At 34.1% G+C, this 56919-nt stretch carries 68 protein-coding genes (2 of these 68 only partly in view); 16 read left to right on the top strand and 52 right to left on the bottom strand.

What is annotated here, in order from left to right:
* The 11 genes from ACSBPO_RS07360 to ACSBPO_RS07310 form a co-directional block, all read right to left on the bottom strand.
* Positions 1–464 carry the beginning of a stage V sporulation protein D gene (locus tag ACSBPO_RS07360; RefSeq protein ID WP_442599405.1) on the bottom strand. 1465 nt of this gene lie to the left of the window's left edge, so only the first 464 of its 1929 coding nucleotides appear in the window; its start codon is at positions 462–464; its stop codon lies beyond the left edge, outside the window.
* Positions 465–634: 170 nt separating this feature from the next.
* On the bottom strand, positions 635–2866 hold the full coding sequence (locus ACSBPO_RS07355) for a penicillin-binding protein (RefSeq protein WP_442599404.1): 2232 nt from the start codon (positions 2864–2866) through the stop codon (positions 635–637).
* Positions 2866–3231 carry a cell division protein FtsL gene (gene ftsL, locus ACSBPO_RS07350; protein WP_442599403.1) on the bottom strand — a complete coding sequence of 122 codons (366 nt, stop codon included), beginning with the start codon at positions 3229–3231 and terminating at the stop codon, positions 2866–2868. The genes ACSBPO_RS07355 and ftsL overlap by 1 nt, the downstream gene beginning before the upstream one ends.
* 24 nt (positions 3232–3255) lie before the next feature.
* The gene (rsmH, locus tag ACSBPO_RS07345) at positions 3256–4188 is read right to left on the bottom strand and encodes a 16S rRNA (cytosine(1402)-N(4))-methyltransferase RsmH (RefSeq protein WP_442599402.1); all 933 of its coding nucleotides are present in this window, start codon (positions 4186–4188) and stop codon (positions 3256–3258) included.
* Positions 4189–4301: 113 nt separating this feature from the next.
* On the bottom strand, positions 4302–4733 hold the full coding sequence (mraZ, locus tag ACSBPO_RS07340; protein WP_442599401.1) for a division/cell wall cluster transcriptional repressor MraZ: 432 nt from the start codon (positions 4731–4733) through the stop codon (positions 4302–4304).
* 354 nt (positions 4734–5087) lie between these two features.
* Entirely contained in the window at positions 5088–6722 is a 1635-nt protein-coding gene (bshC, locus tag ACSBPO_RS07335; protein ID WP_442599400.1) for a bacillithiol biosynthesis cysteine-adding enzyme BshC, read from the bottom strand.
* A gap of 81 nt (positions 6723–6803) precedes the next feature.
* A complete protein-coding gene (locus tag ACSBPO_RS07330; protein ID WP_442599399.1) occupies positions 6804–7190 on the bottom strand; it encodes a DUF3397 domain-containing protein in 387 nt (128 codons plus the stop codon).
* Between the two features lie 10 nt (positions 7191–7200).
* A complete protein-coding gene (locus tag ACSBPO_RS07325; RefSeq protein ID WP_442599398.1) occupies positions 7201–8082 on the bottom strand; it encodes a 2-dehydropantoate 2-reductase in 882 nt (293 codons plus the stop codon).
* A 169-nt stretch (positions 8083–8251) separates the two neighbouring features.
* Positions 8252–9790, bottom strand: a complete 1539-nt coding sequence (locus ACSBPO_RS07320; protein WP_442599397.1) for an acyl-CoA carboxylase subunit beta — start codon at positions 9788–9790, stop codon at positions 8252–8254.
* A 52-nt stretch (positions 9791–9842) separates the two neighbouring features.
* Positions 9843–10055: an acetyl-CoA carboxylase biotin carboxyl carrier protein subunit gene (locus ACSBPO_RS07315; protein WP_442599396.1), complete on the bottom strand. Its 213-nt coding sequence runs from the start codon at positions 10053–10055 to the stop codon at positions 9843–9845.
* Between the two features lie 25 nt (positions 10056–10080).
* A complete protein-coding gene (locus ACSBPO_RS07310) occupies positions 10081–11430 on the bottom strand; it encodes an acetyl-CoA carboxylase biotin carboxylase subunit (protein WP_442599395.1) in 1350 nt (449 codons plus the stop codon).
* Between the two features lie 282 nt (positions 11431–11712).
* On the opposite strand from ACSBPO_RS07310, the gene ACSBPO_RS07305 reads away from it, so the two are divergent.
* Positions 11713–12171 carry an N-acetyltransferase gene (locus ACSBPO_RS07305; protein ID WP_442599394.1) on the top strand — a complete coding sequence of 153 codons (459 nt, stop codon included), beginning with the start codon at positions 11713–11715 and terminating at the stop codon, positions 12169–12171.
* A 50-nt stretch (positions 12172–12221) separates the two neighbouring features.
* Here the strand turns inward: ACSBPO_RS07305 and ACSBPO_RS07300 are convergent, their stop codons facing one another.
* The 4 genes from ACSBPO_RS07300 to ACSBPO_RS07285 form a co-directional block, all read right to left on the bottom strand.
* On the bottom strand, positions 12222–12842 hold the full coding sequence (locus ACSBPO_RS07300) for an RsfA family transcriptional regulator (RefSeq protein ID WP_442599393.1): 621 nt from the start codon (positions 12840–12842) through the stop codon (positions 12222–12224).
* Positions 12843–12930: 88 nt separating this feature from the next.
* Positions 12931–13698, bottom strand: coding sequence for an enoyl-CoA hydratase/isomerase family protein (locus ACSBPO_RS07295; protein ID WP_442599392.1), 768 nt, complete (start codon positions 13696–13698; stop codon positions 12931–12933).
* Between the two features lie 129 nt (positions 13699–13827).
* Positions 13828–14001: a 50S ribosomal protein L32 gene (gene rpmF / locus ACSBPO_RS07290; RefSeq protein ID WP_377875980.1), complete on the bottom strand. Its 174-nt coding sequence runs from the start codon at positions 13999–14001 to the stop codon at positions 13828–13830.
* A gap of 91 nt (positions 14002–14092) precedes the next feature.
* Entirely contained in the window at positions 14093–14620 is a 528-nt protein-coding gene (locus ACSBPO_RS07285; RefSeq protein WP_442599391.1) for a YceD family protein, read from the bottom strand.
* Positions 14621–14783: 163 nt separating this feature from the next.
* Between ACSBPO_RS07285 and ACSBPO_RS07280 the strand changes: the two genes are divergently transcribed.
* Positions 14784–16013, top strand: coding sequence for a nucleotidyltransferase (locus ACSBPO_RS07280; RefSeq protein WP_442599390.1), 1230 nt, complete (start codon positions 14784–14786; stop codon positions 16011–16013).
* A 22-nt stretch (positions 16014–16035) separates the two neighbouring features.
* On the opposite strand, the gene ACSBPO_RS07275 is transcribed toward ACSBPO_RS07280, so the two are convergent.
* The 6 genes from ACSBPO_RS07275 to ACSBPO_RS07250 all read right to left on the bottom strand — a co-directional run bounded on the left by ACSBPO_RS07275 (position 16036) and on the right by ACSBPO_RS07250 (position 21411).
* Positions 16036–16170, bottom strand: a complete 135-nt coding sequence (locus ACSBPO_RS07275; RefSeq protein ID WP_442599389.1) for a hypothetical protein — start codon at positions 16168–16170, stop codon at positions 16036–16038.
* A 13-nt stretch (positions 16171–16183) separates the two neighbouring features.
* Positions 16184–17404: a tetratricopeptide repeat protein gene (locus tag ACSBPO_RS07270; RefSeq protein ID WP_442599388.1), complete on the bottom strand. Its 1221-nt coding sequence runs from the start codon at positions 17402–17404 to the stop codon at positions 16184–16186.
* Between the two features lie 166 nt (positions 17405–17570).
* A complete protein-coding gene (locus ACSBPO_RS07265; protein ID WP_442599387.1) occupies positions 17571–18833 on the bottom strand; it encodes a S8 family peptidase in 1263 nt (420 codons plus the stop codon).
* A gap of 206 nt (positions 18834–19039) precedes the next feature.
* Positions 19040–19501, bottom strand: a complete 462-nt coding sequence (locus ACSBPO_RS07260) for a hypothetical protein (RefSeq protein WP_442599386.1) — start codon at positions 19499–19501, stop codon at positions 19040–19042.
* A 100-nt stretch (positions 19502–19601) separates the two neighbouring features.
* Positions 19602–20624, bottom strand: a complete 1023-nt coding sequence (locus ACSBPO_RS07255; protein ID WP_442599385.1) for a SepM family pheromone-processing serine protease — start codon at positions 20622–20624, stop codon at positions 19602–19604.
* On the bottom strand, positions 20608–21411 hold the full coding sequence (locus ACSBPO_RS07250) for a patatin-like phospholipase family protein (protein WP_442599384.1): 804 nt from the start codon (positions 21409–21411) through the stop codon (positions 20608–20610). The genes ACSBPO_RS07255 and ACSBPO_RS07250 overlap by 17 nt, the downstream gene beginning before the upstream one ends.
* A 238-nt stretch (positions 21412–21649) precedes the next feature.
* Between ACSBPO_RS07250 and ylbJ the strand changes: the two genes are divergently transcribed.
* Positions 21650–22876, top strand: a complete 1227-nt coding sequence (gene ylbJ / locus ACSBPO_RS07245; RefSeq protein ID WP_442599383.1) for a sporulation integral membrane protein YlbJ — start codon at positions 21650–21652, stop codon at positions 22874–22876.
* Positions 22877–22912: 36 nt separating this feature from the next.
* Here the strand turns inward: ylbJ and coaD are convergent, their stop codons facing one another.
* The 3 genes from coaD to ACSBPO_RS07230 all read right to left on the bottom strand — a co-directional run bounded on the left by coaD (position 22913) and on the right by ACSBPO_RS07230 (position 25999).
* Complete coding sequence (gene coaD, locus ACSBPO_RS07240) at positions 22913–23395, bottom strand: pantetheine-phosphate adenylyltransferase (protein WP_442599382.1); 483 nt, start codon at positions 23393–23395, stop codon at positions 22913–22915.
* Positions 23388–23969: a 16S rRNA (guanine(966)-N(2))-methyltransferase RsmD gene (gene rsmD / locus ACSBPO_RS07235; RefSeq protein ID WP_442599381.1), complete on the bottom strand. Its 582-nt coding sequence runs from the start codon at positions 23967–23969 to the stop codon at positions 23388–23390. Before rsmD ends, coaD begins: the two co-directional genes overlap by 8 nt.
* A 629-nt stretch (positions 23970–24598) precedes the next feature.
* Positions 24599–25999, bottom strand: a complete 1401-nt coding sequence (locus ACSBPO_RS07230) for a hypothetical protein (RefSeq protein ID WP_442599380.1) — start codon at positions 25997–25999, stop codon at positions 24599–24601.
* A gap of 154 nt (positions 26000–26153) precedes the next feature.
* On the opposite strand from ACSBPO_RS07230, the gene ACSBPO_RS07225 reads away from it, so the two are divergent.
* Entirely contained in the window at positions 26154–26543 is a 390-nt protein-coding gene (locus tag ACSBPO_RS07225) for a DUF7147 family protein (RefSeq protein ID WP_442599379.1), read from the top strand.
* A gap of 81 nt (positions 26544–26624) precedes the next feature.
* On the opposite strand, the gene ACSBPO_RS07220 is transcribed toward ACSBPO_RS07225, so the two are convergent.
* The 5 genes from ACSBPO_RS07220 to ACSBPO_RS07200 all read right to left on the bottom strand — a co-directional run bounded on the left by ACSBPO_RS07220 (position 26625) and on the right by ACSBPO_RS07200 (position 28943).
* Positions 26625–26900 carry a YlbG family protein gene (locus ACSBPO_RS07220; RefSeq protein ID WP_442599378.1) on the bottom strand — a complete coding sequence of 92 codons (276 nt, stop codon included), beginning with the start codon at positions 26898–26900 and terminating at the stop codon, positions 26625–26627.
* A 119-nt stretch (positions 26901–27019) separates the two neighbouring features.
* Positions 27020–27466 carry a YlbF family regulator gene (locus ACSBPO_RS07215; RefSeq protein WP_442599377.1) on the bottom strand — a complete coding sequence of 149 codons (447 nt, stop codon included), beginning with the start codon at positions 27464–27466 and terminating at the stop codon, positions 27020–27022.
* 93 nt (positions 27467–27559) lie between these two features.
* Positions 27560–27979 (bottom strand): hypothetical protein, encoded by a 420-nt coding sequence (locus ACSBPO_RS07210; RefSeq protein WP_442599376.1) that lies wholly within the window; start codon positions 27977–27979, stop codon positions 27560–27562.
* Positions 27980–28264: 285 nt separating this feature from the next.
* Entirely contained in the window at positions 28265–28504 is a 240-nt protein-coding gene (locus ACSBPO_RS07205) for a YlbE-like family protein (RefSeq protein ID WP_442599375.1), read from the bottom strand.
* Between the two features lie 19 nt (positions 28505–28523).
* Positions 28524–28943: a YlbD family protein gene (locus tag ACSBPO_RS07200; protein WP_442599374.1), complete on the bottom strand. Its 420-nt coding sequence runs from the start codon at positions 28941–28943 to the stop codon at positions 28524–28526.
* A 420-nt stretch (positions 28944–29363) separates the two neighbouring features.
* On the opposite strand from ACSBPO_RS07200, the gene ACSBPO_RS07195 reads away from it, so the two are divergent.
* Positions 29364–29720: a hypothetical protein gene (locus ACSBPO_RS07195; RefSeq protein WP_442599373.1), complete on the top strand. Its 357-nt coding sequence runs from the start codon at positions 29364–29366 to the stop codon at positions 29718–29720.
* Between the two features lie 23 nt (positions 29721–29743).
* On the opposite strand, the gene ACSBPO_RS07190 is transcribed toward ACSBPO_RS07195, so the two are convergent.
* Together ACSBPO_RS07190 and ACSBPO_RS07185 are read right to left on the bottom strand one after the other, a co-directional pair.
* Positions 29744–30589, bottom strand: coding sequence for a CAP domain-containing protein (locus tag ACSBPO_RS07190; protein ID WP_442599372.1), 846 nt, complete (start codon positions 30587–30589; stop codon positions 29744–29746).
* A gap of 361 nt (positions 30590–30950) precedes the next feature.
* Positions 30951–31388 carry a CBS domain-containing protein gene (locus tag ACSBPO_RS07185; protein ID WP_442599371.1) on the bottom strand — a complete coding sequence of 146 codons (438 nt, stop codon included), beginning with the start codon at positions 31386–31388 and terminating at the stop codon, positions 30951–30953.
* A gap of 207 nt (positions 31389–31595) precedes the next feature.
* Between ACSBPO_RS07185 and ACSBPO_RS07180 the strand changes: the two genes are divergently transcribed.
* Positions 31596–31955, top strand: coding sequence for a YugN family protein (locus ACSBPO_RS07180; RefSeq protein WP_442599370.1), 360 nt, complete (start codon positions 31596–31598; stop codon positions 31953–31955).
* A 42-nt stretch (positions 31956–31997) separates the two neighbouring features.
* On the opposite strand, the gene ACSBPO_RS07175 is transcribed toward ACSBPO_RS07180, so the two are convergent.
* On the bottom strand, positions 31998–32348 hold the full coding sequence (locus tag ACSBPO_RS07175) for an Asp23/Gls24 family envelope stress response protein (protein ID WP_442599369.1): 351 nt from the start codon (positions 32346–32348) through the stop codon (positions 31998–32000).
* A gap of 192 nt (positions 32349–32540) precedes the next feature.
* On the opposite strand from ACSBPO_RS07175, the gene ytvI reads away from it, so the two are divergent.
* Positions 32541–33599 carry a sporulation integral membrane protein YtvI gene (ytvI, locus tag ACSBPO_RS07170; RefSeq protein WP_442599368.1) on the top strand — a complete coding sequence of 353 codons (1059 nt, stop codon included), beginning with the start codon at positions 32541–32543 and terminating at the stop codon, positions 33597–33599.
* Between the two features lie 38 nt (positions 33600–33637).
* Here ytvI and ACSBPO_RS07165 read toward each other — a convergent pair whose 3' ends face one another.
* The 7 genes from ACSBPO_RS07165 to cyoE form a co-directional block, all read right to left on the bottom strand.
* The gene (locus tag ACSBPO_RS07165) at positions 33638–34099 is read right to left on the bottom strand and encodes a DUF420 domain-containing protein (protein ID WP_442599367.1); all 462 of its coding nucleotides are present in this window, start codon (positions 34097–34099) and stop codon (positions 33638–33640) included.
* Positions 34100–34259: 160 nt separating this feature from the next.
* Entirely contained in the window at positions 34260–35105 is an 846-nt protein-coding gene (gene ctaG, locus ACSBPO_RS07160; RefSeq protein WP_442599366.1) for a cytochrome c oxidase assembly factor CtaG, read from the bottom strand.
* A 211-nt stretch (positions 35106–35316) separates the two neighbouring features.
* Positions 35317–35652: a cytochrome c oxidase subunit IVB gene (gene ctaF, locus ACSBPO_RS07155; RefSeq protein ID WP_442599365.1), complete on the bottom strand. Its 336-nt coding sequence runs from the start codon at positions 35650–35652 to the stop codon at positions 35317–35319.
* Positions 35653–35656: 4 nt separating this feature from the next.
* Positions 35657–36286, bottom strand: a complete 630-nt coding sequence (locus tag ACSBPO_RS07150) for a cytochrome (ubi)quinol oxidase subunit III (protein WP_442599364.1) — start codon at positions 36284–36286, stop codon at positions 35657–35659.
* On the bottom strand, positions 36286–38154 hold the full coding sequence (gene ctaD, locus ACSBPO_RS07145; RefSeq protein ID WP_442599363.1) for a cytochrome c oxidase subunit I: 1869 nt from the start codon (positions 38152–38154) through the stop codon (positions 36286–36288). The genes ACSBPO_RS07150 and ctaD overlap by 1 nt, the downstream gene beginning before the upstream one ends.
* Before the next feature lie 33 nt (positions 38155–38187).
* Positions 38188–39258 (bottom strand): cytochrome c oxidase subunit II, encoded by a 1071-nt coding sequence (gene coxB, locus ACSBPO_RS07140; RefSeq protein WP_442599362.1) that lies wholly within the window; start codon positions 39256–39258, stop codon positions 38188–38190.
* 141 nt (positions 39259–39399) lie between these two features.
* Positions 39400–40335, bottom strand: coding sequence for a heme o synthase (cyoE, locus tag ACSBPO_RS07135; RefSeq protein WP_442599361.1), 936 nt, complete (start codon positions 40333–40335; stop codon positions 39400–39402).
* Between the two features lie 604 nt (positions 40336–40939).
* On the opposite strand from cyoE, the gene ACSBPO_RS07130 reads away from it, so the two are divergent.
* Positions 40940–41839 carry a COX15/CtaA family protein gene (locus tag ACSBPO_RS07130; RefSeq protein WP_442599360.1) on the top strand — a complete coding sequence of 300 codons (900 nt, stop codon included), beginning with the start codon at positions 40940–40942 and terminating at the stop codon, positions 41837–41839.
* A gap of 33 nt (positions 41840–41872) precedes the next feature.
* On the opposite strand, the gene ACSBPO_RS07125 is transcribed toward ACSBPO_RS07130, so the two are convergent.
* On the bottom strand, positions 41873–43084 hold the full coding sequence (locus tag ACSBPO_RS07125) for an FtsW/RodA/SpoVE family cell cycle protein (RefSeq protein ID WP_442599359.1): 1212 nt from the start codon (positions 43082–43084) through the stop codon (positions 41873–41875).
* Between the two features lie 158 nt (positions 43085–43242).
* Positions 43243–43524 carry a YlaN family protein gene (locus tag ACSBPO_RS07120; protein WP_442600328.1) on the bottom strand — a complete coding sequence of 94 codons (282 nt, stop codon included), beginning with the start codon at positions 43522–43524 and terminating at the stop codon, positions 43243–43245.
* Positions 43525–43700: 176 nt separating this feature from the next.
* On the opposite strand from ACSBPO_RS07120, the gene ACSBPO_RS07115 reads away from it, so the two are divergent.
* Positions 43701–44201 carry a peptidyl-prolyl cis-trans isomerase gene (locus ACSBPO_RS07115; RefSeq protein WP_442599358.1) on the top strand — a complete coding sequence of 167 codons (501 nt, stop codon included), beginning with the start codon at positions 43701–43703 and terminating at the stop codon, positions 44199–44201.
* Positions 44202–44298: 97 nt separating this feature from the next.
* Here ACSBPO_RS07115 and ACSBPO_RS07110 read toward each other — a convergent pair whose 3' ends face one another.
* Positions 44299–45654 carry a PhoH family protein gene (locus ACSBPO_RS07110; protein WP_442599357.1) on the bottom strand — a complete coding sequence of 452 codons (1356 nt, stop codon included), beginning with the start codon at positions 45652–45654 and terminating at the stop codon, positions 44299–44301.
* 181 nt (positions 45655–45835) lie between these two features.
* Between ACSBPO_RS07110 and ACSBPO_RS07105 the strand changes: the two genes are divergently transcribed.
* The gene (locus tag ACSBPO_RS07105; RefSeq protein ID WP_442599356.1) at positions 45836–46420 is read left to right on the top strand and encodes a YhcN/YlaJ family sporulation lipoprotein; all 585 of its coding nucleotides are present in this window, start codon (positions 45836–45838) and stop codon (positions 46418–46420) included.
* Between the two features lie 93 nt (positions 46421–46513).
* On the opposite strand, the gene ACSBPO_RS07100 is transcribed toward ACSBPO_RS07105, so the two are convergent.
* A complete protein-coding gene (locus ACSBPO_RS07100; protein ID WP_442599355.1) occupies positions 46514–46714 on the bottom strand; it encodes a YlaI family protein in 201 nt (66 codons plus the stop codon).
* A gap of 349 nt (positions 46715–47063) precedes the next feature.
* Here ACSBPO_RS07100 and ACSBPO_RS07095 point away from each other — a divergent pair, with 349 nt between their 5' ends.
* Positions 47064–47519 carry a pyridoxamine 5'-phosphate oxidase family protein gene (locus ACSBPO_RS07095; RefSeq protein WP_442599354.1) on the top strand — a complete coding sequence of 152 codons (456 nt, stop codon included), beginning with the start codon at positions 47064–47066 and terminating at the stop codon, positions 47517–47519.
* Positions 47520–47579: 60 nt separating this feature from the next.
* Here ACSBPO_RS07095 and ACSBPO_RS07090 read toward each other — a convergent pair whose 3' ends face one another.
* The 3 genes from ACSBPO_RS07090 to typA are packed head-to-tail and all read right to left on the bottom strand — an operon-like array spanning position 47580 to position 50056.
* The gene (locus ACSBPO_RS07090) at positions 47580–47867 is read right to left on the bottom strand and encodes a hypothetical protein (protein WP_442599353.1); all 288 of its coding nucleotides are present in this window, start codon (positions 47865–47867) and stop codon (positions 47580–47582) included.
* 2 nt (positions 47868–47869) lie between these two features.
* Positions 47870–48196 carry a YlaH-like family protein gene (locus ACSBPO_RS07085; RefSeq protein WP_442599352.1) on the bottom strand — a complete coding sequence of 109 codons (327 nt, stop codon included), beginning with the start codon at positions 48194–48196 and terminating at the stop codon, positions 47870–47872.
* 21 nt (positions 48197–48217) lie between these two features.
* Positions 48218–50056: a translational GTPase TypA gene (typA, locus tag ACSBPO_RS07080; RefSeq protein WP_442599351.1), complete on the bottom strand. Its 1839-nt coding sequence runs from the start codon at positions 50054–50056 to the stop codon at positions 48218–48220.
* Between the two features lie 161 nt (positions 50057–50217).
* On the opposite strand from typA, the gene ACSBPO_RS07075 reads away from it, so the two are divergent.
* On the top strand, positions 50218–50403 hold the full coding sequence (locus tag ACSBPO_RS07075; protein ID WP_442599350.1) for a YlaF family protein: 186 nt from the start codon (positions 50218–50220) through the stop codon (positions 50401–50403).
* Positions 50404–50475: 72 nt separating this feature from the next.
* Here ACSBPO_RS07075 and ACSBPO_RS07070 read toward each other — a convergent pair whose 3' ends face one another.
* Positions 50476–51264, bottom strand: coding sequence for an inositol monophosphatase family protein (locus tag ACSBPO_RS07070; protein ID WP_442599349.1), 789 nt, complete (start codon positions 51262–51264; stop codon positions 50476–50478).
* A 159-nt stretch (positions 51265–51423) separates the two neighbouring features.
* A complete protein-coding gene (locus tag ACSBPO_RS07065; protein WP_442599348.1) occupies positions 51424–51618 on the bottom strand; it encodes a hypothetical protein in 195 nt (64 codons plus the stop codon).
* 179 nt (positions 51619–51797) lie between these two features.
* Between ACSBPO_RS07065 and ACSBPO_RS07060 the strand changes: the two genes are divergently transcribed.
* Entirely contained in the window at positions 51798–52418 is a 621-nt protein-coding gene (locus tag ACSBPO_RS07060) for a YktB family protein (protein WP_442599347.1), read from the top strand.
* A 64-nt stretch (positions 52419–52482) separates the two neighbouring features.
* Here ACSBPO_RS07060 and ACSBPO_RS07055 read toward each other — a convergent pair whose 3' ends face one another.
* Both ACSBPO_RS07055 and ACSBPO_RS07050 read right to left on the bottom strand, forming a co-directional pair.
* Positions 52483–52758 (bottom strand): UPF0223 family protein, encoded by a 276-nt coding sequence (locus ACSBPO_RS07055; RefSeq protein ID WP_442599346.1) that lies wholly within the window; start codon positions 52756–52758, stop codon positions 52483–52485.
* A gap of 34 nt (positions 52759–52792) precedes the next feature.
* Positions 52793–53752: an NAD(P)H-dependent flavin oxidoreductase gene (locus tag ACSBPO_RS07050; RefSeq protein WP_442599345.1), complete on the bottom strand. Its 960-nt coding sequence runs from the start codon at positions 53750–53752 to the stop codon at positions 52793–52795.
* A gap of 318 nt (positions 53753–54070) precedes the next feature.
* On the opposite strand from ACSBPO_RS07050, the gene ACSBPO_RS07045 reads away from it, so the two are divergent.
* Positions 54071–55540 carry an aminotransferase class I/II-fold pyridoxal phosphate-dependent enzyme gene (locus ACSBPO_RS07045; protein ID WP_442599344.1) on the top strand — a complete coding sequence of 490 codons (1470 nt, stop codon included), beginning with the start codon at positions 54071–54073 and terminating at the stop codon, positions 55538–55540.
* A 69-nt stretch (positions 55541–55609) separates the two neighbouring features.
* On the opposite strand, the gene ACSBPO_RS07040 is transcribed toward ACSBPO_RS07045, so the two are convergent.
* Positions 55610–55738: a GapA-binding peptide SR1P gene (locus ACSBPO_RS07040; protein ID WP_442599343.1), complete on the bottom strand. Its 129-nt coding sequence runs from the start codon at positions 55736–55738 to the stop codon at positions 55610–55612.
* Positions 55739–55927: 189 nt separating this feature from the next.
* A complete protein-coding gene (locus tag ACSBPO_RS07035) occupies positions 55928–56227 on the bottom strand; it encodes a DUF3055 domain-containing protein (RefSeq protein ID WP_442599342.1) in 300 nt (99 codons plus the stop codon).
* A 156-nt stretch (positions 56228–56383) separates the two neighbouring features.
* On the opposite strand from ACSBPO_RS07035, the gene ACSBPO_RS07030 reads away from it, so the two are divergent.
* On the top strand, positions 56384–56818 hold the full coding sequence (locus tag ACSBPO_RS07030; protein WP_442599341.1) for a DUF1885 family protein: 435 nt from the start codon (positions 56384–56386) through the stop codon (positions 56816–56818).
* A 62-nt stretch (positions 56819–56880) separates the two neighbouring features.
* A protein-coding gene (locus ACSBPO_RS07025) for a hypothetical protein (RefSeq protein ID WP_442599340.1) crosses the window boundary here: on the top strand, positions 56881–56919 show its 5' portion. Its footprint extends 300 nt past the window's final position; 39 of the gene's 339 nt are visible here — the first part of the coding sequence; it begins with the start codon at positions 56881–56883; the stop codon falls past the right edge of the window.

The raw sequence follows: 56919 nt of genomic DNA, 5'->3' as shown, positions 1-56919 counted from the left end.
CCGAATGGGTAATGCCTTTTAGAATCTTCACCTATATAAACTCCTTCAATTCCTAATGCTCGAATTTCTTTCGCTTTTTCATGTGTTATTTTTCTACCTTCTTTAATTCTTACACTAGAAGTTCTCTGAGTTATCTGCTTATAAGCACTTTCTTTAGGCATATTAAGTACTTTGGCTAATTTTTCCGCTGCCTCTGCAGGGTTTTTAATTTGTCTAGGTACAACATAGACCGTTGGAGAACTAATATTTGTAGCAAGAGCAACTCCATTTCGGTCAACTATTTGTCCTCTTTCGGGTTCGAAAGGAATATTTCTGCTCCATGAGTCACGTGCACGGTCCGTTAGCATATCCCCTAAAACAAATTGAACGTAACCTAACCGAATGTCAATAATAAAAAATATCAAGATTCCGATAAATAGAGCGACGGCTAATCGCTTACGCACTGTTACATTTGAAACACGCATATAATGAAACGCTCCTCCTTTTGCTCGTCCTAATTTAAAAGGCTAATCGCATAGTAAGATTAGATTGTGATTTGATATTGGCGAGACATTTTACCAAATCAATCAGATATATCGTTCAAAATATATGCTTGTACCTTTGTAATTAGAACGAGCTTTAAAGTGAGGAACCGTTAATCTTTTACTTCCATTTCAATTTCAGATTCTTCTTGATTTTCACTCTTCTGCTTCTCAGCCACCATTTGATCAAACTGCTCCTTTGGTGTTTTAAAATCCAAAATTAAATATTCCCCTTCACGAATAGGAGTTCCCGGGGGAATATTTTGTTTCACCACAAAACCATTTCCAACCGGATTTAATTTTAAGGATGCCAGATTCGCAACTTTAATCGAATCACGTAAGGACCATCCAGTTAAATCAGGGAGAACTATTTTTCCATCAGTTTTTATGACGATTTTTTCACCCTCTAGAATCATAGAATCTTGGGCCGGTAATTGATCAACTACTTTCGATCCCTTACCAATAAGAACCACATTTAATCCTTTTGATTCTAATAGTTTTTTTGTATCTTTTACCGATTGATTTTTAACATTAGGAAGACGAAATGCAGCTGCTTTTTTGGTTTTTGTCGGCTCGATGTTCATATATTGAAGGCTATTTTTCATGACCGAATTAAAAACCTTCGCAACTGGAATCGATCCATTAAAATAGTTATCAATTTGAGGTTGTTGAACAGCAACATAAACAATTAATTTAGGGTCATCCTTTGGAGCCATTCCTAAAAAGGAAAATATATAATTTTCAGCTCCAGTTAAATACTTGCCATCAGGACCTGGAATTTGTGCAGTTCCAGTTTTCCCCGCAACAGAATACCCATCAATTTGATAACGACTCCCAGTACCATTTGGAGACGTAACAACTGATTCTAATATATCTCTTACTTGTTTAGCCGTCTCAGCTGATATTGGTTCACCTACAACCTTGGGTTTATTTTCTACTAAGACATTCCCACTATCTCCATCTACTATTTTTTTAATGACATGAGGTTGCATCATTTGTCCATTGTTAGCGATGGCTGTAGCTGCCTGAATTTGTTGAATCGCTGTAATAGCAGACCCCTGTCCAAAAGCAGTAGTAATTTTTTCTAGTGGGTAATTAAATAATATTTTACCCGGTGTTTCATTTGGCAAATCAATGCCGGTTGGTTTATCTAGCCCGAATTTTGTTAAATACTCACGAAATCTCTCAAACCCCAATTTTTCATTTGCAATTTTAGCAAAAGCAACGTTGGAGGAACGTTGTACCCCTTCTAGGTATGAAATCTTCCCCCACCCTACATAATTATGGTCATGAATAGGTCGAATATTGGGGGCTACTTGATAGGAACCTGATTGATATTCTTCATTTGGGTTAAACACTTTTTCTTGAATAGCAGCAGCCAATGTAAATATTTTCATCGTTGAACCAGGTTCAAACGAGGTTTCAATCACTTCGTTGTGCCAGCTTGCGCTAATTCCATCTCTTGTTTTAGGATGAAAAGTGGGTCTTTGCCCCATAGCTAAAATATTTCCGGTTTTCGGATCTGCTACAATAGCAATCATTTTTTTCGGCTTATATTCTTGATCTACTTTATTTAAGGCATCTTCCATAAAGGTCTGTATTTTTTTATCAATAGTTAAATAAACGTTATCCCCATTTTTGGCAGGCTCAATATCTTCTTTACCATCAGGCAGTAAAAGTCCCCATCGATCACTTTGATAGTGAATAACACCATTTTTACCGCTTAATTGTTTGTTCAAACTCTCTTCTATACCAAGAGTTCCTTTAGAGTTAATTTTTCCGTCTTCTCCCTCTTTTTCCTCCACAAATCCAATTAAATGAGATGCGAATATTCCATTTGGATAAAATCTTTTTGAATCTCGCTTAAAAATAATGCCCGGCAGTTCTAATTTTTCTATTTCTTGTTTCGTTTGATGTGATATATCCTTACCTGCTTTTCCAAACTCCACTTGAAATGGGCCATTTTTTGTGAGAATTCTATAAATTTCAGATTCTGATAAATCGATGTATTTAGCGAGAGCCCTAGCCGTTTTCTCCGGATCTGTTACATGCAAAGGATGATCTGGATTGGTAGTCATTTTTTCATCTAAAATGGCTTGCAGGGTATATGATGCTGCATCCTCTGCAATCACTTCACCATTTTGATCAAAAATAGTCCCTCGCTTAGCATCAATCACTCTATCCCTCATATATTTTTGCTGAGCTTTTGCAACTAATGCCTGCCCTGCTGCTTCACCAGTTATTTGAATAGAAGCAAATCGAAAAAGTAAGACAAAAAAGAGCAGGCCGAATATTACAAATAATACCGCTGCTCCAACATTCATATTCGGCTGTTTTTTAATCATTAGTCCTGCACAACCTTAACATTATTCTCATTCAACTTAAGTCCCAATTCTCTTGCCTTTTCCCAAATTCTTTCATAGGTACTTAATTCGCTAACTTGCATTTTTAAATCATTATTAACCTTTTTTTGTTCATTTATATTTGTTTCTATCGTTTGGATATCCTTATTTACTTCGTATATAGAGGCTTGAGCAGATACCATTTGGACCGCACCGAAACAAACAATGGCTCCAAAAAATACCCCTAATATTTTTTCACCCGGTGTTAACCAAGACTGCTTGTCCTTTTTGGGTTTTAATCCTTGACTAGTTTTTCTTTGTGGTTCATATTGATATTCTTTTTGAATTTTTCTGGCTAAATTGCTCATTTTGTTCCCCTCCAATGCTAATCATTATTTCTTTTCTGCTATTCGTAGCTTTGCTGATCGTGCTCGTTTATTATGTTCTAACTCTTCCTCCGACGGAAGAATAGGTTTTCTAGTAATAAGTTTTAATACAGGCTCATAGCCCTGAGGTATAAATGGCATGCCAGGAGGCAATTGCGGTCCTTCACTTTCCCTTTTAAAAATCACCTTACAAATCCGATCCTCTAAAGAATGGAAAGTAATGACACTTATTCTACCGCCAGGATGAAGTATTTGGATCGCTTGCTCCAACGATTTTTCAAAAACAGCCAGTTCGTCATTTACTGCAATTCTAATAGCTTGAAAAATCCTTTTGGCTGGATGTCCTCCCTTTCTTCTTGCAGGAGCAGGGATTCCATCTTTAATTAATTCCACTAATTCCCCAGTCGTTTGAATAGGTTTAATTGCTCTGGCAGCTTCTATTTTACGGGCAACTTGCTTAGAGAATTTCTCCTCACCATACTGAAAAAATATCCTTACTAAATCTTCATATGCCCAAAAATTCACCACGTCAAAAGCAGAAATCTCTGCCTCATTATCCATTCTCATATCTAATGGAGCATCATGGTGATAGCTGAAGCCACGTTCTGGAGTATCTAACTGTGGTGATGAAACACCCAGATCATATAGAATACCATCCACTTTTTCAATTCCTATTTCTTCTAGCTTTTCCTTCAAATGTAGAAAGTTACTTTTTATAAAGGTTACTTGGCCTTCATATTTAGATAGTCTTTCTTTCGCATGATTAATGGCAACTTGATCCTGATCGAAGGCAATTAAATTCCCTTCTTTCGATAACTGAGAAAGGATGAGCTCACTATGACCTGCCCCTCCTAATGTACAATCAACATATGTACCATCTGGCTTAATATTTAAACCTTCAACGGTTTCCTTCAAAAGCACTGTTGTATGACTAAACATGATTATCCACCTTTCCAAATCAAATAACGAACGCTAAAAAAAGCGCTAGAGCTAAATATAGGATGATAACTATTTAAAAGACTGAACCGAAAATTGTAGAAAACATTTGTCTATTATATATCAAACCCAATCATATTTTCTGCAATTTCTGCAAAAGATTCCTCTGATTCATTAAAATAGTCTTCCCAAATCTGCTTGCTCCAAATTTCAATTCGATTGGAAACTCCTAAAATAACACATTCTTTTTCGAGTTTTGCATATTGCAAAAGCGGCGTAGGTATATTGATTCGTCCCTGTTTATCGATTTCACTCTCAGTTGCACCAGAAAAGAAAAATCTTGTGAATGCACGGGCATCTTTTTTTGTAAGTGGCAAGCCTTTAAGCTTAGTCTCAATCTCTTTCCACTCATTTAATGGGTAACCAAATAAACATTGATCCAGCCCTCTAGTGATAACAAACATTTCACCTAGGTCATCACGAAATTTAGCAGGTACGATCAAACGTCCTTTGCTATCAATGTTATGATGATGCTCACCCATGAACATACCCACTACACCCACTTTCTATCTAAAATGTACCACAATCCCCCACTTTCCTCCACCCTTTTTTTAATTATTCGCTCATATTATGAAAAATCCTTTTAATTTTTTTAAAAAGCTGTTTTCGATAGATTGTGTTTTTCGTAAAAATCCCTAAAGCCGGATATTTACAGGCACTCTTAATAAGTGCTCAGCTCTTTTCTTAATTTTCATATGAGTTTAACAACCTATATTGTGAAATGCCTAATTATTAGTTACAAAAAGCAACAAAGTTTCAGAAAAGATCCTATTAAAAAGATAATTAATGACCCAATTACAAAAAAAGAACCCTGCGTAAAAAAGCAGAGTTCTTACTTTGTTTTAAACTTTAATGACTTTATGTAACCCATCAAATTCGAAAGGCAGTTCCATCAAATCATAAATAAGTTGAAAACCATATTTATTTAAGTAATAAAGAATATTCCAAACCCTCTCTTGTGGTACACCGTTTGGTCGAAGTGAATTTTCAATTCGGTTAAATTTTTGGAATGTAATAGCATGTTTTTGTTGTATGGATTGATCAATTTTCACTTTCATAAAGTCAATTTGTTCCTGTAGTTTTAATTCATTTTTGTTTAAAAGAGGTAACAAACCTTTATCTAAATTAGAAAGCTTTTGTTCAATAATCTCATACTGAAGTGAAACTTGTTCCTTTATATGGTTAAATTGTTCTTCTAACTCAACATCTTTCACAGAGTCAAAAAAATCTTTCACTGCATTAGAGGTACCTGATAGTAATACTTCTTCAATTGTGAGACCAAGATCTTCAATATCTCTTTCAACTGCTCTTTCTAAGAAAGTGATATTTAACCTTGGAACAATTGGCGGCATCTTCATTGAAAAAATCCCAAATACTTTTTTCAACTCCGCCCAATAGGCAATTTCCCCTGGACCAGCTATAAATGCAAGCGTCGGAAATAGAAATTCTTGCATTAGAGGTCTTGTTACGACATTGTTACTTAATCTTTCAGGATATTCCTTGGCAATATTTATTAATTGGTCTTCAGTAAAAGACACTGCTTTATTCTTACTAATAAACAATTGATTCTCAGCATGATATTCAAGCAATAATCTTTCATTAAAGTTATTCTCATAATAAAAAAGATTTGCTGAATTAGCTTGAGCTTCAATTGTAAGTGAAAATCCGCTTTTTAAAATTTCTAATTGCTGCTCTTGTAAAGCAAAGGAAATTTCTTTCTGTTGTTTAATTTGTTTAATAAAGAAATCCTTTTCAATTTTTCTAAGGTCTGGATTTCCAGAGTCTACAATCAATAACCCTTTGTCTTTAAACAATTCCATTACAAAGAAAGCAAAGAAGTCTACAAAGTCACGTGATTGCTGAATCGCATTTTCTGTGAAATTTTGAATAACTTGTGTGTATTCAGCTTCTCCAAGTCCTTCTAACACCTCTTTTGCCCAAAGCAAACAAACATCTTGATTCAATGTAATGTCTGAAACCATCTTTTTTTGTAACACTTTTTCTGGATAAGCCTTTTTTATTAGTGTTTGTCCATTTGGGACAAATACATGATTTACTTCATGGTAATCATGGTCTTCTCCTGCTATCCAAAAAACAGGAATAACGGGTATGCCTAATTCTTTTTCTTTCTCTTCTGCCAATTTTATAATCGAAATGACTTTATGGATACTGTAAAGCGGTCCAGTCAATATCCCAGCTTGTTGCCCACCGACGATTACAGTACTTTGGGGATTTCTTAATTTTTGTAGAGATTCCTTCACTTTAGAAGAACTTGAATAACGATTCATAAAGGACTCGATATGGTCAGCAAGAACATCACGGGGGAATGTTCGATTTTGTAATTCGAGTAATCGATTAAGATCATGCGCTTTATCGTTAAATCGGTAATCAAAAAAAGACATAATCTCTGGTGCTTGTTGTAAATACCCTGATGCAAAACGATTAGTAGCAGGCAAAGAGAGATTTAAAATCTCCATTTATGTACTTCCTTTCCAATGTAAACAATATTGATATGGTAAAAGTATATCACTGTCATATAAAACTTAAAAAAACTTTGCTTATAAATAAGAATTTACCTTCTGAATCACACCATAAATCATCAAACCAAAGTAAGCAAATAAAAAGATTAGAAAGCTAAATCTCCAAAATCCTTTAAAAATTCTTCTAAAAACAATTTCACCTTTTATCTTCCAGTTCATAATTACAAAAATCATAGCACATGACATTAAAAAAATAAAAATAACCCATAAAAAAGATTTTTCCCAAATGGATAAAATTAAAAAATGAACAGATAAAATAAAGAAAATAGTACTTCCATCTGAAGCAAAATGTACGGATTTACGATGATTCTTTGTGAATTGTTTACTTAAGATAAAAATCACAAAATAAGCTAAGATTGGAATCGTAATAAAAACAGCTAAAATAGATGAAATTATATTCGTCATAAATTCTCCCCTATCCCTCAATCCCTTTAATAAACCGATACAATGTTTGACAGATAGGTGCTTCTTTTTGATTCAAAGCTGCTTGGTCTAAAATATACCCAACAATCGCATCAATTTCGGTAGGTCGATGAGCTTCTATATCTTTTAGCATGGAAGATCGGTTCGTGGATGTATTTTGACAAATATTTATTACCTGTTGGAAATACTGATCTGCATTATCTATATTTAATATTTCTTTAATTTCATTAAATAAGCTAATAGCATTTTGAAAATAATACTCATTTTGAATGATTTCTCCATTTGGAATTTTCAACAGTGCGGTCAAGGGATTAATAATAGCATTAGCAACAAGCTTTTTAAGTAACATATTATAATAATTTTCTTCCTTCACAAATGGGAAATGAGGAATCGAAAAAATAGAGGAAGGGAGGCTGAACTCACCCTTATATATCGCTACTTTCGTTTGACCTATTCCATTATGCTCCACCGAGTAGGAATTAATTTTATACGCTCCATGGTCAATGGAACCAACAAGGATTGAGTTGACATCAAGTTTCTCTAAATATTTTAAATGTCCCATTCCATTTTGAAGGAATAAAAAATTAATAGGCTTTAACGGTTTAACCTTCATTAATTTATTAAGCAAAAACTCCAAATGATATTGTTTGACTGCTATGATGGTCCATTCATCTTCTCCAGTCCAATTTTCAACACAAAAAGACTTAACTTTAGCCTGTTTTACAATACCATTGTTAAATAGTTGTATTCCGTTGGAATTAATAGTGTCAGCTTGATCTTTTGTATTCGTATATAAGGTAACTTCAAATAGGTTACTTAAATAATAGGCATATAATAACCCTATTGAGCCACCGCCAATAATTCCTATCTTCATTCCAATCCCTCTATTCTATCATCCTTTGTCAATATTTTACCAAAAATGCTAGGACTTTGTATGGATTCAAGCTTAAATTTAGGATGATAACAAAAAAAGATGACAATTCAACATTTTTTATATAAAAAAAGAGAATTCCCTGTATCATTGGGAATTCTCTTATGATTATTTATACTGGATAGACTGGATGTTTTCTCTCACTAAAAATCATTTCTTTTGAAGAATACAATTCAAAGCGATTAATTAATACATTTCTTAATTCAGAAGGAGCAACTATTTCATCTACAATTAATTCTGAAGCCAATTTATAAATATCGATATGCTCTTTGTATTCCTGATGCTTTTCTTGGACGAAAGCTAATCTTTCTTTCGGATCGCTTATCTCGTTTATTTTATTTGAATAAACAGCATTCACTGCTGCCTCCGGTCCCATAACAGCAATTTGCGCTGTTGGTAAAGCTATGCAACAGTCAGGTTCGAAAGCTGGGCCAGCCATTGCATATAATCCTGCACCATAAGCTTTTCTAACTACAACAGAAATTTTAGGAACTGTTGCGGAACTCATAGCTGCAATAAGCTTTGCACCATGACGTATAATTCCAGCTCTTTCTACCTTTGTACCAATCATAAATCCAGGTACATCAGCTAGGAATAGCAACGGAATATGGAAGGCGTCACAAAGCGTAATAAACTTTGCTGCTTTATCAGCTGAATCCACAAACAATACTCCACCTTTTGCCTTTGGCTGGTTAGCTACAACACCCATAACTCTTCCATCTATTCTTGCAAAACCAGTAATAATTTCTGGCGCAAATAGTTTCTTTATTTCGTAGAAGCTTCCTTCATCTATTAATGTCTCAATACACTCATACATGTCAAAAGGAGCATTTTGATTTTCAGGAATAATTTCCTCTAGTTTTCTTCCTTGCTTTGGAGAAATACCTGGAAGTTTAACAGATCTTTCTTTGAAACTTGCCGGAAAATAACTTAAATATTTTCTAGCAGATTCAATTGCCTCTTCTTCACTTTGAGCTAATTCATCTCCACAACCACTAATGGTGCAGTGCATTCTAGCTCCACCCATTTCCTCTAGGGTAACCTTTTCACCAATAACCTTTTCAGCCATCCTTGGGGAACCTAGATACATGGAAGCATTTTTATCGACCATAATGACAATATCACAAAAAGCAGGAATATAAGCCCCACCAGCTGCGGATGGCCCAAATAAAATACAAACTTGTGGAACCATACCAGAAAGCTTTACCTGATTATAGAATATCTTCCCTGCACCACGTCGATTAGGAAACATTTCGAGTTGATCTGTTATTCTCGCCCCTGCTGAATCTACTAAATAAAGAATTGGAACTTTTAATTTTTCAGCTACTTCTTGAATACGAATAATTTTCTCCACAGTTCGAGCACCCCAAGAACCCGCCTTAATGGTTGAATCATTCGCCATAACGCAAACAGTCTGTCCGTTTACCTTTCCAATTGCCGTTACGACACCGTCTGCTGGAAGATCCCCAGCTGAATAATTTGCAAACATTCCATCTTCTTCGTATTCTCCGTTATCAAATAACCTAGTTAATCGGTCACGTACAAATAATTTATTTTGCTCTTTTAGTTTTTCATGATATTTCGGATGACCACCCGCTTCGATTTCTTGCCTTCTTTCATATAAAACATCATTCGGTGTTTTAGTTGTCATACTTTTCCCCCCGTTCGTGTTACACTTAAACAAAAAAAGATAATCTCTTGCCTTATTCAAGGACTAGTAAAACGTCACCCTCATTGACAAAATCACCAATATTGACTTTTAATTCTACTACTTTCCCAGAAAATTGACTCTCCACTGGAATTTCCATTTTCATAGACTCTAATACCAATACTTGCTGACCTAATTGGATTTCTTCCCCTTGAGAAATAAGGATGTTAAAAACTGTCCCTGCCATAGATGCTGTAATTTCTTTCATTTTTTTGTCCCCCTATATGGTTAAATTAACTCTTATTTATTTGAATATCTTTTTTGGTTAAAATCGCTGTTGTGTAATTACCTGTTAAGAATTCTTCATTTTTTAGTACATTAAGAAATAATGGTGCATTCGTTTTAATACCCTCAACCTCGAATTCCACAAAGAAATTTTCTGCTAGATCAAGAACTTCACTACGATTTTCTGCATAAAAGATACATTTAGCTATCATTGGGTCATAGAATGGTGAAACCGTATGACCGCTTTCATACCCATAATCTACCCGAGACCCATCTAAAGTTGGCCACTCTAGTTTTACGATTTTTCCTGGAGAAGGCAAAAATGTTACAGGGTCTTCAGCATAAAGACGAAATTCTATCGCGTGACCTTTTTGTGTTATCTCTGACTGTAATAAAGGCAATCTCTCTCCTCTAGCTATAAGAATTTGCCATTTCACTAAATCCTGACCTGTTATTTTCTCTGTTACTGGATGTTCAACTTGAAGTCTTGTATTCATTTCTAAAAAATAAAAATTTTCTTGCTCATCCACTATAAATTCAATGGTTCCTGCATTAACATAATTAACCGATTTTGCGGCAAGTATGGCCGTTTCATACATTTTTCCCCTAGTTTCATCAGATAGGTATGGTGAAGGTGATTCTTCTATGACCTTCTGATTTCGTCTTTGAACAGAACAATCCCTTTCAAACAAATGCACAATATTGCCAAACTGATCGCCAAACACCTGAACTTCTATATGACGGGCATTCTCAATACATTTTTCTACAAATACCTCGTCCGAACCAAAATAAGATTTGGCTCTTGCTTTAGTGGATGCGAATGATTTAACGAGCGCTTGCTCATCTTCACAACGGACCATACCAATTCCACCGCCACCGCCAGAGGCTTTTAGCATAACTGGAAACCCGATTTTCTTCGCAAGTTCACATGCCTCATCCTCATTTACGACACCGATACTACTACCAGGAACGACAGGTACCCCCGCTTTACTCATTGTTTTTCTAGATATAATTTTATCACCCATGAGTTCGATTATTTCCGCAGAAGGTCCAATAAATATTATTCCTTCAGCCTCTACCTGTTTTGCAAATGCCGCATTTTCCGAAAGAAATCCATATCCAGGATGTATGGCATCCACACCCTCTTGTTTAGCTATTTCCAAAATAACATTTGCTAGTAGGTATGACTTGCTTACTGGCGGTTCACCAATTCTTATAGCTTTTGTCGCTTCTTTTACAAAAGGCATATCTACATCGGCATCGGAATAAACAGCAATGGTTTCTATACCCATTTCTTTACAGGTTTTTATAATACGTAAGGCAATTTCTCCACGATTTGCGATTAAGATTTTTTGCATTTTATGCCCCTTTCCTTAAATACCCTATGGGATTAAAATATTTCTCCCTTAAATAATAGAAATTCTACAAAGTTTTCACATTTTCCTGCTTAAAACGAAAACGCTTCCAAAAATAAATGCAGAATTTTTGGCGTTCTTGTATTATAATGAGGAAGTCTAAACAATTTTCTAACAATATTTATTTTTTTCTTGTATACTAATATTCGAAAATTTTAGTATCATTCTATTTATCATATTCCCATCATATACACTTAATGATGACCTAGCAAAGGAGGAAAATAAATGCCTTTAGAAGTTAAGAAATTAAAAGTAAATTATAAAACATTAGAGGAATTTAAACGATTTAAAGAATACGGTCTTCAAGAATTATCTATGCTCGAAGATTTAGAAGCTAATATTATTGAGAATGATAGTGATTCACCATTTTATGGTATTTATTTTGGAAATAAACTAGTGGCACGAATGAGTTTATACCAGGTAGAAGCACGCTTTGACAGATATTTTAGCCCTCCACAGGACTATTTGGAACTTTGGAAATTAGAAGTTTTACCAGATTACCAAGGGAGAGGTTACGGAACAGCTTTAGTGGATTTTGCGAAAAGCTTTGGGCTCCCTATCAAAACTAATCCAAGGGTTAAGTCTAATGAGTTTTGGGAGAAACAGGGTTTTACTTCCGTACACTATGATATGCAACGTGACTTAGGTGAAAATCCACTCGTTTGGGAATCAAAACAATCTTAATAAAGTATTTTTCAATCAACGAAAAAAGGGTCTAAAAACAGACCCTTTTTTTATTTTTCAACTCTTTCAAGATTACCGTTTTTATCCATTTGGAATTTCACCTTAGGATGACGATCCTCTTCCTGCAGTACCACCATTTTTCTAGCGCGCTCCATTATTTCAATTAAGGAACGATAATCTTTTTCTATTGTTTGTAACTCAAGAGTTAGCTTTTCATTTTCTGCAGCTAAATAATATATCTTTTTCTCAAGATCATTTATTTTTTCTAAAAGTTTCTGCTTTTCCTCTTGGTCTGATAAAGCAGAACCTGCTTTATTATTTAATACCGTCAAATAATCGAGTACTTGTTGAAAAGTTAAATCAAGATTTGCAGCTTTATTGTCATCTGCACTTCCTAAAATATGTGTTTCTGTTTGTGGACTACTTCCATCTGATATCTGTTTTTTCAATTCTTTCCTTTGTTTTTTTGCTAACTCAATTCCAGATTTATATTGTTTTCTAACAAAGGAATTCCAGCGAAAGCCACATGCAGCCGATGTTCTCGATAATTGCTTGCCTACTTCTTCAAAAGCTAGAAGCTGGGTACTTCCTTCTCGAATATGCCTAAGAACAACTTCTGCTAAATATAAATCTTCATCTTGATTCCAAGCATCTTGTCGCGTTGAAGACATAAGTAAATCCCTCCTAGAGTACATTTATACTCATACATATGCACTTACTAGAAAAGATAGACTGGTATCTTCTATACTCTATATAGAATTATTTGTTTTTTCCATCTTTTGTTAAGAATCTATTGACTTGTAAATGATGAGTTTCTGACTCCCAAAGCTTAGCACAACTTCGAACTTCATCAAATATTCTTCTATGTAATTGATTGCTCTCCCATTTACCTATCAAAAGCTTCTTATAAGCTGAAAGAACTTCACTCTCAAGCTTAACGATTTTTTCTAAAAACACCTGAACGGCTTCCCATCCATCCTCATCATATATTTGATGAATAAATCCCATATCTTTTAATTTATCTACTTCATATACCTCGGCTGTCATTAATAATTTCATGGCGTTTGCCATTTCCATTTTTTCTAAAAGCATAGAACCTCCGCCCCATCCAGTGGTGATCGCAAGTTTCCCTTGAATAAACCCCGCCTTTATTCCTCTACGTGCAATCCTGAAATCACAGGCAGTTGCTAATTCACAGCCTCCACCAACTGCTGGTCCATTCATTATAGCAATAGTAGGCTTTGGAAATGTTAGTAAGCGATAGAGGATTTCAGCCATTTTAGATAGCATATGATAGGCCTCTTCCTCTGTTTTTAAGTCATGAAAAACAGATAGGTCTCCACCTGAACAAAAGGCATTATTTCCCGCACCGGTGACAATGAGCGCTTTACATGCCCCTTTTTCACCTAATTCTAATACCTTTTCTAAACCTTCCATTATTTCAAAATTAATGGCATTTCGTTGTTCTTCACGATTGATAGTAAATCGTAAGATCTTATTTTCTTCTTCTATCAGATAAGGCTTCAAATCTCAACACCTACCATATTAAATTGATTATATTTAAAAATCAGATGTAAATAAGTCCAATATATGGTTTGATAAAAATGGAAAAGCACAAGGGCTAAGCTCCTTGTGCTTTGTATCCGAACGGAAAAATTAGTTATTTACAACTTCTTTTCCTTTGTATGTTCCGCAAGCTTTACATACGCGGTGAGCTAGTTTCATTTCACCACAGTTTGGGCAACTTACCATACCTGGAACATTTAATTTAAAATGGGTACGACGTTTTCTTTTCGCAGTTTTAGAAGTTCTTCTAAAAGGTACAGCCATTCTTCCCACCTCCTTAAAGAGTGTATTAAGAAAGTATGAAGGCCAGTAGCAACTGGGACTTCACTTTGCTTCTTGTTGTTTTTTCATCCGACTATGAATCGGAAGAATTGTTGTTATCAAAAAAATTAGCAAGGCCTGCTAGGCGAGGATCAATTTTATTATGCTTGTCCTCTTCGCTAATTACTTCCCAATCCTTTCCTGATTGAGGAGCACCTTTTTCTCCAGGTACAACATCATCACAGAAAACTTGCATTGGAATTTCAAGTAAAAGGATTTCACGAATGACTGGATATAAGTCAATCACATCCCCAGTTACACGATGAACTTCCTCATGTGGTTCAAATTCAGCACCAAACAAAAGAAAGGTTTCGGTTGTTTCGACATGAATTGGTAAATTCACATCAACTAAAGTTCGAGAACAAGGTAGTACTAAATAACCTTTTATCGTTAAATGAAAAGTTACTTTCGTAGAACTAATATCTCCACGTCCTGTTAAGTGGATTGGAGATACATCACGAATTTCTGGATTATCTTTTTTGATATCATCCATTTGAACCGTTTCATCAATTAGAAATTCCTTGTTTCGGTGTTTTTGTAACTGATTTAATGTCCATTTCAATTGAATCACCCCAAGGCAACAAAGGTAATTATAGCTTTGTAATAAATATTTGTCAATATTTTTTCTTTACACTATAATTTATTCATTACTAACAAATATTAACCGATTCTTTACTTAAAAGCTAGTTTTCCTTATTTATTTTTTATGTTTTAGGAGGTTTAATGTGAAAGCACTAGGTGTCATTGTTGAATACAATCCGTTTCATAACGGACATTTTTTTCATATCGAAGCTGCTAAACAGGAAGATAAACCTGATGTTGTGATTGCAGTTATGAGCGGAAACTTCCTTCAAAGAGGCGAGCCCGCTCTTGTTAACAAGTGGTATCGCACTGAAATGGCGTTATTAGGTGGTATTGATATTGTCATCGAATTGCCCTATCGATTTGCCACTCAAAAAGCAGAAACCTTTGCATTAGGTTCTGTATCCATACTGAATGCCCTTCAATGTGAAAGTTTATGTTTTGGTAGTGAGGATGGAGTGATTGATACTTTTTTTAAAACTCGATCATTTATCGAAACAAATAAAGATCAGTATGAACAATCCATCCGTCAAAATATTAAAAATGGAATTAGTTACCCTACCGCCTTAAAACATGCTTTTACTGAGCTTTCTCCGAAGGAAGATATGGTTAACCTATCAAAGCCAAATAATATCTTAGGTTACCATTATATAGAGGCTATAGATAAGCTAAAAAGTCCTATTAAACCATTTACAATTAAACGAAAAAATGCAGAATATCATGATGAACACTTTTCATCTGAAACCATTGCAAGTGCTACTAGTATCCGCAAGGCTTTATTTTCTAATTCACCAAGTCAGGATATACATCGTTTTATTCCTAGTTCAACTCAAACACTTCTTTTAAAGTATTTTCAAACATACGGGAATTTTCATCAATGGGAAAATTACTGGCCATTATTAAGATATCGATTACTACAATCTACCTCTAAGGAATTACGTGAAATTTATGAAGTTGAGGAAGGTTTAGAAAATCGATTTAAAAATATGGCTCGCGATTCTGTGAGCTTTCATGAATTTATGCAAAGAGTGAAAACAAAGCGATATACATGGACAAGGTTACAACGAGCTTGTTTACATATTTTAACTAATACAAAAAAAATCGAAATGTTATCTGATGAATTGGCACCATCCTACTTACGATTATTAGGAATGACGGAAACTGGACGTCAATATCTTAATGAAAGAAAAAAAGACATTTCATTACCTATTATTACAAAAATAGCATCTTTCCAGGATCATCCCGACTTAGCATTAGACATAAAAGCAGCACAAATTTACTCATGCGGATTACCAGAACCTTACCAATCTATGCTTCTCAAAACCGAATTCAAACAGGCACCAATTATAATTCAATCAAAAAAGCACCCATAACTGGGTGCTTTTTTGATTTTATTTATACTGGAGGTTGGATTGGGAAACCAACTTGAGTAGTGTCATCTGTAGCTGAAAGTGTTTGACTAGTAGTACCGCCAACCATTCCAAAGGCTAATGCTCCAATTACTAGTAAAGAAAAACATAATTTTTTCACACTAAAATCCTCCTTAACTAATTTTTTCTATATATTTTACTGCTTTTTCATACCTCGCTATTTTTCGATAGTGAGATGAGAGCAGCCTATAGAATTGATTTAATGTATCTGGATGTTCACTGCTTTCTTCTAGGAATGGAATGACCTTCATCTCTAAATATTCAATAGAATCTTCATAGCAATGAATGGCTTTAAGATAATATGTAGATAACAAAATATACTTCCTAGTTGCAATTTGTTTCGAAAAAGATAACACCTTTTCAAATGTATTGACCGCTTCATCTATTTGATTTAATAGATAATGCGTTTCACCTATGGAATAAAGAGTCATTGGATAATGAGAACTATCCGTTGATTGGAGCTCTAGGCTCTTTCCGTAAAAATATAAGGCGTCATGGTAATTTTTCATCTTCCCTTTTAAAAAACCAATATTGTGGTAGACGTGAGGAAGAATCTGTGATTCATTAAGCAGCTCTGCATTTCTCATTAAATGTTGAAAACATCCAAGAGCCTCATCATAAATCTTTGCATGGGTATAATTAATACCTAGCAACATCAGACTATGGAGAATCCTAATAAAATTATGCTCATTCATAAATGTTTGCAAGGCCTTTTTACCGTAGTATATCGCATGGTCCGGCTCCTCCAGTGAACTCTTTATCAAAGCTCGATGGTATAGAAACTCGCCAGCAATAAAGTCATAACTATTAGACGGCATCAATGATTCTAAAACTTGATCTGCTTTTTTATATTGACCCTTCATAATTAAACATACCGCATTATAATGTTGAAATAAATACCTCTCATGTTGGGAAAAATTTTTACGTTGTTTATTTAATAAGCTTTCTTGTTGCTCGGCTACTTTTATATCACCTTTGAATAAAAAATACCGATACTTGTTCAATTCATAAAGATATAATGAAGTCGAAAAAGGGATAATATCTTCCATTTCCTCTAATTCTTTAAAAACCAAATCAACCTCCTTTTTTTGAAAAAAATTTATTTTCTCATTTAACGAATTTAATAATCCTTTGATTCGCTCATCCTTTGCACTAATTTCATTTTTATCTATCTCTAATCTTTCTAGTAATAAGTGAATCGTTTCTTTGTTGGCATCTTTTGCATTGTTTTCAATTTTACTCAAGTGAGAAATTGAGCAAATCCCTTTGGCTAATTCCTTCTGTGTCAACCCTTTTTGAGTTCTAAAATACTTTATTAGAGGGCCGTACTCCATTGCTTCACCAACCGTTTCGATAACTATTTTTTATACTAAATAATACCATGTTATGGTATTTATTAATTGAATATTTCGAAAAATAGTTATTTTTTCCTAAGAAAAAAATAGTATTTACCGTTTAAAAAGCTCCCTGAATGATCAGAGAGCTTCCTATAGTAATAGTTTAATTTACTCTTGCAAATCCAAAGCCTGATGCATAATCATCTCCAGTTGCTGCACCGGTTCCACCTTTAATATCATTCGCTTTTGCACGATTTTGAAGTTCTGCTCGAAGCTGAGCATGGCTCCAAGAAGGATTAGCTGCCCAAATTTTTGCTGCTAATCCAGAAACGTGTGGAGTAGCCATTGATGTACCACTAATTGTATTATAGCTACCGTCATACCAGGTTGATTCAATCGCTCTACCAGGTGCGGAAATTTCTACATCACGTTCTTGAATCACATAATCTCCATCTGTTGCTGAACTTCCACGAGAAGAGAAATCAGCTACACGGTAAGTACCATTTTCTTGAACATTTTCTAATGCTGCTACTGCTACCGCATTAACTAATGCACCAGGGTAGCCAATTGTATTTTCTCCAGGTCCATCATTCCCTGCAGCCGCAACTACTAATACACCTTTGCCATATGCATAATTTACTGCATCTTCAATTAGTGTGCTCTTTGTTGAGGACCCAAGTGACATTGAAATAACCACATGTGAATTGGTTCTCACTGCTTCATCAGCTACCATTTTAATAGCATTGGCAATATCATCTGAATAACCTGAACCTCTGTCATTTAAAACCTTATATGCCCATAATTTTGCTCCAGGAGCTACTCCATAGATTCCCTTACCATCGGAACCTCCATTAGCTAATATGGTACCCGATACATGTGTTCCATGACCATTTTTATCTGTACATGTTCCGTCAACAAGTGATGTTTTCATATCAGTAAAGTCTTTACACTGTTCAGTACTTCCTGTTAAATCCTTATGATTTAGATTTATCCCTGTATCTAAAACAGCTACTTTTACCCCCGCACCACCAGATGTAGTTTGAATAGTAGGGTTATTATAAATGGCTTCTATTCCCCAAGGTGTTTGATCACTAGGTCCTGATGCAGTGGAGCCACCTGGCTTACCAGCTGCTTCATTTTGATAATGAAGAGTTATTGGCTGTAGTTCTTCTACTTTTAAATTCTTGTTTTTTAAGAGTGCTGAATATTGTTGCCCATTAACAGTAGTGGTAAAGCCATCCTCATTAAAATCCCAGCGCACTCCAAAATCGGCTTTGGCTTTAGCTTTTGCTGCATTTGGTCCTTGGATTAATACCCGATAGTTTTCATTACTATCTGGCGCCTGCCCAAAAGCCCCTGTTGCAAACATTGACATTCCCATTGCTAAACTGAGTACAACTGATCCAATCGCTTTTCTCTTTTTCATCTTACAGCTCCTCTCAAACTTATAAACTAGCAGTTCATTCCAACTGCATTTTTAGTATATTCTAAATTTTCAGCCTTCAACAACTACAATTCCGATAATGAAGGTTGGGAAAATTTCACCACTGGTAAAATTAGTAATTAAAAACAGATATATTTTGCTATATACAAGCTTTATAACATAAAAAAAATAGAGCTATGGCTATAGCTCTATCTCTTTTTGCTTATACTTTCTTTAAAAAATTGAAATATATACAAGATTATCGCCTTATATAAAAATAGGATAAGAAGCTGATAATGTTTAAGACGAACTAAGGAAGCGATACCTAATTTTCTTAGGATTAAGATTCCAGGAAAAACAAATAATGAATCGATAATAAAATTCGTAAGCATATAAAGTCGGAACCTGCCGTAGGTAAATTTCATAATCCAAAAAGAACCGATAAAAAATGGACCCCACATTAAAGGAAATTCTCCATTTATTTTTCGATGAAGTTTCTCATAAAACCACCACCATTTGCGTTTATATGCAATTATACTCTCAATAAAAATGACAATATTGATAAATATGACTGCTGGTAAAAATCGTTTAAATGACTTCTTACCAAGCAATGGTAGAGAAAACCAAGGTGCGATTAACATTCCTATTAACATCCATTTTTTATTTTTCATTTTGCACCTCTCTTTTTTCATATATTTACCAAAATATCCGGCAATTATTTAAAGTAATATAAAAAACCTTTGCCCCTATTAGGCAAAGGTTTTTTAGTTTCTATTTTTTTGCTGGAAGTAATTCAAGATAAGCCACAGCTTCATCAAAGGTATCAACTGGTATTATTTTCATTTTAGTATGAATATCTTTAGCCGTTTTTATAGCTGCATTATAATTGGAATCTTTAATTCCTTTTTCATTTGGTGCAAAGAAAATTTCAGCTCCCACTTTATCTGCAGCAACAATCTTTTGCTCAATTCCACCAATAGGTCCGACCTCTCCATTTGGATCAATGGTTCCTGTTCCGGCAATTTCATATCCTTTTGTTAAATCTTCTTTTGTTAATTGATTGTATATTTCTAAGGAGAACATTAGTCCTGCAGAAGGTCCCCCTATTTCTTCTGTATTAACCGTAACTTCAGGGTCTACCATTATCTCTTTGTCGTCTACAAGACCAATCCCTACTCCTTTTTTGGAGGGCTGATCAGGAAAAGGAGCAACAGTGAGACTAATATCTTTTGTTTGATTATTTCTTTCAATGGTTAGGTTGATGTTTTCTCCTTCTTTTTTGTTACTTACATACTCAATAAATAACTCAGAAGAACTAAAACTCTTATTATCTGCTTTAAATATTCTATCACCCGGTAGTAACTTTCCATCTGCAGGCATACCCGGATAGATATTTAAAACATATACTCCTTTATACTGATAATTAACAGGGAGACCATGTTTTTTGTAAGCAACTTCAATCGCATTAAGTTTAGAACTTTCCATAAGATGTAATTGACGTGTAGTATATTCCTCATCCGATTCATCGTCTCTTTTTATTACATCCACAGGATAAATTTCTTGATACTTACTTGCTTTAGCTAATAAATAAGAATAAATATTTGCTTTACCCATTCTGACTGTTGTTAACATAAAGTTTCCTTTTTCTTCAAAACCATTTTCTACTTTAATAATTGGCTCCAGTTCCTTTGCCATACCAGGTTTGGACACATAGTATGGTAATGTATAAAAGGAACTAGCCATGAATACAACAGCTGCGAATAGTAAAGAACCTATTTTATATTTCGTTTTCATTTTGCATAGGCTCCTTCCAGTTTTCCATTAATGTTCTTATATTGGGTAATTGATTTTTTGCTTCCTTTTCTCCCATCAAAATAATATCCTCGATATTGGTAAATGATTTGGAGCTATACATTTGGACCTGTGGACGAATCATTACATCAGAGGCAATTTCACGGTACGTAACCAATTCTTTTTGCATAATATCGATACTCTGCATAATGACATCATATATTGAGGTAATTTCTGCGTCACGCTTTACTTGAGAAACGTCAACCGCTATCACAATGTCAGCACCCATTTCCTTTACGACTGATACCGGAACTCGGTCAGCTACTCCTCCATCAACTAGAATACGATTATTCCATTTTACAGGAACAAATATCCCAGGAATAGCTATGCTTGCTCTGACCGCATCAGCTACTGACCCATTTTTAAAAACGACTTTTTCTCCAGACATTAAATCCGTAGCCACAATTGCTACGGGAATATTTAATTGTTCAATATTCTTGTTATGTGTAAAGACACGTACAAGCTCCTTGACTCTTTTTCCGGCTATAAAACCCATTTTAGGAACAGTAAAATCTAAGTAATATTTTCGTTTGAATGCCGTTGACAAACGGTAAAGCTGACCTAAATCAATTCCTGCCGCATAAAAGGAAGCCACAAGCGCTCCCATACTACTTCCGGCAATCATATCGATTGGTATTCCTTCATCCTTTAATACCTTTATAACCCCTAGATGAGCAAAACCTCTTGCTCCACCGGAACCTAGTGCCAAACCTATTTTTGGACGTTTCAAGGAGATTCCCCCCTCTTTCGAAACAGCGTTTGTTTTGGATTAAAAATTGTTACCTAAGCTTAGTCTAGAACAATCTTATGGTCTAATTTTCATTTCTATGAGTATATTGTGATATGTAGGGACAAGGTAATGTGAATTTAATTCCTTCAAATAAGGAATTTAAATCTATAATACATCCTATTCTACCATTCTTTAAGTTCATTGCATAATTTGGTGTTGGATAGAGGAGGTCTTGTTTTTGTGGCGTTCTAGGATCAAAACAGCTTTTTTAGCTATTGCCGTTACGATAATGGCAGCTTCACTCATTGTCTATCCCGAGGAATCTTTTGAAGCCTCTATTAGAGGATTAGATATGTGGTGGGAGATAGTCTTTCCATCTCTTTTACCTTTTTTTATTATCTCTGAAATGTTAATCGGGTTTGGAATTGTACGATTTATTGGAGTACTACTCGAGCCTTTAATGAGACCACTATTTAGGGTACCCGGTGTGGGTGGTTTTGTGTGGGCAATGGGAATGGCATCCGGCTTTCCAGCTGGAGCTAAGCTAACAGCACGTTTAAGACAGGAAAAACAAATTAGTAGGATTGAAGCAGAAAGACTTGTTTCATTTACAAATTCTTCAAATCCATTATTTATTTTTGGTGCCGTTTCAGTAGGTTTTTTTAAAAATCCTCACCTGGGTATAGTGTTAGCCTTGGCCCATTATTTAGGTAATATTTGTGTAGGCTTAGTAATGAGATTTTATGGAAGAAATGATCATGAAGAAAAAGAAAAGAAAAAAAACAAATCAAAATTTCCTATTCGAACAGCCCTAATTGCCTTACATCGTACAAGAGTAAAAGATAATCGTCCTATTGGAAAATTAATTGGTGATGCAGTAACCTCTTCCATACAAACATTACTAATGATCGGTGGCTTTATTATATTATTTTCTGTTATAAATAAAATTTTATTTCATCTTCATATTACTGCATTTTTGGCCAAAATCATTGAATATGTTTTCAAAGCCCTATCCATACCAAACTCCTTAAGTGTCCCACTTATATCTGGCTTATTTGAAATCACTCAGGGCAGTCAAATGGCAAGTCAAGTTCAAGATGCATCACTTTTACAATTGACTATTATTACAAGCTTTATTCTTGCTTTTAGTGGGTTCAGTGTTCAAGCACAGGTGGCAAGTATTCTTGCACAAACTGATATTCGTTTTCAGCCGTTTTTTTTCGCACGTATTTTACATGGTGTATTTTCAAGTTTATTAACGATTGTTCTTTGGAAAACGGTTTATGAACGATTTTATAATATTGAACAACCCTCCCATGCAATCCCAGTTTCATTGTTTAAGGAAGATTCCATTATTCATCATATACTTCCTTATATGAGTCATTATGGTCCATTATTAACAATCTCAGCCCTATGTTTATATACAATGATTTTAATGAGAAGATTTTACTTTAGCAAAAACTAAAAAATCCAATTTCCTCCTTGAGGAAATTGGATCTTTTTAGTTTTTAAATTTTTCTTTTAAGGCTTTTTGAACGGGGTGAGGTACTAAATCAGCAATATTACCATTATATTTAGCAACTTCTTTTACAATACTCGAGCTAAGAAAAGAATATTGATTATTAGTCATCACAAAAAAAGTTTCTATTTCTTCATCTAACACCCTGTTCATAGATGTTATTTGCATTTCATATTCGAAATCAGAAACAGCTCTAAGGCCTCTTAATATGGCATTTGCTTTTACACTTTTAGCATAATCCACAAGTAACCCTTGGAAAGAATCAACTTTTACATTTGGAATTTCTTTTGTTACCTCGTTAATAAGATTTATTCTTTCTTGCACACTAAATAAAGGCTGCTTGGATGAATTATTTAGTACAACCACATACACCTGGTCAAAAACCTTTGCTCCTCGTTTAATAATATCTAGATGGCCTAGCGTAATAGGATCAAAGCTTCCAGGACAAACTGCAATACTAGCCATTTTCTGCCTCCCCAATCATTTCATCTTTCAATTGATAAATTGAAATTCCGATAATTCCATATTTCTCTCTCTTTGTATTTTTTAGTAACCCAACCTCATCAGGTAATTGAATTTCCGAACTATGTTCACAAACAATAACACCATTACTGTTTAACATTTTTTCCTTCTCAATCGTCTCTAAAAGCTTCACTAATTGCTGCATTTTGTATGGTGGATCTAAGAAAATAAAATCGAACTTTATTTCCCTTTTTAAAATGGCTTTTAGGGCACGTTCTGAATCATTTCGATATACTTCTACCTTATCATTTAAATCGCATGCTGTAATATTTTCTTTAATAATTTGGAATGCTTTTGGGTCGCGATCAACAAAAATTACTTTATCTAACCCTCTGCTTAGGGCTTCAATACCTAACCCACCGCTTCCAGCAAATAAATCTAATCCAATCCCTTCCTCAAAATATGGCCCAACCATATTAAAGATAGCTTCTTTTACTTTATCAGTTGTTGGCCTAGTTGAACTTCCTGGAACAGCTTTAAGGCTTCTGCCTTTACATTTACCTGAGACAACTCTCATGATTTAATCACCACTATTATGACTTTTTCAACAAATATCCTACCATAACAAATGCCTCATTCCAAACTGTAAGATTAATATGCTCTATTTTATAAAGGTTCTTTTCTAAAACTTTGTTGCTTTTTGTAACTAATAAATAGGCATTTCACCGTATAGGGTGTTTAATTCATACGAAAGCGAAGAAAGGAACTGAGCACTTATTAAGAGAGCTCTAAAACCACTATCTATACGAAAACAACTTTTATAAAAAATAATAAAAAGGTGTATAAGCAAATAGTTTGTGGAAATAATGATAGTAACAGCATCTAATCGAGGATGTTGTTGCCAACCGCGGAGAAGACTTACGTTTCCCCATAAGTTCTTCCTCCGGTTTCTCCTCTCCCTTTGCCTTCTATCCTTATATAGGATATAGAAGGACCCTGCAACCATATGGTTGCAGGGTTTTTTCTTATGGCTCTTTTCTAAAACTTTGTTGCCTTTCCAATTTATTCAAAGGGATTTCTCAGTGCAGAATGAAACAACTCGTATAAAAATCAAGAAAAGAACTGCTCACTTGTTAAGAAAAGATGTAAAAATCCGTTTTTTTGGGATTTTTACCAAAAACACAATTTATACGAAAACAGCCTTTCTTATAAATCTTGATTATCCATTAAAATATTTTCCCCATCTTCTTTTATATTTATCTTAAATAAAGCGGTTAGCATGTTTTGGTCAATATAATAATGCTGCTTAATTTTGACGAAGGGAACCTCAAACAATCCATATTCATGACCATTCAATTGAAAATAATTTTGTGATGGATTAAATTGATACGATAGAGATTGTTTATGAACATATATTTGGTTATTTTTATAATCAATTTGATATCCCAACAACCCTAGGACTTGATCAACTGGATATAAACGCTTTGAGTTCATATAAAGTAAATCAACTTTTTTATCTTGTTCTCCATTCCATTGTATGAATTTACTCTCAACAAAATAAAGTAAAGGTATAGAAGGAATGTTAAGATTCTCTTGAAAAAAGTGAGTCTTTAGTCCTTTTACTTCACCTAAAATCGTATCCAGTTCTTTTTCATCCAAACTGGAAGGACTATTGATTACTTTTTGATAAAAATCACTCAACTCGTTCTTGGACAATTCCCTTTTCAGTTCACTTACTATTTCTCTCGTTTCCGGGTTAGCTGGTTCTTTATTAGATAGATAAGAACTAAAGACTTCCGATGCGGCGTCCGAATCAAATTCTAATTTCCGCTTAAAAAATTGTCTAACAAGTCTATTATCGATTTCTACAGGACTATGGTTTTTCTTTACGATTATCATATCTTTATTTTCATATTCAATTTCATTAGATGACACAATAACGATAAAGCTTATCTTGGGTAATTTTGGATATTGAGAAAATGTCCATTTTTTTTCGGGTTTTGCATTAGAATAATAGCCATAAGACAATTCTTGCAGATGATAATCTAACTTTGTTTTTTGAAAATATAAACTCTCAAAATCACCTTCTCCTGCAAATGAAAAAAAGTCAATGAGATCTAATTCTTTATAACCTTTTAATGGCAATCCTACAATCCATATTCCTTTGCGCAGAAATGATTCAGCTATGGTAACAGAGGAATGTTGTATAGAAACCTCTTTTAGTCTTATTTTCCAATTTGATAACAATGAATAATTTTTCTTACGATCCAAAGGGATAGAATAGACTATTTTTAGTTCTCCATCCTCGGATTGATAAGTAGTTGGATTTTGATCAATTGAGTTACATTTCTTCCCTGTCTTTGTTTGACAAGTCCATTTAGAAATATTGTCAGGAACCAAAATTTCATACTCGACTTTTGGGCTTAGCCCCGAGAAGGTTTGTTGGATATCCATTTTAGAAGATCCTGCAACTATTTGTATTTGTTGATTAGCTTCTTTTGTTATAGTAGTGGTACTACTAGTTGAATAGGCATGCCATTGCCACTTCAATAACAAACTTATTATCAGGGTTAAACACACCAGCAAGAGTAAAAAAAACTTTTTCATTATTTTTCCCCTTTGGGTTGATGTAAAAATTACTTCTATTCTTTTTTTCGTCATAAAAAGGAGTATGTTTAGAAATGTGCTACTAAAAGGCATATTTACTTCACCATTTTACATGATAAACTATTACCGTACTATATTTTTGGAGGACATAGAAATGATACAAAGATTTATTGAATTAGGCGAAGGATATTCGGATATATATGAATTAATAGAACTAACAAAAAACAATCAGCATCGATTAGCACACATGATGGCTTTTCATACGGATGTCAAAGGGAGAAAGGTTACATCACTTATTGCTGTAATGAAACCTACTGATGTTGGAGAATTTCAAGCTCTATATATTTGTAGAGAAGGGATCCCTAATCCACACATAACTCCAAATAAACGTTTTGATTTATTTAAAGAATTAGCTGATGAATTACAAAAAGAAATCATTGAAATTACGATTAAGCCTTCAAATGAGTTTAAAGAACTTGCCTTATTTTATCAATATGTGATAGCCATTTTAAGATTAAACCATTATATACCAGCGCTAAAATAGAAAAAATACTGAGCTATAACCCATTCTGACTTCTATGAATGGGTTTTTTCCCATAAAAAAAAGGAGGAAATCCCTCCTTATTTAAATACCCATCTTATAGTCATATTCTTTTGCTTTATCCGGCGATGAATTTTCATATTCCATTTTTAAAAATGGTTTGTACGACGGTTCTACTTTCTTCACAAAGGAATAAGCTTGAAGTTTTTCAATGTTTTGCTCTACATCTACTTGATCACAATAGATGACAACATACTTTAATCTTTTCGAAACGAAATGTACATTTCCGAATCTTCTTAACATTTTGGCTTGTTTAAGAGAGTGAAGCCAAACGATTATACCTTGGCGTTGACCAAACATCGTACATACTCCTTTAAAACTCGTTGTTTTAATAAGTCTAGCATATGTACAGAGCATTTTTCAATATATTAAAAAAAGTCTTACCATTTGTAGGCAAGACTTGCATTAAGGATAAGTTCTTATGAGCAGCCACAGCTTCCACCAGAACCGCATCCACCAGTACTACATCCTGATGAACTATCAAAGAAAGGGTTACCAGTTGGGACTTTAACATGACTAGAAACAGATTTACCAACAATCATACTTACTTCATCTAACAATTGTTGAAGGTCGTTTTCCGCGATTTTAAACTCAGCAACCAGTTCATCTAAGTCCATTTCCCTCTTTATATTTCTAATTTGCCCCATAACAACCTTGTAATCCGGATGATATTTTCCGAAACGTTGGACCTCTTCGTATCGATCTTTCATACGAACAAAGTTTTTAATTTTCCCCTGTGTTTCTTTATTGGATTGTAATTTATATAAACAAATCTGATATTGCTCTACAATATCTGATTGTAAGATCATCTTCGCTAATTCCTCTGCTTGGTCAAGCAATAGAATTCGTTCAGTTGTAGCAAGCATGCTTTTCGCCACCTCCATTACTAATATTAACATGATGAACAAAAAGCGCAAGCGTATTGATTGACTATGGATTGACCTTACAAAAATAAATTCCTATGGTATAGTGATAATTATTTCTTTTTTTAATGCTGTTCTTTGACCATTATGATTAATTAGCTCAAGGGCTATACGGTGGTTTCCTTTTCTTAAATCCCTTAGAACAAATGCAGCTGATTCAACCTCCTGCTTCATTTTTCCATCTATATAGACTCGCATTTTTCCCGTTTGAACATTTTTATTTTCAGACTTTCTAAAGGAAAAGTTCCTTATCATACATTCAACAAATACTTCATTCCCTTTAATATAGTGCTTTACCATAAATGGATCTTTATTGGGTTCAACCATTGCAGATGCTACGATTACCCTCCCCTTTTGCATATCATTGCTTTTTGACTCAGGTTTAGGAAGATCCTGCTGACAGGCAATTAAAGGTAAAGTCATGAGGAAGATACAAATACGAGCAATCTTCTTCAATATTCATCACTCCTTTTGCCTGTATTGTTTACTAATCCCACTAATTTTACTCGAGGCTCTTTTCTGAAACTTTGTTGCTTTTTCTAACTAATAAATAGGCAATTCACAATATTGGGTTTTAAACTCATATGAGAATTAAGAAAAGAGCTGGGCACTTTTTTAGAGAGCCTGTAAAAATCCGGCTATAGGGATTTTTACGAAAATCCAATCTATACGAAAACAACTTTACTCGAACATTAAACTTTAAAAAGCTTTCTCCATTCATGAAAGAAAGCAAGTAAAAAATTATTCAGTTTGGTTCATTGCTTGAAACATATGCATCATCATAGAGGCCATTTGAACACTGTTAGAAAATTTTTCTACATGATCAGGAATTGTTTTCCTAAAATAATGGAGGGATGCGACTTCAAATGATTGTAAATCATGTGGATTTCTACCTAATTTCCTATACCATATTGGCTGTTGCCTAATAAATTCTTTTAAATCTTTCTTTTCCTGAAGGTATTCCATTATTTCTGTCCTCATCTACGAATTTACCCCCTTATTAATCTTTTCGAAAAGAAAATGGATGGGACGGTTGTCCTGTTTGGTTTCGATTACTTGGTTGAGATGGTGTTTGAAACTGAGACAACAGCCCTTGAACGGCGCCGATTGCTTGACTAACGTGGTTTATATGCTGCTGCATTTGATTGGCATCAATCGTTTTTAAATAACCAAATAATTGACCCATCCAGTCTGACTTTTTCTCTTCTGTATTTTCGGAGGTATCTTTATTTTTATCCTTTTTCTCTCCAGAATGACTAAAATTTTCCCATCTTGGGTCATCCTCACCAAGCAAATACCAGTCTTCATACAATTCTTGCCAAGAAACATTACCGCTTCTAACCTCTTTTATGATTTTAGGATTTTGCCTTACAAATTCCTTAAATTTCACAACATTGGGATGAAGTTTTTTGGAAGTCATTATTTTCACCTCAAATCATTTAGGTTGCGCCTAAGATAGGATATGAAAATAGCCAAAGAAATGTGAAAGTTAGACCATCAGGTTTGCGTAATTCTCGATTCAAACTTTTTAAAGACTGTTTTCGTATAAATTGTGGTTTTGGTAAAAATCCCAAAAGCCGGATTTTTATATTTTTTCTTGAAAAGTGAACAGCTCTTTTCCTGATTTCTATACGAATTTTATCATTCTGCACTGAGAAATCCCTTTTAATAAATTTGAAAAGCAACAAAGTTTTAGAAAAGAGCCTTTGTAAATGATAATATAAAGAAGGACAATTTTTTTTAGTTATAGAAAGCTTCAACATTCATATAAACTGAAAAGACAATTCATTTTAGACCCAAAGACAATTTCATCCTAAATCTGCTGAATAGAGGAAAAAATATGGTAACGGCTATTCTTATTCCGGCAATACTATTCTATTTTTATTGGTTATCAAGAAAAGAGCTAAAAGAATATGAAAAAAAATGGAACAACTTAAATAACCTTCATGAAGAGGCAATCGTCACAGGTGAAATTCTACAGTTAACCGTCACAAAGAAAAGATTTTACTATCATCGATTTATTCAAGTTATGGAAATTCAGTTAAAAACCGAAACAAAAACGATACCTGTAAAGAGAATTACTCCATACAGAAAAAGCAATGAATCAGTTAAACTCAAATCAGGTAATTTTGTCCGCCTCTACGGAAATTGGCAAGAAAATGAATTTCAATTTTTACGATATGATGTAATAAATTAAAAGGAGCTATGTTCATAGCTCCTTTACTCTTCCCATTTTTGTATAAAATTTTGTGTATAGTATTTGTGGTACACACCCACACCGAGATGTGTATATTCTTCACTAAGGAGAGTTTCTCGATGCCCTTTACTATTTAACCATCCTTCTACCACAGCAGGTGCATCAATATAATTTGCGGCAATATTCTCACCTGCCAGTTGATAAACCACATTGGCTGTCTTTAACCGATCAGATAATTCACCATATTTTTCAGAGGTATGCGAAAAGTTAGTAGTCTCAAACATATCCTTACTATGACCTAGTGCAACCTTTGAGGTCTCATCATCCCATAGGACAGGCTCTAATTTATGTCTTATCCGTAAAATATTGGTTAGATCAAAGATTTGCCGTTCCGTTGCTTTTTCAATAGCATCCCATTCCGTCTCCAAAATTGGTTTAGGCTCAAGTAATTCTCCTCGGTACACTAATTCATATGGACGTTGTTTTATCAACGTAGATGGATCTATAAAACGTACACTAGACAACTTTCCAGTAAATTTATCGAAATATAGTTCAGCAAATATATTATCTAATTGTATTAATGGCCTCATGTTAACATCTGTATCATTTAATTCAAATCGATAGGAGCTGTTGTCCAAATCAATGTTAATATTCGTCTCAATAAAAACAGTAGAAAATATTTTTTCTATTGGCTGGCCAATTTTAAATGGTGCGGCATCAATATCCTTACCAATCACATAAATAGTTACTACTTTATTATCTTCTACTCCTACTTGTACATATTGATCATATTCAGCATTATATATATACCATTTGTAACCATAATAAGAAGGATCAATTCTTGCTGGTTTCCCTAACAATTGTTCCATTGCTTTAATATCTTTCCCTATTAAGACAGATATTCCTTCTGTTGGTCTATTTTGAGAAGAGTAGTTCGTATCTTGAGGATTGGTTTGAAGGGAGCTATCAACTTCTGAGGTGGGCTGTTCATTCTGAATTAAAGCTTCGTTTTCTCCATCCTGACTGAAGCTTACATAAAAACCAACCGTTAAAAATACTGCTACTAAAATTAATATTCGAATAAGTCCGCGCAGAGGTTGCCCTCCTCTCTTTTACTCTCTATCTTCAATATATGATAGTTATAAATTATTATATCATCATTAATTGCATTGTTAGATAGTAAATACAAGATTCGTCAAAAAAAATTTAAAGGCGCCAGAGGCGCCTTTTTTAATGTTGAAGTCCATTATATCCTGGTTCCGATATTTCTGATAAAGCTTTTTTAGCTTGATCATCTGTGAGATCACGTACTGCAAAGTCACCAAGAGCTACAATACCAACTAGTCTGTTGTCTCCCTCAACTACTGGTAAGCGGCGAATTTGGTGCTTAGCCATAATTTGCGCTGCCTCTCTAGTAGTAGTTTCAGCTGTAACTGTAATTAGCTCTTCACTCATAATATCTTCCACTTTAGTCGATCCTGGGTGTTTCTCAGCCACTCCACGGACAACAATATCTCGGTCCGTTATCATCCCTACAAGAGTCTCTCCATCGACAATGGGAATGGCACCAACATTCCATTCCTTCATTTTAGTTGCAACTTCAAACACATTATCTAATAATGTACAACACTCAACATCATCAGTCATAATATCACGAATCGTATCCATACCTTACCTCCTAATAGTGTTCTATGAAGAATGCCTCTTAACACTAAAGTAGGATACCCTTTAATTGTCTTTCCTATCCGCCTATAAAATTAAACGATTTTAAAATGATATTGTTAGACGTTGCAACTTCAACATTTTTCTACTATTATTAAACTTGAGATATAAAAGGGTACGCTTAATATAGCGTGTATGATGGAGGGACTTATAATGAGATTTGAGAACACTAGCATCGAAGCCATCAAAGCGGATTTAAACCGTATTGATGAAGTAATGAGTGATTTCGGTCTTGTTCGTGAAGGACAATGGGACTATGAACGAGTTACATACGATCGTAAATTTGAACTTAAAGAAGGCGTTTTCTATCTACGTGTAATGGGACATGCAGTAGAAGGCGATGTTGGCACACATAAAGCTACGATTCAATTAATGAAACCATTACTAGGCAAACATTATTATCCACATGGAGTTGAGTATGGAGAAGGCGAAAACTTCCCTAAAGCACTTGTTTCCCAATGTGAAAAAATTCTTTCTGATGTAAAATCACATTTAGACAAATTTGCACTTTAATACCTAATACAAAAAAGACGCATATTATTGCGTCTTTTTCATTTATTCATCTATTAAATATTTCACTTTTATATTGATGGAAGAAACATTAAAACCTATAATATCCTTTACTTCTTCATAAATTCTTTTTTGAAGTTCTTGAATGTCATTCATGAACATGTCTACACTTCTAACATTTACGGTAAGTTGAATATATATTAGACTGTTCTCCATTTCTACATATATTCCATTAGTGAGAATTACTTTTCGTTGAAAAGACGATAAAACTTCCTCCATATATTGTCGGTGTGGTTCAATATTTGGCATCTCGCTTAAATTAGTCTCCACAATAGTTAATATGATTTCTTTTAGAGCGCGAACAGTTTCCGTTTTCTCAGGATAGAAATGATACATAATAACCCCTTTCCATCCGAAAGTACAATAAGATTACTGTTTGATTTATGAAAGATTTATTAGCTAATCATCGGATTTTACTGTTTATTTTATTAAATGCGATATATAATTTAATTGTTACTTTTTTATAAAAAAAATAGTTATTAGTCAGTTTCTAGTTATTTAATGTGCTTTTCTGAAAGGGGTTCTACGTTGTCTGGAATTATTACTCGTCGAAATATTATTATTCTCATCATAGTAGCAGTTGTGATCACCTTAGGTTATCTGATTCTACCAGTATCCGTTCCACTTATATTAGCCTTTATAACAGCGTTATTACTAGAGCCATTAGTTAAGCTAGTACAAGAAAGGATCAAAATAAGTCCACGATTATCTGTTGTCCTTATTTTTATATGTTTTCTTTTATTTATTGGTTTATCTGGTTACTTTATTACAACAAAAGTAATTACTGAGGCTATTAAAATAATCCAAAATGGGCCGGTTTATATAACTGAAGTTTCCAATGCATGGGTACTTGCTGAGGACAAGCTTACGAAAGCTGTTAAGGAATTACCTAAGGAAGTTGTAGATGAAATCAGTAAACAAGTTCAAGGTTTCCTGACAAATGTTAAAGATGATTTAATGGCTTATGTAAATATTAACAATGTTAAATCTTTATTGACCAATATACCTAATTTTCTTGTCAGTTTTATCGTATATTTAATTGCTTTATTCTTATTTTTGTTAGACTTACCAAGACTTAGAGAAGCACTTTATCAGCATTTGACTGATAAGACGGCTGATAAAGTACACTTTATGACTTCTAGACTTTCGTACGTTATTTCTGGCTTTTTTAAAGCTCAATTTTTGGTTAGTGTAATTATATTTATAGCTTCACTGATTGGGTTATTATTCATATCTCCTGATATTGCACTAGTTATGGCATTAATTATATGGGTAATTGATTTTATCCCAATTATCGGGTCTATTGTCATCCTTGGCCCATGGTCATTATTTCATCTTTTAACAGGGGACATTGGCTTAGGAACACAATTAGCTATTCTAGCTGCATTACTATTAATTATTCGCAGAACAGTGGAACCTAAGGTAATGGGAAGTCAAATTGGACTATCTCCATTAGCTACTTTAATTGCTATGTACTTAGGTTTAAAGCTACTCGGTATAGTAGGATTTGTTATCGGTCCCCTACTATTAATAGCGTTTAATTCAGCTAAAGAAGCAGGGATTATAAAAATTAACTTTAAAATATAAAAAAGAACTGACATCTCAAAAATGTCAGTTCTTTTTATTTATAAACCAAGTATTGCTTTTATTACAGAGGTCGTTTCTCCGCCTTTATAAAATACATAGAGAAGAAGATAGACTGCTACACCAGTAATCGCTGTAAAAAACCATACCACACTTGTAATAGGTCCTAATTTACGGTGGATAATGAGTTTATTTTTATATCCAGTTATTAATGTAATAATTCCAAAAATAGCACCTGTCGTTGCTAAAAAGATATGGAAGATTAAAAACAAAGTATAGTAAATTTTAATATTTTCGGGACCACCAAAAGAGGTATTACCAATAAATATGGTTCTTGAAGCATATATGATAAAAAAGATTAAGGCGAAAATAGCCGCAGTCATCATCGTCTTTTTATGAGCTTCAATTTTCTTTTGTTTTATTTGATACCATCCAATTGCTACAGTAATTGCACTTAAGACAATAAAGGTCGTACTGATTGTAGGTAAAACTGGAATTGACATAAACTACGTCCTCTCGAGCAAATATTTAATAAAAATAAGGGTTCCAACCCATTTTATGCTAGAAAAAACACTATTTCAAGAAAAACAAATAAAAAACTCCCAAGATTATTGGGAGTGATTTAATAGTTAATAGCCTGAAATAATGTTTAACACCAATAGACTATTCCACAAATCGGGGATTCATTAAATCAGCTGTATCTGACTCTTCTTGTTCCTTTCGATACCAGCTAAAGAATGTTTGAGCCAAAACAACACCATAAACGATTTCTTGTATAATTTTCATAATGACCCCGCCAAGACGTTGATCCTCTAAAAGAGACATCGAATTAAATACTTCGGGTCCACTCAAGTTAAGACTTGCTAACGTTGCACCTGGTACACATAAACTTAACGCTTGCATCCACGCAGATGGATCAGAATAGGTAGCATACATTGGATTATCCGCAAAGATAATTAATCCACATGCTGGTGTTAAAAGAATTCCATTCCCAAAAATATATCCTACCTTCATCAATCCACCAATACTTTGATATTCAGGTAAGCGATTCATTAATGGCCACCACATAAATATGGCAAAGATAAACAAAAACACAGTGTAACCTGCATGTGACCACATATTCATTTTGATAGCATCAAAAATTAATGGTATATGATAAAAGGAAAATAATCCATTAAAAAGGATGATTGCAATTAGTGGTTTAGTAAAAAATGTAAAAATAGGTTTGATAAAAGTAAGATTCAGTACCTTTCTCCATATCCAGTTAGGGATCGCAACAATTAAAATAGGTGGAATAACTAAATATAATACAGCCATTTGAATCATATGTGCATAAAACATTAAATGTCCCATTAAATCTAACGGACCACCTTTTGTTAAATACAAAGTAATCATAGCTGTAATAAATAAAACGCCTTCAGACCGTTTTAATGGTTCAGACCCCTTGAACAGATCCCGTTTAAAATGTGTTACTAGAAAAAATAGTATAGTAATTACGATAAGACTCATAAAAAAGTATGGGCTCCACATCGCACGAAACCCGAACATCTCTAGTGAAAACATTAAGATCACCTCTAATATAAAAGCTATATCACCATTATAGTCCTACGATACTAGAACCGCAATAAAACGGTCATTCCTTTATATCCCATCTTATTAAATTGAATGTTGAATGGCAAAGAAAAAGGAAATCAGACTATATCCGATTTCCTTTTTTAAATTACCACCAAATGATAGTTGAAAATGCAAGTATTGTTACAAATCCAACAAGTACCCCTGAGAAAAGAAACAATGATGGTGCTTCGTGACCTTTATGGCTCATGTGCATGAAATAGAATAGCTGAAAAATAACTTGAATAACAGCTAGTAATAGAATAAAAGGAACAATAAACCATGCTGAATAATCTTGAAAACCTACTGCAAAGAAGGCAATAAGTGTTAAAAAGATCATCATAGAGAATGAGGTCACTTGGTGTCTCATTTCCTCTTTACTTTTTTTACGACGGTATTCAATGTCGACTCTTGGGTTACCTGAGTTTGGTTGTTGATTAGCCATCAGTTTATCCCACCATTCCCATTAAATATACTACTGTAAAGATAAATACCCAAACTACGTCAATAAAGTGCCAGTAAAGACTTGCTACGTAGAATTTTGGTGCATTGTATAGATTTAAACCTCTTTTTGAATTTCGAATCATTAGAGTCAAGATCCACATTAAACCAAATGCAACGTGCCCTCCATGGAACCCAGTAAGGGTATAGAAAGCAGATCCAAATGCACTACTAGTAAAAGTGTGATGATATTCATGTACATAATGATTAAACTCATAAATTTCAAGTCCTAGGAATCCAGCTCCTAACAATACAGTAATAGCTAGCCATAACTGCATTTTCTTGAAGTTAAAGTTCTTCATATGGTACATAGCATAAACACTTGTTAAGGAGCTTGTTAATAATAGCATTGTAGCCATAAATACTAACGGTAGCTCGAATAAATCCTTTGCAAGTGCGTGTTCTGCACTAGGAACCTTATCCTTAAGAGCAATATAAGTTGCGAAGAGAGAAGCGAAAAGAACAGTCTCTCCTCCTAAGAATAACCAAAAACCGATAAATTTATTTTTACCTTCTAGAGTTGCTTTTTCTGGGGCAGCAGGCCATGTCTCATATGTGAATTTTTCTTCTGCGTGCATTATGCCTTAACCCCCTTATCATCTTCATCCATTAATTCTTCTTTATGAATATGGAAACCATGATCATCTTTAACTGAACGGTAGAACATTGAACCTAAAGTGATTAAGAATCCAAGAATTAATACAAAAATACCCCATGACTTTTCTGAGTGATACATCGCACCAAACGCAGCTACGAATAATCCGAAAGCAATAAATAACGGAGTAATAGATGAATTTGGCATATGGATATCACCAAGTGGTTCAGCAGGTGTCATTTCTTTTTTGCCATCCATTTTTTCAATCCAATATGCATCTAAACCACGAACTAATGGTAATTGTTTAAAGTTATAGAAAGGTGGTGGTGATGGAATTGACCATTCTAATGTTCGGCCATCTCCCCAAGGATCGTTTCCAACCTTTTGATTTTTAACAGATGTGATAATAACGTTTATAAGTAATACGATAACCCCAGCAGCCATGAAGAATGCACCAACCGTACTGATCATGTTTCCAGTTTCAAATCCTTGACCTGGTAAGAACGTGAAAACACGGCGTGGCATACCCATAACACCTAGGAAATGCTGAATAAAGAATGTTAAATGGAAACCAATTAAAAATAACCAGAAAGTAATTTTTCCAAGAGTTTCGTTTAACATAGTTCCAAACATTTTTGGCCAGTAAAGATGTGTACCAGCTAAAATAGCTAATACAACCCCACCAACAATAACATAATGGAAGTGAGCTACTACGAAATATGAATCATGGAACTGATAGTCAGCTGCAGCAGATGCAACCATAACCCCAGTTACCCCACCCATTACGAATGAAGGAATAAATGCTAAAGCATAAAGCATTGGAGTTGTGAATTTAACACTACCGCCCCACATAGTAAATAACCAGTTAAAAATTTTAATACCTGTTGGAACCCCGATTGCCATTGTAGCTACAGCAAAGATAGAGTTCGCGATTGGCCCTAATCCTGTAGTGAACATGTGGTGAGCCCAAACCATGAAACCTAAAAATCCAATTAAAACTGTCGCAAATACCATTGAAGAGTATCCGAATAGGCGTTTACGTGAGAAAATGGCAAAGATTTCAGAGAAAATACCAAAAGCAGGAAGTACTAAGATATATACCTCTGGGTGACCAAAAATCCAGAAGAAATGTTCCCAAATGACAGCATTTCCTCCAGCACTAACATCAAAGAAGTTAGCTCCAAACATACGATCAAAGATCATTAAGAATAATCCGACCGTTAATGGTGGGAATGCAAATAAGATTAATGCAGATGTAACAAAAGTAGTCCATGTAAATAATGGCATACGCATATAAGTCATACCTGGTGCACGCATTGTGATAATGGTTACTAGGAAGTTGATACCCCCGATTAACGTACCCGCACCAGAAATCTGTAAACCTAAAGCATAAAAATCAATACCATGCCCTGGTGACTCTAATGATAAAGTTGCATATGAAGTCCAACCTGCATCAGGAGCTCCGCCAAGGAACCATGAAAGATTTAAGAATAATCCTCCAAAGAAAAATAACCAAAAACCAAGTGCATTTACAAATGGATACGCAACGTCACGAGCACCTATTTGTAAAGGCATAACTGCATTCATAAATGCAAATACGAGTGGCATAGCTGCCAAGAAAATCATGGTTGTACCATGCATTGTTAAGATTTCATTATATAGTCCTGCACTGACAAAATCATTGTTTGGTACAGCAAGTTGTATACGGATGAACATTGCTTCTAATCCACCGACTAGGAAGAAAAATCCACCAGCAATTAGATAAAGGATAGCAATTTTCTTATGGTCTACTGTTGTTAAGAAGTCCCAAAGAGTTGCTCCAAATCCCTTTTTCTGAGCTAAGGTACTCACCGTTTTACCTCCCTTTCAAAACTAATTCCAAAATTATTCTGTTACTTTTAGACTCATCAAATACTTAGTTAAAGCATTTAATTGGTCATCAGATAAATCAGCATACTGACCTGTCATTTTATTACCAGGCTTGTATGTTTCTGGATCTTTTATCCAGTTCTTTAGATTCTCTTCATTATGATCTAAGATACCAGCGATTCTAGATCTTTCGCCAAAGTTAGCTAAGTTAGGAGCAAGTCTTGCTGCCTCAGGTCTTCCATCTTGTGGAGTAATGGCATGACATCCAATACAGCTTTTCGCAAATACTTCTTTTCCTTCTTTTTCTTCAGCAGTTGTTGGTTCTTGTTCTTTAGCATTTTGCATAGCTGTTGACCATTGTTTAAATTCATCTTGTGAAAGGGCTTTTACTTTAAAGTCCATTAAAGCATGGGATGGACCGCAAAGCTCAGCACACTTACCATAGAATAAGCCACCGGCTTCGTTAGCTTTTTTAGAATCAAATTCTAACCAGAACTTGTTAACATTGTCTGTATTAGTATCAAGCTTTCCTCCAACTGCAGGAATCCAGAATGAGTGCTTTACATCTGATGCTTTTAGGTTAAAGTAAACTTTTTGATCTGTTGGTACCACTAATTCTTGACCTGTAACGATACCTAAATCAGGATACTCGAATTCCCACCAATAAAGATTAGCTCTAACATTTACAACTAGAGCTTCACTCTTACCTTCTTTATCTTTCTTATCCATTTCAGATACATCTGCTAATTTAAATGTAGCAGCAACTGTAGGAATGGCTAAGATTAAAAGTAAAAGAATTGGAATAGTAGTCCAAATTACTTCAAGTGTATGACTACCTTCTACTTGCTTAGGAATCTTGTCATCCTTTCTGCGAAACTTGAAAACAACAATTAGGAAAATCACTGTAACAACAACGATTACCCCAACCATAATGATGGTACTTAGCTTCATTAAATCATACTGCATTTGCGCAACTTCTCCGGCAGGTTTTAAAGTTGATAAATATGGTTTCCCTGCACATCCGGAAAGGATAAGCGCCAGTATAGAGAATAATGAAAACAGACGCCATTTTGTAAGCCTTCTCATAGCTTAATCAAACCCCTCTTTCTTTTTTTCTTTTTTTGAAATGTTTGATCAATAAAAAATATAAATAAATTCCATCTTACAAAGAAAAGCAGAGCGTTAATACCGCATTAGCTAACCAGAAAAATGAAATTTGATTAACCGTTAAATCAAGGTAACAATAACCATCGCTACAAACATAATAGTCAAATATTGTAACGAGTATACAAACATAAGTTTTGCCCACTTTATATCATCTTTCATTTTGTAACCATACAAACCAATAACTAACCATCCAACATTTAAAATGGAAGCTAGCACCACAAATGTAATTCCTAAAGATGTTAATAAAAATGGTAGAGGCAACAAAGCTAAAACCCATAAATTAATGTGGTTTTTGGTGGTTTTAAAACCTTTTACCACAGGTAGCATAGGAATTCCTGCTGCACGGTATTCTTCAACACGCCTCATGGCTAATGCATAAAAATGTGGAGGCTGCCAAACAAACATAATAAGGAATAAACTCCATGCAATCATATCTAGATTTCCATCTACAGCTGCCCACCCAATTAGTGGTGGAACTGCTCCAGATACACTACCGACAACTGTATTTGATACATATTGTCTTTTCGACCACATCGTATACAAGACTACATAACTAAACACTCCAATAATTCCAATAACCATTGCAGTCCAAGTTGTTAGTGCAAGTAATACTGTTCCAAAAACTATAAGGAGTATACCTAAAATTAAAACTCCAGAAGGTTTAAACTTTCCTGTTACAGTTGGTCTATCCTTCGTTCTTTCCATTAAATGATCAATATCGCGGTCAATATAGTTATTAATACTGCAGGAACCAGCGATAATTAATGATGAACCAAGTAATGTAAAGAAGATGATATCTAAGTTATTTAGAAATCCAATATTTGAAAAGTGCAACGCTAACCATAACCCTGTAAAGGTTGTGATTAAATTAGAATTTACTATTCCAATTTTTATCGTTGCTAAGAATCCCTTCCAGAAACTAATATCAGTATGGGTGGTCTCAAGGTTGCTACCTTGGTCTAACGCCATATCACTGAAAGGCTTTGGATTAGACATAATAAACCTCCTTTTTCACCTATTACAAACACAGTCGACATCCATTCATACTATTATTTAAATACTATATTTGCAATAACAAACGAGGGAAATAAAATAGAATGGAAAAATATGTTTCCACTATTTCGACAGTATTAATATTTGTGTAGAAAAACATTTTCTTTCTCAATATATTAAATCACACTTTTGAACTTTTTTGTGAACTTTTTTTGTACATTTTATGACTTTTTTATGTCAAATTTGAAATTTTAATGTAGTAACCCCTTAATTTAAACTTGAATTTAGAAGAAAATACGTTTGACTTTTGATTGTCTTTAGATATGTAGAATGGATCTTACTCGAAAGAATATTATCCTAATTTATTTCTAACAGAAGAAAAGAAATCTTTCAATATTTATTAATATAATAATAGTGTTTATTGGTTTCGAATTATTCTAATTTTATAAATTTTATATTTTACGTATTCCATTCTGTTCTTTTTTATATTTTTCAGCTATTATTGATAAGGGTTTGCAATAATTGTTATCAAACAAATTCCATTATACAATTCATTTTTATAAAAATACAAATATCTGAACTAATTAGTTCAAAGTAGGTGGTAATATTGTATCGGCTTTTAAAATGGTTTGCAGTTCTAACCTCAATCGCTATGCTTTTTATCTTATTAGGTGGAGCTCTTGTCACAAAAACGGGTTCTGGAATGGGGTGTGGTCGTTCTTGGCCACTTTGTAATGGTGAATTCATTCCCAGTGAAATTAACCTAGAATTAATTATTGAACTCTCACACAGACTTGTATCAGGTGCTGGTGGAATTATGGTGTTAGTCCTATCTATCTGGACCTGGAAATCGATTGGACATATTAGAGAAACAAAGTTTCTTTCCATCCTTTCTTTTTGTTTTTTACTTTTACAAGCTTTAATAGGAGCCGCAGCAGTAATTTGGGGGCAAAACAGTTTTGTCCTTGCGCTTCATTTTGGAATCTCTTTAATATCTTTTGCCTCAGTTTTTCTTCTTACTCTTTTAATATTTGAAGTTGATAAGAAATTTGAAGCTGATAAAATTCGTCTTGACTCCAGGATGAAAAAACATATATTTGGTGTTTCTATTTATAGTTATATTGTGATTTATACTGGAGCTCTTGTTAGACATACAAAAGCAAGTCTTGTATGTTTAGACTGGCCTTTATGTTCGAACACTAATATAAGCTGGCCAACTACTCTATACGAATGGGTGCAAATGGGACATCGCACAGCTGCTGGTCTTATCTTTTTATGGATTGCTTATAGTTTTTATTTAGCTTATAAAAATTATCGAAATCAAAAAGTGATTTATTGGGGCTGGTTGATAGCATTAATATTAGTTTCCCTACAAGTAATAACAGGCATGCTAATTATTTTCACTCTATTAAATCTATATATTGCATTAGCACATGCTTTCTTTATCTCATGCCTTTTTGGTGTACTAAGTTATTTAATTTTATTAGCATCAAGATCCAAAAAATAAAGCAAGAAGCTTTTTTTTAGCTTCTTGCTTTTTTTATACTCGGATATGAGCTGAATTTTTCGATACCATATTCCTCTTTATTTCTTTCTCTTGTTTTTCTTGTGTGTTTTTATATTTGTGCTCGTAATTAACAAACATAGAAACATTAACTAGTATCCCCATAGCAATAGAAAGCTGTATTAAAGAAGAACCTCCGTAACTTACAAATGGTAATGGAACACCAGTAATCGGAATAATGCCTGAAATTCCAGCTAAATTTATAAAGGATTGAATTCCAATCATACTTGAAATTCCAATAGCTAATAAACTTCCAAAGGGATCTTTGCATCTCATTCCTATTAAGATTCCTTTTAACACAATAAATCCTAAGCATAAAAGAACAAAACCAACACCCCAAATACCTAATTCCTCTGCAATTACAGCCATAATAAAGTCAGTATGAGATTCTGGAAGGTATCCAAGCTTTTGAATACTTTTCCCCAATCCTAACCCATTTACGCCACCAGAACCAATTGCTAATAAGGAATTAACAAGATGAAAACCCTCATCTTGAGCAACTGCAAATGGATCTCTTAGCGAGGTAAAACGACTTATCCTCTCTGCAGAAAAGATTTCACTCTTTAGTGCCAAAATAATGGGAGTTAGGAGAAGGAGTACAATTGAAAATAACCTGATTATATTCTTTAAATTCATTCCAGATGATAGAATAATCGTTCCAGCAATTATGATTATGATACCCGCTGTTCCATAGTCTGGCTGAGCAGCAATTAATATGAATACCAAGAAAAGGTATAATAATGGTGGTGCTACTCCTTTATTAAATTCATTTATATAACCCTGTTTTTTAGCATAAACGGCCGAAAGATAAACAATAACACTTATTTTTACAAATTCAGAAGGCTGAATGCTGAATCCACCAAATTTAATCCAGCTCTGCGCATTTCCAGCTACATGCCCAACAAAGAATAGAACTCCCAAAGCAAATAAAGAAGTGATTACCATGGGAACCAATATCTTATTATCCATTAATGCTTTATAGGGAAATAATGCAACAAAAACAAAAATGATAGCAGACATGATTAGAAAAATCTTTTGCTTTTGATAAAAATGATCACTGCTTACTTCATAAAATTGCAATGACGAAACCATACTTGCACTATAAACCATCACAAGGCCAAATATCGAAAGAAGTATAATAGTAATAATGAGGGAATAATCATAGGACTTTAATATTTTTTTAACCATAAGACCTCTTCCTAATTTTAAATATGTATATGAATTCTATTAAAATAGAATATTTTCCTGCTGTATATTAAAAAGGCCAGAAATAGATTGACCATTCATGATTTTACTATTACAAAAAAACTCAAACAATTTAAACCAATCGTTTGAGTTTTAAGATGTTATTTTTTTAAAGAAGCCTCATGAAGTACAGATAATTCCTGTTCTAGTTTCCCCAAGATTGTTTTACCTTCTTTTTCATCAACTAATCCTAGTCGAACAGCAAAGTCTATTTCTCTAGATAAACCGAACATCTGTGTATCCAATACCTCTTCATAAAGAGGACATTGTGGCATTGTTAAGTTTTCCATCTGTACTTTGATCAACTTTAGTATTTTATCAGCGTCAGCCTTTAAAATGGCTAGAGCTTTTTCTTGGTGATTTAGTATCATTTCAGACGCCAACATTGATCCCCCCATTTCAGAACCATGCCTATTCTTATCTCTAAATTTTAACTTGATAAGCTAAAAAATGCAACATTTCTTTATTTTATAAGCTCGATGTATATATATTTTAAGAAAAATGACTTTTTTATTTATTATTTGTATAATCAAAGAGGATATATTAAGGGGGAGACAGCATGATAGAAAAAATAGTGATGATAAACGGAAAAGTAAACTATAGTATAACCTTAGACCCTAGTGTATGGATTTTTGACGATCGAAAAATAGATATAGATACTTACTTTTATACTGAAAAAAAGGAAAAAAACGAGCTTGAGGAATATACTAAAGAAGTATCAAGTCATTGGGATCGTGAGATTAGAGAAGGGGCAATACTACCTCCAACAATCGGAACAGAAAAAAAATATATGAAAGAAAAGGTTATTAGTGGGTCATTTGCCATCCCATTTCGTCCCTTTTTAACAAATGCCGCTCCTTTAGAGGATGCAACAAAGCTAATTGTAGTAACTGAGGATAATCAAATAGAAATGGGCATTGATACAGCTTTTAACCTTATTATCGGATTTTCAAAAAATGGCAAACCGCTTTCTGAAGATGGTCCTATCCATGTATATTTCGGAGACGGTTCTAATTTAGATGCTCCTATCAAATATGTTAAGGAGTTTCGTATTGAATAGAAAATCTATAAAAGGAGGCACAATAATCTGCCTCCTTTTCTTTTTTTTATAATGGGCTATGTTTAAGATTCGTATTGATATTTAGTTACCATAGCCTTTATAATAACTCGGCTGCAAGACGCGCTAAGCCCGATCTCTCCCCTTTTAATAACTTTACATGTCCTGCTACTGACTGTTCTTTAAACTTTTCCACCACATACGTGAGTCCATTATTATAGGCATCTAAATAAGGATGATCAATCTGTTCGGGGTCTCCCATCAGAACAATCTTACTTCCCTCTCCTACACGGGTTAAGATTGTCTTTACTTCATGTTTTGTAAGATTTTGTGCCTCATCAATAATAATAAATTGGTCAGGAATACTTCTACCGCGAATATAAGTTAAAGCCTCTACTTCAATGGAGCCCATTCCCGCTAGAATGGCATCTAATTCACCAGGTTTTTTAGTATTAAATAGAAACTCTAGATTATCATAAATCGGCTGAACCCAAGGACGGAGTTTTTCCTGTTTCTCACCAGGTAAGTATCCTAGATCTTTACCAACAGGTATAATAGGTCGTGCCACTAGAAGTTTTTTATATTCATTGTAATCCTCTGTTTCCATTAACCCGGAGGCTAATGCTAGTAATGTTTTTCCTGTCCCAGCTTTACCAACTAACGTTACAAGAGGGATATCCTTCCTAAGCAAGAGTTCAATGGCCATCGTTTGCTGAACATTTCTTGAGCGAATCCCCCAAACATGGTCATGATTTGAAACAAGTTTTCTTACTTTCTTTCCGGTTTTATCTACCATCCCAATGGCCGATGCTGACCCCCCTAATGCATCTTTCATTACGAGAAATTGATTGGGATAAAAAGGATGGTTCGCTACCTCAGACAAAAGTAATTCCCCTTTTTCATAAAAGCGTCCTAATATTTCAACAGGGATGTATACCTCTAAAAAACCTGTATAAATAGATTCATCTTCAATCACTCGATCACTTAGAAAGTCTTCCGCATATAGACCAATGGCATCGGCTTTTACCCGTACTAGTGCATCTTTACTAACTAGTATTACCTTTTTGCCATTTTCTTTTGTTTCCTCTTCTAAATATAAATTTTTGGCAACAGCTAATATACGATTATCATTTGTTTTCTCAACGAATATTTCTTGTAATTGCTGAAAGGATCTATGATTTAATTCAATCCTTAAGTAGCCACCATTTTCAAGTTGGATTTTTTCATGTAACTTACCTGTTTCCCTTAAACTATCTAGTAGCCTCGAAACCATCCTTGCATTTCTTCCCACCTCGTCCATATAACGCTTCTTTGAGTCTACTTCTTCAAGTACTACTGCTGGGATCACCACTTCATTATCTTCAAAAGAAAAAATGGAATAGGGATCCTGTAATAAAACGTTAGTATCAAGAACATATATTTTATTCAATCTGTCGCCTCCTGATCTAATGTTCATTTTTTGGTAAATAATAGATGGGACTTTGCTTAAAATATATGTTTGGTCGAATAAAGATAGAAGAAATTTTACACAATAAAAATAAATGAAAAAACTAGTGAACATTATTTAAGTATAATGCTACTTCCTACTGATGAATTTATCTAAAGAAAGTCAAATCAATATAGGAGGAATTCTTCTCATGAGAATATGGTTTCTAATCGTTGCCTCTTTCCAAATTTTAAGTGGATGCAATAATAATAATGTGGCACAAAACCACAAGGAAAACCTAATACAAGTTAAAAATTCAAACCTACAAAACGTGGATAGAAAAACAGGTCAGCAAATTGCTCAGCATTTAGTCCAACTTACTACAAGTTTACCTAATGTAGAGGATGCTTCAGCCGTTGTTTTGGGTAATTTCGCCTTTGTTGGAATAGATGTTGATTCAAACATCGAACGATCACAAGTTGGGTCGATAAAATACTCTGTTGCAGAAAGTTTAAAAAAAGACCCTTATGGAGCAAAAGCCGTGGTTATTGCGGATCCTGATATAACAGCAAGACTTAAAGAAATTACCCAAGACATAAACAATGGAGAACCAATCAGAGGAATAATGAATGAACTTGCAGACATTGCGGGAAGATTAATGCCGGAAATACCTGCTGATATAGTTGATCCTAAGCCTAAAAATGGAATTCAGGATCCTAAAAAACAATTAAATAAATCTGAACAAAAGAATTTAAATAACAAGCAAAATAAACAATCAAATAATCAAATGGATTAAAATAAAAAAACTCATGGTCCTTAACCATGAGTTTTTTCACTTAGCTCTTATTGTTTTAACTAATCATTAACTCCGTTGATATATATATTTATATCACCAATCATCTTCTTCGGTCTTTGGACGATTAAATTGGAATTTACCAGTATCTAAACGTATTTTTGTTCTTTCCGCAATCCTCTCTTCACATACTTTACACATAAATGTATGAATAGGACGATTTCGAAGCCGCTTAGCTACTAGAGATTCACTTTCAATTGTTTCCACTTTATCACATATTACACATTTTACCCTCATAAGACACCTCTGAATAATTAACTATCTTATTGTATAGTATATCATTGTTGAATGTATGATTGTAAACACAACATCCTTAGATCCTTCTAAATTGTTTTTAATAGGCTCTTTTCTAAAACTTTGTTGCTTTTCTAATTTATTAAAAGGGTATTCTCAGTGTAGCATGATTAAACTCGTATAGAAATCAAGAAAAGAGCTGCTTACTTTTTAAGAAAGGATGTAAAAATCCGGCTTTTGGGATTTTTACCAAAACCACAATTTATACGAAAACGCCTTTTAATACCTCTTAGTTGAAGAATGATTATATTTAAATGTATGATGTTATTAGAATAAAGGAGGAGTTACAAAAATGCCAAATCAAGTTGAACCTAAACTTATTAAGCCATTATTTGATGAATTACAAAAAGAACGTTTTGTTACCTTAGCTACTGTTGATTTTGAATCTGCAGGTCCAAACGTTAGTGCGATTTCCTGGATATTGGCAAAAGATGATGAAACCGTCTATTTTGCGGTAGATAACCGTTCCAGAATAATCCAAAACATTAATAACAATTCGAAGGTGGTTATTAATTTAATTGCTAACGAGTCTACATACTCTATTAGTGGAACAGCAAATGTTATACAAGAAAAGCTAAATGATGTACCTCTTAAACTTGCTCTTGTTCAAATAAAAATTAATGAGGTTCGTGATGTCATGTTTTATGGTTCAAAGATTACAGTTGAGCCCCAATATGATAAAACCTATGATAAAGACGCAGCTGCACGCTTAGATAAACAAGTGATGGATGCAATGAGAAATGCTTAATTAATTTGAATATATAATTGTAAAAAAGAACTCGCTTCAGAAGAAACGAGTTCTTTTCTATCATTCAGGATAATTTAGGTACTTTTCAGGCTCTTGGTTTATCTGATTAAGCATAATTTCAATAAGTTCCCTAGGATATCGTGCCTTTTTCACTTCATTTTGATGCTTATACTCTAAATAATACATAACAGCATCAGTGGTAACAATTATATCCGAAACACCATGTTCATTTTGTAAGATATCATCAAACAATTCCTTTGTTTCCACCGCAGCCGTATCATCAGGACGCTCGTCACAAACAACTTTTATTGTTAGCCAATTGTATAGTGAATCTTGTAGAGATTTCAATCTTACCCCTCCGAAGAATTCGCTTTCGCCTCTGCCTTTTTAGATTGTTTTAAGCGAATTTTATATATTATTAGTATAAGAGCTGCAACTACTAATCCCTCTGCAACCGGTAAAAATACACCTAAAAACGTTAAGATGGTACAGCCGATTATTAAAAAGAAATAAATGATGATGGATTTGCCAAGAGGTAATTTCTTGGCAAACCCTAACTTATAAACAATGATGGATAAGACGATTGTTGTAATATAAAGTAACCACATTCCCACTTCAGGCTGCTCATCAACACGAAATAAAGCGGCAAAGAATGATAAACGTTGGCTAACATCCATATCCGGCTTATCCCCCTTTCTTTAATTCGTTTCAGCGTACTTTTTCTTTTTAGTTACTCTTTCACGTTCGTTTTTATCTAGAATCTTTTTACGTAATCGAATGGACTCAGGTGTGATTTCACAGTATTCGTCATCATTTAAATATTCTAATGACTGTTCTAAGGACATAATTCTTGGCTTTTTCATCGATGTCGTCTGATCTTTATTTGCTGAACGAATGTTTGTAGCTTGTTTTACTTTCGCGATATTAACTGTCAGGTCATTCTCACGTGAATGTTCTCCGACAATCATACCTTCATAAATATCAGTACCAGGCTCAACGAAAATAGTTCCTCTATCTTCAACCCCTAATATTCCATAAGTAGACGCTTTTCCAGTTTCCATAGAAACTAGAACACCTTGGCGGCGTCCTCCAACTTGGCCTTGTGCCATTGGTTGGTAGCTATCAAACGTATGATTGATAATACCATATCCACGAGTTAACGTTAAAAACTCTGTTGTATAACCAATTAATCCACGAGCAGGTACCATAAACGTTAAACGAACCTGACCGCTTCCGTTATTAACCATATCGACCATTTCACCTTTACGTTCACCGATAGATTCCATTACTGCCCCAGTATTTTCTTCTGGGATATCTATTTGGACTCTTTCAATTGGTTCACAGCGAACTCCATCAATTTCACGAACGATTACTTCTGGCTTTGATACTTGCAATTCATAACCTTCACGACGCATGTTTTCAATTAAGATAGATAAGTGAAGTTCACCACGACCTGAAACAATCCATTCATCTGGTGAGTCCGTGTTTTCAACACGTAAACTCACATCTGTTTCTAACTGGGCACGTAAACGCTCCTCAATTTTACGAGCCGTTACATATTTCCCTTCTCTTCCTGCAAAAGGAGAGTTATTAACTAGGAAAGTCATTTGTAATGTTGGCTCATCAATTCTTAATACCGGTAACGCCTCTGGATGTTCAGTAGGACAAACTGTTTCCCCTACGTTAATATCATCCATCCCTGATACAGCGATTAAGTCACCAGGGAAAGCTTCTTGGATTTCTTGACGTTTTAATCCGAAGAATCCAAACATTTTTGTAACACGGAATTGTTTAATAGACCCATCTAGCTTCATAAGTGCTACTTGTTGTCCAACTTGCATAGTGCCTCGGAAAACACGGCCAATTCCGATTCGGCCAACATAGTCATTATAATCAAGTAAAGCTACTTGGAATTGTAATGGTTCTTCTCGATTATCAATCGGAGCAGGAATGTGTTCTACGACCGTATCATATAATGCTTGCATGTTTTCATCTTGCTTATCAGGGTTCATACTTGCTGTTCCATTGATAGCAGATGCATAAACTACTGGGAATTCTAATTGTTCTTCATTTGCACCAAGTTCAATAAACAAATCAATTACTTCATCCACAACCTCAGCTGGTCTAGCAAAATCACGGTCAATTTTATTGACAACAACAATTGGTGTTAAATTTTGCTCAAGAGCTTTTTTAAGAACAAATCTTGTTTGTGGCATACATCCTTCATAAGCATCTACTACAAGTAATACACCATCAACCATTTTCATGATGCGCTCTACTTCTCCACCAAAATCTGCGTGTCCTGGTGTATCAAGAATGTTAATTTTTGTATCCTTATACTGAATAGCAGTATTCTTAGCTAGGATGGTAATACCACGTTCTCTTTCAATATCATTGGAATCCATTGCTCTTTCTTCAACATGTTCATTTGATCGGAAAGTTCCAGATTGTTTTAATAATTGGTCAACCAATGTTGTTTTACCATGGTCAACGTGGGCGATAATCGCTATATTTCGTATATTTTCTCTAATATTCAAATATGTTCACTCCTATGAGATAAGTTCATTTTATGACATTTTTTTCACAACTAAAACATTATACCACAATTAAGGTAGAAAACTAAAAGCTTTTTGTGTAATATAAAAGATATGTTTATTTTTTAACTATCAACTCCCATTCAGTACGGAGGTATATGAGAATGAATCAAATTAAATGGCCTTTTCTTTTTTTAGCCATTCTTGCAGCTATGGCTATTATGGGTATAGGTGTTGCCATTGGTGAAAGAAGCTTAATAGGAATTTTTGCATGTATACTTGCTTTAGTTTTTGTCATGGGATACGGTTTTAAAACAAAAAAGAAAATGCGTGAAAATGGAAAATTATAATGTTCAAAGATAGATCAACAAAAAGAGGTTAGATTGTAAAAATCTAACCTCTTTTTTTGCGGAAAAGAGAATTTATTTTAAAAGATAATTGGATAATATTTGTTGATGTAAATGAGGTTTTGCGACAAATACTGAACTCTTTTCCATCAAGTTTAGCTCTTTACCTTCTATATTTGTTGCAATACCGCCCAGTTCTTGAACAAGAATAATACCTGCAGCAAAATCCCAGGGTGCAAGTCTCATGCTAATATAGGCATCAATACGGCCTGTGGCAACATAAACTAATTCTAATGCCGCCGATCCGTATGATCTTGTTCCACGAACATCTTGAACAAGCGGAACAATCTTTGTATAATCAATCCTTTTATTTTCTGTAGCCCAAATTGCATTTAAGCCAACTATAGCTTCAGAGATATTTGTTTCCTTTAACTTTGGTACGGGCTCACCATTTATATAAGCTCCTTGGCCCTTTCTCGCATAATATAATTCGTCATGTACCACATCATAGATGATTCCTATTTGTCCAATACCGTTTTCATATATCCCAACGGAAATAGCAAAATTTCTTTGTTGATGAATAAAATTCATGGTTCCATCGATTGGATCAATAATCCAAACAACTCCATTTAGATCATTCAACGTATCACCAAAGCCTTCTTCTCCAAAAATTTTATGTTGAGGAAAATGCTCTCTGATTTTTTCTATAAAAAATTTTTCAATATCTCTATCCATATTGGTTACAAGATCATTAGGGCTAGATTTAGTTGTGATATCCAAGGTAGTCGAAAAGGAGGACCGAATTCTTTCTCCAGCTTCTTTCGTCCATTGTTTTGCATATGTATCAAGTTCTTCCCACTTCATCCTAAATTCCTCCTTACTTAAAAAGTATGTACATATTAATTAGCTTATTTTATATAGCTTTTGCTTTCAAGTTATATAGTTTCCCGATATATATATAATCAAGCATAACATACAAAAATAAACGAATTCCTTAGAAAAATGGAATCCGTTCAGCAATTTTTAAAGTTCTTGTAAATTTAATAGCTCTTGACGAATTTTTTCGAGTTTGTTTTTGCATTTTAATTTTTTCGCTTCATTATCTTCTTCCATGGCCTCAAATAATGTAGCTAATTCATAATCCATTTCTAATTTGAGTACAGCTGTTCTTTCTCTTACTGCTGCTTTCTTTTTTGTTTGGTTCATTAATTGTTTCATTGGACAACACCCCTTCCGAAATAACCATTGTTTTTTCTGATTATTTTTACTATTATCTTATGTTGCTAACTCTACAGGGGTAACAAAATTGGACATATACCCAATTTTTTAAGCACAATTATTTTAAGTTTTCTGGCATTATGCTAAAATAATGAGCAAACTTAGCAGGAGGATCCTTTATGGAATTTAGCGGTTTTTCTCAAGAAGATTTTGAAGTGTTTACAATAGAAGGTTTTGATGCAAGGATGGAAGGATTAAAGTTAAAAATTAGACCTAAACTGGAAGCATTAGGTGGTTACTTTACACCCACTTTATCGTCGATAACAGGAGAAGAAGTATTTTCTCATGTAGCAAAACATGCACGCCGGACGGTTAATCCTCCAAAAGATACTTGGGTTGCTTTTTCACGAAATCCAAGAGGGTATAAAATGCTGCCTCATTTTCAAATCGGTTTATGGGAAACACATCTTTTTATTTGGTACGCTGTAATATATGAAGCTCCACAAAAGGCTGAAATTGGATCTCGTTTTGAAAAGAAACTTTCATCTGTTTATAAACAGGTTCCAGCTGAATTTGTTTGGTCAGGCGACCACACAAAACCTGGTGGTGTCAGACATGATCAATTAGGAAAAAAGGGCCTAAGTGAGCTCCTGGAAAGGGTCCAAACTGTAAAAAAGGCTGAACTTTTATGTGGTTATCAAATTGATAAAAATGATGTTATCAATATGTCTTCTACTCAGCTCATTGACATCATTGAAGGTACATTTAACACTTTATTACCACTTTATAAGCTTTCTTAAACAAAAAAAATAACAGGAGATACTTTATGAATAATAAAGTGTCTCCTGTTATTTTTGATAATCATTATTTTTTCATTCGAATTTTATCACCGCTTGCTGCGTCTTTAGCTTTTTGTATAGTGCGATAAGAAGAATATCCGCTGATTTCTTCAAATTCCCCACATAATGTTTTTTCTTCTGATTTACTTGGTACTATTTCTTTAAAGCGACGATAAACAGTTAAAAGTATATCACGCTCAATACCTTTTTCATAAGCTAATTCAATGCATTCATAAAATTTTATTACATCCACAATTTCGTCTGTTGACCAAGTATGATCAATAGGATATTGATATTCCACTTTAAATCATTCTCCTTATTCACAAAGTTCATTTTCATTTTGCCCATTTTTCTCTAATCTTGGTAGCATCCAGTATCATTCTATGTATCAATTCTTCCACACTAGGAATATCATTAATCATTCCCATTACTTGCCCAGCCCAAGCAAAGCCCTCGTCTAATTTTCCATCATAGATAAATTTTTTATTGGCTTTCCCACTAATATACTCCTTTAATCGTTCATAGTCAGCATGGTTTTCCTCAAGCTTTAGGATTTTTTCTGTCCACTTATTATATATTGCTCTTGCAGGTGTACCTAATGTCTTTTTTATGACCACTGTATCATTTTCTGTACCTTCGACTAAACATTGCTTGTAACTATTTGATGCATGGACACATTCTTTCGTGGCAATAAATCTGGTACCCATTTCAATTCCTTCAGCTCCTAAGCTAAGAGCAGCCATTAAACCTCTTCCATCACCTATCCCACCTGAAGCAATGACCGGGATACTAACAGCGTCAACAACCTGTGGAATTAAAACCATTGTTCCAATATCATTTTTACCAAGATGTCCCCCGCCTTCTTGACCAACCACCATTACGGCGTCAGCCCCGAGTTCCTCTGCTTTAACTGCCTGACGTTTAGCTGCTACAAGAACTAGTTTTTTGGTATCCACACCTTCTAGCTGTTTAAAAAGAGGTGCTGGATTTCCTCCTGTCATGCTAATCACTGGTACTTGTTCCTCTATTGCCACCTCTAAAAATTTTTCAAATGGTCTTCCATGCTGTCCAATCGCAAAATTAACACCATATGGATTTGTTGTCATCCCTTTAACTCTATGTATTTCATCTCTTAATAAATCAGGAGACCCCAAGGACATAGCTGTTATTTGACCTAACCCACCAGCATTCGAAACAGCAGCTGCCAGGTCAGAGTAGGCTAAATATGCTAGTCCCCCTTGAATAATGGGATACTTAATATCCAATAGTTCTGCTACCCTCGTATTCCAATTCATTTTTATCCCCCTTTATATACATTCTTTGATAAGTTCGATTTTTATGTTTTATTTTCCTTTATTAATCAAAAACTATATAAAATCAGTTTACTTATTTCAATATTTTTCACTATGCAAGCATTACGATAAGTGCTATAATTCATTTGTTTTATGACTTTTTATACATGGAATAAAGTTAATTGATTTCTATAGATAAGAAGATAACTTCTGTCATTATAGAGTAAAAATGACTTTTTAACATTTTGTTTTTCCTGCTACAAAAATCTCTATACAAAAAAATGTATAGGTAATTCAACTATAAAGAGGTGTGAGATAAAATTGTCGCAAAATGAAACTCCACTTTTTAGTGGTTTAGTCGCACATGCAAAAAAAAATCCAGTTCAATTCCATATCCCTGGTCATAAAAAAGGAGCTGGAATAGATACAGAATTTCGTAACTTTATCGGGGATAATGCATTATCTATTGATTTAATTAATATTGGGCCGCTAGATGATTTACATTCTCCTAAAGGAATAATCAAACAAGCACAGGATTTAGCAGCTGAAGCTTTTGGAGCAGACCATACATTTTTCTCTGTTCAAGGTACTAGCGGTGCTATTATGACTATGGTTATGGCGGTATGTGGACCTGGAGATAAAATCATCGTACCACGAAATGTTCATAAGTCTGTTATGTCAGCAATCGTGTTTTCTGGTGCAACTCCTATTTTTATACATCCAGAAGTGGACTTAGAATTGGGAATTTCCCACGGTATTACGAATGACTCCGTTTCAAGAGCTCTTGAACAACATCCTGATGCTAAAGGTGTCCTAGTCATTAATCCTACTTACTTTGGTGTATCTGCAGATTTAAAAAAAATTGTTGAAATTGCTCACTCGTATCATGTCCCTGTTTTAGTAGATGAAGCACATGGAGTTCATATTCACTTCCATGAGGACTTACCGCTTTCAGCGATGCAAGCTGGTGCAGATATGGCTGCCACAAGCGTTCATAAATTGGGTGGCTCTATGACACAAAGCTCCATTCTGAATGTTAGGGAAGGTCTTGTTTCTTCCAAAAGAGTTCAATCCATTTTAAGTATGCTAACAACAACTTCGACCTCCTATCTTTTACTTGCTTCACTTGATGTAGCTAGAAAAAGATTAGCAACTGAAGGAAGAGAACTAATTGATAAGACCATAAAATTAGCACAATATATGCGAAGTGAAATTAATAAAATTGACCATTTACATTGTGTTGGGGAAGAAATATTAGGTACAAAAGCAACTTTCGATTATGATCCAACAAAATTAATTATTTCCATTAAGGATCTAGGCCTAAATGGTTATGATGTAGAAGTCTGGTTAAGAGAAAACTTTAATATTGAAGTAGAAATGTCTGATTTATATAATATTTTGTGTATTATTACTCCAGGGGACACTCAAAGAGAAGCTGATATCCTAATTGAAGCATTAAAAGTTCTATCTAAGGAATTCCATCATTTATCTGGAAAGGTATCTGCTCAGGTATTATTGCCGGACATTCCTAAATTAGCATTAACGCCACGAGATGCCTTCTATTCAGATACAGAACTTGTTCCAATTAATGAAGCAGTTGGAAGAATTATTGCTGAATTCGTAATGGTCTATCCACCAGGTATACCTATTTTCATCCCAGGTGAAATTATTACAAAGGATAATCTGAGTTATATACAGAAAAATATGGAAGCTGGACTTCCAGTACAGGGACCAGAGGATGATGAAATCAAGCATCTTCGAGTAATTATGGAGCATAAAGCTATTCAATAGCATTATGGTATTAGACAAACAAAAATAAACAGCATTCACATTGAATGCTGTTTTTCATATTAATTATAATTATTCTTTTTCATGATGATGCCCTGTTTCGCAGCCATCACATTTACATTTAGAGTAAAGAATTGTCACTTTTTCATCTTCAAAATGATCGATAGTAGAGTTACAAGTTTGGCATACAATTGTACCCATTTTTTCTCATTCCCCTTTTCATAATAAGTGGCTGCGCAATATTGAAAGCGCTTTAATAACATCCTCAATTAAATAATAATATAACACATTTAAAATTTCAAGCCTAAATTGTATAACATATATATTTCACTAGCACTCATAATATACATAAAAAACAGACCTTTGAGCCCAAAGATCTGTTTTTTAATCTTATTCGTATTGAGTCTCAAATGAAATACCGGGGATTGATTCTCTAAAGAAATCTACTAAATCTGAAACTTGTTCTTTATTTGGGATACGGAATACTTGCTGTAAATGATCGATATCTTCTATGTCTCTTAAATCGAGGAGAGTTGAGCGGCCAGTTTGCATACAGACGACAAGGGGTTTTCCGAAAAACATGTTAGTATAGATAATACCAAAATCATACCTAGCGTTTTCAGTTGCAAAACCAATAAATCTTACCTGTACTTTTTCATGTTCATCATATAATTTATCAAAAAGCTCCATAGAATTCCTCCTTATTTTGAATATTTAGAATATTATTATAAGTTATTTGTGTCAATAATTCAATAAGTTTTAGAAAAATCTTTCTTAGATGAGTTGTCATACGATTTTATTCAGTGCTAGAATATGAATGAGCAGGTAACTAAGGAGGAGATACCGTTGGCAAATAACGCTTATATTAAATTAGTCCCTTCATCCGAAAAAACGGATATTAGCACAGACGAAATGAAGGATTTTTTCTTTTATTATAAAGATATTACATCCAAGACGGGGGATCAATTAAACTGGCAGTTTACGGATGCGGCATTCCCATATGAAATTAAGGAAGAACCGTCTGGTAAAGGGCAATGGTTTTATCTATACTCTACTCATGATAGATATAAGGCTATTTTACTCGGGGTTGATAAGGAAATGATTGACAATGGTGATGGGACCCAAAGAGAACAAACATACATACAAATCACTTTACCAGAAATTTCAACCTATGGAGATAAAGGCAAAGCCAATGAGTTTTGTAAATTTTTAGCAAAGAAATTGAAAGCTGAACTTCATTTATTTAATGGTAGAATTATGTATTATTACCCAAGAAAATAACATTAAACATAAGAACAGCCCAGAAGCTGTTCTTTTCTATTTCGAAAGGAGAAGAAAAAAGCTTGAAAAAAATTGTTATATATACAGCGATTATCGCTTTT

Origin of the sequence: Neobacillus sp. D3-1R, assembly GCF_052180215.1 — a bacterium.
Taxonomy (GTDB): Bacteria; Bacillota; Bacilli; order Bacillales; family Cytobacillaceae; genus Pseudoneobacillus.
This window is presented reverse-complemented; position numbering and strand designations above follow the sequence as displayed.

What these genes read in the sequence shown, in the direction of transcription:
- ACSBPO_RS07355 (WP_442599404.1), bottom strand. Translation starts at nt 2,866, where the DNA reads ATGATTAAAAAACAGCCGAATATGAATGTTGGAGCAGCGGTATTATTT.
- ftsL (WP_442599403.1), bottom strand. Translation starts at nt 3,231, where the DNA reads ATGAGCAATTTAGCCAGAAAAATTCAAAAAGAATATCAATATGAACCA.
- rsmH (WP_442599402.1), bottom strand. Translation starts at nt 4,188, where the DNA reads ATGTTTAGTCATACAACAGTGCTTTTGAAGGAAACCGTTGAAGGTTTA.
- mraZ (WP_442599401.1), bottom strand. Translation starts at nt 4,733, where the DNA reads ATGTTCATGGGTGAGCATCATCATAACATTGATAGCAAAGGACGTTTG.
- bshC (WP_442599400.1), bottom strand. Translation starts at nt 6,722, where the DNA reads ATGGAGATTTTAAATCTCTCTTTGCCTGCTACTAATCGTTTTGCATCA.
- ACSBPO_RS07330 (WP_442599399.1), bottom strand. Translation starts at nt 7,190, where the DNA reads ATGACGAATATAATTTCATCTATTTTAGCTGTTTTTATTACGATTCCA.
- ACSBPO_RS07325 (WP_442599398.1), bottom strand. Translation starts at nt 8,082, where the DNA reads ATGAAGATAGGAATTATTGGCGGTGGCTCAATAGGGTTATTATATGCC.
- ACSBPO_RS07320 (WP_442599397.1), bottom strand. Translation starts at nt 9,790, where the DNA reads ATGACAACTAAAACACCGAATGATGTTTTATATGAAAGAAGGCAAGAA.
- ACSBPO_RS07315 (WP_442599396.1), bottom strand. Translation starts at nt 10,055, where the DNA reads ATGAAAGAAATTACAGCATCTATGGCAGGGACAGTTTTTAACATCCTT.
- ACSBPO_RS07310 (WP_442599395.1), bottom strand. Translation starts at nt 11,430, where the DNA reads ATGCAAAAAATCTTAATCGCAAATCGTGGAGAAATTGCCTTACGTATT.
- ACSBPO_RS07305 (WP_442599394.1), top strand. Translation starts at nt 11,713, where the DNA reads ATGCCTTTAGAAGTTAAGAAATTAAAAGTAAATTATAAAACATTAGAG.
- ACSBPO_RS07300 (WP_442599393.1), bottom strand. Translation starts at nt 12,842, where the DNA reads ATGTCTTCAACGCGACAAGATGCTTGGAATCAAGATGAAGATTTATAT.
- rpmF (WP_377875980.1), bottom strand. Translation starts at nt 14,001, where the DNA reads ATGGCTGTACCTTTTAGAAGAACTTCTAAAACTGCGAAAAGAAAACGT.
- ACSBPO_RS07270 (WP_442599388.1), bottom strand. Translation starts at nt 17,404, where the DNA reads ATGGAGTACGGCCCTCTAATAAAGTATTTTAGAACTCAAAAAGGGTTG.
- ACSBPO_RS07265 (WP_442599387.1), bottom strand. Translation starts at nt 18,833, where the DNA reads ATGAAAAAGAGAAAAGCGATTGGATCAGTTGTACTCAGTTTAGCAATG.
- ACSBPO_RS07260 (WP_442599386.1), bottom strand. Translation starts at nt 19,501, where the DNA reads ATGAAAAATAAAAAATGGATGTTAATAGGAATGTTAATCGCACCTTGG.
- ACSBPO_RS07255 (WP_442599385.1), bottom strand. Translation starts at nt 20,624, where the DNA reads ATGAAAACGAAATATAAAATAGGTTCTTTACTATTCGCAGCTGTTGTA.
- coaD (WP_442599382.1), bottom strand. Translation starts at nt 23,395, where the DNA reads ATGGCTAGTATTGCAGTTTGTCCTGGAAGCTTTGATCCTATTACGCTA.
- rsmD (WP_442599381.1), bottom strand. Translation starts at nt 23,969, where the DNA reads ATGAGAGTTGTCTCAGGTAAATGTAAAGGCAGAAGCCTTAAAGCTGTT.
- ACSBPO_RS07230 (WP_442599380.1), bottom strand. Translation starts at nt 25,999, where the DNA reads ATGAAAAAGTTTTTTTTACTCTTGCTGGTGTGTTTAACCCTGATAATA.
- ACSBPO_RS07225 (WP_442599379.1), top strand. Translation starts at nt 26,154, where the DNA reads ATGATACAAAGATTTATTGAATTAGGCGAAGGATATTCGGATATATAT.
- ACSBPO_RS07220 (WP_442599378.1), bottom strand. Translation starts at nt 26,900, where the DNA reads ATGTTTGGTCAACGCCAAGGTATAATCGTTTGGCTTCACTCTCTTAAA.
- ACSBPO_RS07215 (WP_442599377.1), bottom strand. Translation starts at nt 27,466, where the DNA reads ATGCTTGCTACAACTGAACGAATTCTATTGCTTGACCAAGCAGAGGAA.
- ACSBPO_RS07205 (WP_442599375.1), bottom strand. Translation starts at nt 28,504, where the DNA reads ATGAGGACAGAAATAATGGAATACCTTCAGGAAAAGAAAGATTTAAAA.
- ACSBPO_RS07200 (WP_442599374.1), bottom strand. Translation starts at nt 28,943, where the DNA reads ATGACTTCCAAAAAACTTCATCCCAATGTTGTGAAATTTAAGGAATTT.
- ACSBPO_RS07195 (WP_442599373.1), top strand. Translation starts at nt 29,364, where the DNA reads ATGGTAACGGCTATTCTTATTCCGGCAATACTATTCTATTTTTATTGG.
- ACSBPO_RS07190 (WP_442599372.1), bottom strand. Translation starts at nt 30,589, where the DNA reads ATGGAACAATTGTTAGGGAAACCAGCAAGAATTGATCCTTCTTATTAT.
- ACSBPO_RS07185 (WP_442599371.1), bottom strand. Translation starts at nt 31,388, where the DNA reads ATGGATACGATTCGTGATATTATGACTGATGATGTTGAGTGTTGTACA.
- ACSBPO_RS07180 (WP_442599370.1), top strand. Translation starts at nt 31,596, where the DNA reads ATGAGATTTGAGAACACTAGCATCGAAGCCATCAAAGCGGATTTAAAC.
- ACSBPO_RS07175 (WP_442599369.1), bottom strand. Translation starts at nt 32,348, where the DNA reads ATGTATCATTTCTATCCTGAGAAAACGGAAACTGTTCGCGCTCTAAAA.
- ACSBPO_RS07165 (WP_442599367.1), bottom strand. Translation starts at nt 34,099, where the DNA reads ATGTCAATTCCAGTTTTACCTACAATCAGTACGACCTTTATTGTCTTA.
- ctaG (WP_442599366.1), bottom strand. Translation starts at nt 35,105, where the DNA reads ATGAGTCTTATCGTAATTACTATACTATTTTTTCTAGTAACACATTTT.
- ctaF (WP_442599365.1), bottom strand. Translation starts at nt 35,652, where the DNA reads ATGGCTAATCAACAACCAAACTCAGGTAACCCAAGAGTCGACATTGAA.
- ACSBPO_RS07150 (WP_442599364.1), bottom strand. Translation starts at nt 36,286, where the DNA reads ATGCACGCAGAAGAAAAATTCACATATGAGACATGGCCTGCTGCCCCA.
- coxB (WP_442599362.1), bottom strand. Translation starts at nt 39,258, where the DNA reads ATGAGAAGGCTTACAAAATGGCGTCTGTTTTCATTATTCTCTATACTG.
- cyoE (WP_442599361.1), bottom strand. Translation starts at nt 40,335, where the DNA reads ATGTCTAATCCAAAGCCTTTCAGTGATATGGCGTTAGACCAAGGTAGC.
- ACSBPO_RS07125 (WP_442599359.1), bottom strand. Translation starts at nt 43,084, where the DNA reads ATGGTTAAAAAAATATTAAAGTCCTATGATTATTCCCTCATTATTACT.
- ACSBPO_RS07115 (WP_442599358.1), top strand. Translation starts at nt 43,701, where the DNA reads ATGATAGAAAAAATAGTGATGATAAACGGAAAAGTAAACTATAGTATA.
- ACSBPO_RS07110 (WP_442599357.1), bottom strand. Translation starts at nt 45,654, where the DNA reads ATGAACATTAGATCAGGAGGCGACAGATTGAATAAAATATATGTTCTT.
- ACSBPO_RS07105 (WP_442599356.1), top strand. Translation starts at nt 45,836, where the DNA reads ATGAGAATATGGTTTCTAATCGTTGCCTCTTTCCAAATTTTAAGTGGA.
- ACSBPO_RS07100 (WP_442599355.1), bottom strand. Translation starts at nt 46,714, where the DNA reads ATGAGGGTAAAATGTGTAATATGTGATAAAGTGGAAACAATTGAAAGT.
- ACSBPO_RS07095 (WP_442599354.1), top strand. Translation starts at nt 47,064, where the DNA reads ATGCCAAATCAAGTTGAACCTAAACTTATTAAGCCATTATTTGATGAA.
- ACSBPO_RS07085 (WP_442599352.1), bottom strand. Translation starts at nt 48,196, where the DNA reads ATGGATGTTAGCCAACGTTTATCATTCTTTGCCGCTTTATTTCGTGTT.
- ACSBPO_RS07075 (WP_442599350.1), top strand. Translation starts at nt 50,218, where the DNA reads ATGAATCAAATTAAATGGCCTTTTCTTTTTTTAGCCATTCTTGCAGCT.
- ACSBPO_RS07070 (WP_442599349.1), bottom strand. Translation starts at nt 51,264, where the DNA reads ATGAAGTGGGAAGAACTTGATACATATGCAAAACAATGGACGAAAGAA.
- ACSBPO_RS07065 (WP_442599348.1), bottom strand. Translation starts at nt 51,618, where the DNA reads ATGAAACAATTAATGAACCAAACAAAAAAGAAAGCAGCAGTAAGAGAA.
- ACSBPO_RS07060 (WP_442599347.1), top strand. Translation starts at nt 51,798, where the DNA reads ATGGAATTTAGCGGTTTTTCTCAAGAAGATTTTGAAGTGTTTACAATA.
- ACSBPO_RS07050 (WP_442599345.1), bottom strand. Translation starts at nt 53,752, where the DNA reads ATGAATTGGAATACGAGGGTAGCAGAACTATTGGATATTAAGTATCCC.
- ACSBPO_RS07040 (WP_442599343.1), bottom strand. Translation starts at nt 55,738, where the DNA reads ATGGGTACAATTGTATGCCAAACTTGTAACTCTACTATCGATCATTTT.
- ACSBPO_RS07035 (WP_442599342.1), bottom strand. Translation starts at nt 56,227, where the DNA reads ATGGAGCTTTTTGATAAATTATATGATGAACATGAAAAAGTACAGGTA.